Raw genomic sequence first — 55,840 nt, 5'->3', positions numbered from 1 at the left:
GGAAATGGATCGAGGCCTATGGCGACCCGCGCCGGCCCGAGGTCGATGCGATCGACTGGGTGGAGCGCATCCCCTTCTCGGAGACGCGCAACTATGTCCAGCGCGTGATGGAGAACCTGCAGGTCTATCGCCGGAGGCTGGGCTCGCAGAGCGCGCTGCTGATGGAAAGCGACCTGAAGCGCGGGGCGGGTGCGCCTTGATGGCCGGCTAGGCGCCCGCTAGCCTCGCCGCGGAGGCGGGGCGATGACGAAGCGGTCCTTTCGCGATGTCTGGACGAGGTCGTCCGACGGCCTGCGGCTGCATGCGCGCAGCTATGGCGACGACCGCGCGACCGCGCTGCCCGTCGTCTGCCTGCCCGGGCTCGCCCGCCATGCGGGCGACTTCCACGATCTCGCGATGGCGCTCACCGATCCCGAGGAAGAGCCGCCCCGGCATGTCGTCGCGATCGACTATCGCGGGCGCGGGCAGTCGGACCACGACCGCGATCCCGACAATTACGCCGTCCCGGTGGAGACCGCCGATCTCCTCGCCGTCCTGGCCGAGCTCGAGATCCCGCGCGCGATCTTCGTCGGCACCTCGCGCGGCGGGATCATCACGATGGGGCTTGCGGCCGCCAGGCCGGAGATGGTCGCCGGCGCGGTGCTCGTCGATATCGGGCCGGTGATCGAGCGCGCCGGCCTCCTGCGCATCAAGGGCTATGTCGGGAAGCTCGGCCAGCCGCGCGACCTGGACGAGGCTGCCGGAATGCTCGAGGGCCTCTTCGGCGGACAATTCCCCAATCTGCGCGACCGCGACTGGCAGACCTGGGCGCGCAGCACCTGGGAGGAGAAGGCGGGCCGCCTCGTCCTGACCTACGACCCGGCGCTTGCGCGCACGCTCGAGCCGATCGGCCCGCAGAGCGAGATCCCGGACCTATGGGCCGCTTTCGACGGGCTGAGGAAGGCGCCGGTTCTGGTGATCAGGGGCGCGCTGTCCGACCTTCTCTCGGAAGACACCGTGCGGGAGATGAGGGCCCGCCACCCCGATCTCGACCTCGTCACCGTTCCCGACCAGGGCCACACGCCGCTGCTCAGGGGAGACGACATCATCGGGGCGATCCGCCGTTTCGTGGAGCATGCCGAGGCGAGGGCCGCGGCCCGGGCCTGATTCAGGCTGCGGGATCGGCCCCGCGCCGCCGCCGGAACGAGCCTGCGAGCGCCCCGAGGACGCAGCCCGCCAGATAGGCGAATGTCACCGCGAGCGCGATCTCCAGCCACAAGCCCGGCCTGCCGGGAACACGGCCCGTCGCCGCGAGCGCCGCCGCGCCCGCGAGCCCGAGAACGGCGAGAATGAGCCCGAGCCGGCCCCAGAACCCGGCCGGCCTCTCCCGCCAGCCCACCAGCCCGAAAGGGAGCCCGAGGATGGCGGCCGCCGCGAGGGCCGGCCACAGCGGCAGCAGGACCGCGCGAAGCGCCTCGATCATGGCTGCACCTCGAAGCCGATCCGCTCGGAAGCCTGGCCCGCCTCGGCCGCTTTCGCGGCGTCGATCCGGGCCGCGGCCTTGATGCCGCGCTCGCCAAGGGCGGCGACCACCTCGCCAGCGCGCCTTTCGGCGAGAGCGCGGGCGGGCTCGGGATCTCCCGCGCCGTCGACCGCGCTCACCACGACGAGGCGGGCGGTTCCGCAGCGGCGCATGACGTCGGCGATACGGGCGACCGCCTTGCGGGCCGCCGGGGCGAGTTCCGCCTTCCCCGGCTCGAACCGGACAGGCTCCGCCCGCACCGAATCGGCGACGAGATCGCCGCAGAAATCCGGGTCGAGCGGCCGGTGCGGCGCGGCGCCGACCTCCGCCTCGCCTGTCCAGCCTGCCGGAAGGCTGCGGCCGAACTCGCCCTCGATGCGCCGTGCGAGTTCCGGATAGAGCGTGCGGCCTGCGAGCCGCAGCTTGCGGTCCTCGATGACCGCCTCGCCTTCCGCGAGGCTCGACAACCGTTCCAGACCCAGCCGGGCCGCGGCGAGGAGCCCCTCCGGCGCGCCCTCCGCGAGGTGCAGGTCGTCCTGCACGGAATCGACGGGAAAGCGGCGCTGCACGAGCTCGCGCAGCGCGGCGCGCTCCGCCTCGTCGGCGACGAAGCCTGCAAGCCGCAGGCGCCCCTCTGCCCGGCGGGCGGTCAGCCGATAGGGACGCGGAACGACCGGCTGAAGCTCGATGCGCCCGAGCTCGACGCCCGGCAGCCTGGCGGTCCGGAGCTCGGCCCCGAGCGAATCGAGGAGATCGCGCGCGGCGAGCCGTCCCTCGAGGGTCAGCGCCCGCCCGTTCAGCTCGGCCCGGCCGGATTCGAGCTGCCCGACGGTCGCGAGGACGCGTTTGGCCACCGCCTCGAAATCGAGGCCCGCTTCGACTCCGCGCGCGGTATCCATGCGATCCTCGAGAGCTGCATCCGGCGCGCTGGCGCGCCCGAACTCCAGAAGCGTCCGCCGCACCGCCTCGGACGGCACGAACCCGGCAAGGAGGATCCGTCCGCCCTCCCGCGTCGCAGACCAGCGATAGGGGCGGACGAGCGGCGGCAGAATGTCGAAAGCGGCGGCCCTGAAGCCGGACGGCAGCGCCTTCGCGGCCGCCGAGACCTCGCGATAACCGGCCGAGTTGCGCGCCGCACCGACAAGGCTGAGATCGCGGTCGGTCAGCGAGCCCGAGCCGCTGTCGAGCCTGGCCGCGGCACGGACGAGGAGCCGCGCCGCCTCCTCGAAGCCGGGGGGCGCTCCGAGTGCCGAGCGCAGCTCGTCACGGACGGAGGCGCCACCGCGCCGCGCCTCGTCCAGCAGTTCGGCCCGCAGCGGCCCTGGGGGCACGAAGCCGGAGAGAACCAGCGCCTGGCGCTCGTGCGCGACGGTGAAGGTGAATGGCCGCACCGAAGCGGGCGGCAGGATGCGCAGGACCGGCCCGCGCAGCCCTGCGATGCGCTCGGGCAGCCGCTGTGCTTGCGCGAGCGCATCGTCTCCGAGCGGCGCGTCGGTCGTCACGGTGAGATCGCGCCCTTCGACCTCAACGCGCGCCCCGGAGCCGGTCAGCGCGCCGCCGCCGTCCGGGGCGGCCTCCACCTGAACTCGCGCGCGCAGATCGGCTTCGATCTCGGGCGCGATGCGCCAGACCGCTCCCGCCCAGATCGCGGCGGCGAGAGGCAAACCGAGGAGCCAGACATCCGGGCGGAATCGCGACATCGGGGCCAGGTGCAGTCCCTCTGGTCCGGATCAGGGAGTCTGCAGCGGCTGGCCGGCGCGGAACACGCGCTTGCGGGTCCCGAGCGCCATCCCGACAGCGCCGTAGCGGTCCCGGATCTGCTCCAGAAAAACGCGCATCTGCGGCTCCTGCCAGGCGAGCGGCCGGCTGGGGTCGAGAATCGCCGCAACGCCCTTCGGCCCGCCGGCCTCGTCCTCGGCCTCGACCAGCACGACGCGCGAGCGGTCCGGCCGCATCGCATCCGTGCCGACGCCGCGCAGCCAGAGGCAGTTGAAGACCCGGCACGAATGGGGGCGCGTCTCGTAGATCTCGCAGGAGGTGTGGTTGCGGACATGCCGGCACCACACGTTGTTGGGCTTCTCGATCTCCCGGACCGACATCGTCTTGCAGCACAGGGTGCAGGAGCCGCATTCGCGCCCCCGCGGCTGCGCCGCGTGGAGCGCATCACCCGCATCGGGACCCGCAGCCGGCGAATCGGCGTCGAACGTCATCTCGTTCCGGTCGTGAAGGAAGAGGCCGGAACCTGCTTGCCGCCCGATTGCGGCGCTTCTGGGTTTCGTGCCCGCGCCGCCTCCCAGAAACGACGAAGCCCCGGCCTTTCGGCCGGGGCTCGCAATCTCCGCTGTTGCGGGGATCAGAAGTCGCGCTGCACGCGCAGGCGGGCCATGATGTTGTCGTCGAACGACGTCCCACGACCGGTGCCGCCGATGCCGACGCCGCTCACCGCAGCCGTGCCACCGCGGTTCGCGTCCGCGACGGTACGGGGCAGCCAGATGCGCTGGTAGATCACCTCGACACCGATATCGAGATCACGGACCGGCGACCAGATCAGGTTACCGCCACCGTAGAAGATATCGTAGCTCGAGAGGACCGAGCTGTTCGGGTTGACGGCCAGGCTGGTCGCTGCAGGCGCGCCCGCAGCCGTGAAGGTGGTCGTGATTCCGGCCGGGCCGCCGGCAATCGTCCGGAGCCGCGGGTCATAGTTGACCTGGCCGTAGGTGCCGAACACCGCCGAACGCCACTCGGGAGTCCAGTAGTGGAGCAGCGCGGCCATCACCGACCAGGACTCCGTTAGGTTCAGACGGCCCTGGTTGTCGATGACGGCGTCGACCTGATTGACCGTGAACCGGTTGGTGATGCCCGAAGCGTTGAGCTCCTGGCCCGGCGGGTTGAAGACACCGGTGTACGACCCGGCGCCCTGCGCATACGCGCCCTGCAGCCAGATCTGGTCGCCCGGCGCCAGCATCGGCAGGTTCACCTTCACGCCGCCGCCGACCGCGAAGCCGTAGGCCGCATCGGGGATCGGAGCCGCGCCCGCAACGCCAGCACCGCCGACGATCGGAGAGAACGCACCGCCCGTATAGGCGCCGGTCCGGATCTCGTGAACCGCAGCCATGGCCTGCGCCGAACCCCAGGCGCCGTCGTAACGCAGCGCGCCGACGAAGTCCGGGAGATAGCCACGCTGACCGACGTCGAGGGCGATCGCCGAGGTCGGGATCGTCGTGCCGGGGATGAAGGCGTTTCCGACGAAGGCCAGCGGAATCGCGCCGGAGACGAAGTTCACGCCGCCCTGCGCCTGCGGCGCATTGCCGGCGGTAAGGCCGACCGGGCCGGTCGAAGCCTGCGAGAAGATCGGGTTACGACGGTAGACCGGATCTTCCATCGAGATCGTGGCCGAGAAGCCGCCACCGAACGTCGCCGTATAGGCGAGGAGGTTGGTGTTGGCGTTCGAGTAGATGCCCGCGCCGAAGAACTCGACGTCGCCCGCGTAGAAGTCGAAGAACGACTGGGCGCGACCGGCCGTGATGCCGGCGAACTGGACGAACGCCTTGTCGATGTCGACGTACTTCTGACCCTCGCGGGTCGTGTCGGGACCGAAGCCCGGGAACGCGTTGAAGTAGCGCTCCTGGGTGCCCGACTTCAGGTAGCCGCCGGTCCGGGAGGCGATCTCGAAGCGGACGAAGGCGCGCAGCGTGCCGTAGGGGGTCGAGGTGCGGGCGTCGATGTTCAGACGGCCGAGACCGCGATAGCCGGACACGCTCGAGTTACGGGTGTTCTGCTGGGTGTACTGATACTCGAAGCGGGCGCGACCGCCGACCCGAAGGCAGGTGTCGGTACCCGGAATGTAGAAGAAGCCTGCGCCGTGCGCCGTGCAGACCCGAACGTACTCAACCGGCGCAGCCTTCCTCATGGGAAGGTCAGCCGCCTGTGCCCCGGCAACCGCGCAGAGACCTGCTGCAGACCCGAGGAGAAGGCTCTTAACGAGCTTCATTCTGCTCTCCAAAGTTAGATCCTCGGGGTTTGGCCGCTTGCCTCGGCCCCGAGGGGGCCTTGAACTCGCTTCCCGCATCCCCAGTGGCCCGACCCCCATCGCGGTAGCCCGCATCAAGCTTGGTCAGGTCGCGTTGGGAGGTGCCCCCCCGCCGCACAATCACCATGATCGAGGCGGCCCGAGCGTTCAACCAATCTGAGCGCTTCCAAACTGCACGGAGCGGGCTTTGAAAAGCTATGTTGCACAATCGCAACGAATTGGCGGGCGCCGATCGCTCGGAATCGCGCCAAACCGTCCTAAAACTTAAGGAAAAATGACTGGTCGAGACCCGGAGCAAGGTTTCCGGAAGGTTTCAGCCGAGTGTGACCTCGATCAGGAACGGCCCGCGGCGGCTCAGCCCGGCGCGGAACGCGGCCAGGAACGAATCCAGATCCTCCACGCGTCGCGCCTCGACGCCGAAGCCCCGCGCCAGGCTCACCCAGTCGATCGGCGGCTGGTCGAGGGTGAGCATGTCCAGCGCCTTCCGGCCGGGATTCGCTCCGACATTGGCAAGCTCGGCTTTCAGGATCGCGTAGGAGCGATTCGCCCAGATCAGGGTGAGGACGTCGAGGTTCTCGCGCGCCTGCGTCCAGAGAGCCTGTGCGGTGTAGAGTCCGCTCCCGTCGGCCTGGATGTTGATCACCTTGCGGTCCGGACAGGCGATCGCGGCGCCCGTCGCCATCGGGATGCCGAGGCCGATGGAGCCGCCCGAGAGCTGCAGCCAGTCGTGCGGGGCGGCGAAGCGGCTGGCGGGAAAGAAATTGCGCCCGGTCGTGATCGACTCGTCGCAGACGATCGCGCCTTCGGGCATCAGCGCGCCGAGCGCCAGCCCGACCGTGTCGGCGTTGAGCGGGCCCGTCGGGGCTTCCGGCTTGGCTCCGCTCGGAACTGGCGCGGCCTTCGGAGCCCCGACGAGATCGGCCAGGCGCTCCAGCGCGTCCGTCTGGTCCATGGATGGATCGGCGAGCACCTGCACGGCGCAGTCCCGCGGCTGCAGCTCGCTCGGCTTCCCCGGATAGGCGAAGAAGGCGACGGGCGGCGTCGTCCCGACGACGATCAGGTGCCTCGTGCCGGCGAGCCGGTCGACCGCGGCGTCCACCGGGTAGGGCAGCCTGTCGATGGGGTGGCGCCCGGCCCCGCGCTCGATCCGGGCGTTCGCAACCTGCGCCATCAGCCGCGCTCCGGTCGCAGCGGCGATCCGCGCCGCGAGGTCGAGCCCCTCCCGCCGCAGGGTGCGGTCGCCGAGGAACAGCACGGCCGGCTCGCCGGAGCGCAGCGCGTCCGCGGCGGCCCGGATCGCCGCCTCGTCGGCCTTCGCCCGCTCCGGCAGGGCCGGGACGGCGGCCACCTCGCCGCCCTCCCCCCAGGCGGTATCGGCCGGGAGGATCAGGGTCGCGACGCCGCCCGGGGCGGCGCGGGCGGCCGCGATGGCAGCCGCGCCCTCCTGCGCAACAGCGCGGGAATCCTCGCAGGTCCTCACCCAGGCCGAGACGGGACGCGCGATCGACTCGATGTCGGAGGTCAGCGGCGCGTCGTAGCGCCGATGGTATGTCGCGTGCTCGCCGACGATGTTGACGACCGGCGAGCGGGCGCGGCGGGCGTTGTGCAGGTTGGCGAGGCCGTTGCCGAGCCCCGGGCCGAGATGGAGGAGCGTCGAGGCCGGCTTGTCGGCCATGCGGGCATAGCCGTCGGCGGCGCCCGTCGCACCGCCCTCGAAGAGGAAGAGCACGCAGCGCATGCCCTCGACCCGGTCGAGCGCCGCCACGAAATGCATCTCGGAGGTGCCGGGATTGGTGAATGACACATCCACCCCGCCCGCAACCAGCGTGCGGACGAGGCTCTCGGCACCGTTCATCGACATCCGTTCCATCCCGAAGCTGTCCCGCAGGGTTCCTGACCGGCGGGAGGGCGCATGTCCACCCGGGCCGGCGCAGCTGGGGTTCGCGCTTGGCAGGCGCCGGGCTTTGCGATCATCTAGGGCGAGAGCGCCGCGCCGGAGAACCGGGCAGACGGCGCCACGGAGGACACGCGCATGAGAGGCACCGCCATCCTGGCCGCCATCGGCCTTGCGATCGCCGGGCCGGCGGCGGCGCAGATCTCGGACGATGCCGTCCGGATCGGCATCCTGACGGATCTGTCCGGGCCCTATGCGGATTCGGGCGGCAAGGGCTCGGTCGTCGCGGCCGAGATGGCGGTCAAGGATTTCGGCGGTACGGTCAGGGGCAAGAAGATCGAGATCGTCTCGGCCGACCACCAGAACAAGCCGGATATCGCCTCCACCATCGCACGCCGCTGGTTCGACACGGAGCGGGTCGACGCCGTACTCGACCTGCCGGTCACGGCCATCGCGCTCGCCGTGCAGCAGGTCGCCAAGGAGAAGAGCCGCACCGTCATGATCACGGCGGCGGCCACGTCGGACCTCACCGCGAAGACCTGCTCCTCCGTCAGCACGCATTGGACGGACGACACCAACGCGCTCACGGCCGGCACCGCCCGGGCCGTCTTCGAGCGCGGCGGCAAGAACTGGTACTTCATCACGGTCGACCACGCATTCGGGCACGCGCTGCAGAAGCAGGCGAGCGACGTCGTGACCGCGCTCGGCGGCAAGGTGGTGGGCACCTCGCGCTTCCCGATCAACAACGCCGACTACTCGTCCTTCCTCCTGCAGGCGCAGTCCTCCGGGGCGGACGTGGTCGGCTTCGCGGCCGTCGGGGACGACTTCACGAAGGCGATCAAGCAGGCGAACGAGTTCGGCCTGATGACGGGCAAGCAGACGATGACGGGCTTCCTGGTCTACGTCACGGACATCCACGCGCTCGGGCTGCCGGTGGCGCAGAACCTGACCTTCTCCGAAGCCTTCTACTGGGACCAGAACGAGGCCACGCGCGCCTTCGCGAACAGGTTCCGGGAGGCGGTCGGCATCATGCCGACCAAGAACCACGCGCTCATCTACACGGCGACGCTTCATTATCTGAAAGCCATCGACAAGGCCGGGACCGACGAAGCGGTCGCCGCCAACAAGGCGATGCGCGATCTTCCCGTCGCCTTCTTCGGCGCGCAGACGCGGATCCGGGCGGACGGCCGCCACCTCTACGATCCCGTTCTCTACCGGGTGAAGACGCCGGCCCAGTCGAAGGGCCCCTGGGACTACTACGAGGCGATGCGCACGATCCCGGCCGCGGAGGCCTTCCTGCCGATGAACCCGGCCTGCGCGAATTCGAGCCCGGGCTAGATGCCATCGTCATGGCCGGGCCTGGCCCGGCCATCCACGAGCGAGCACGTGATGGGAAGCTCCGGTTTGCACGAGATCGTTCCCCGTGTGGATGACCGGGCGAGGCCCGCCCATGACGGCAAAGAACTCGCCCGCTCCTTCGACCTGGAGCACCTGCCGCCCGGCTTCCACGAGGACCCGTACCCCGTCTACGCGGCGCTGCGGGATCACGACCCGATCCACCGCCTCTCGGGCGGGCGGCTCTTCGTGACGCGCTATGCGGATGTCGAGCGGATCTACAAGGACCCGAAGACGTTCTCGTCCGACAAGGTCGTCGAGTTCGGGCAGAAGTTCGGCCCCTCGCCGCTCTTCGAGCACCACACCACCAGCCTCGTCTTCAACGACCCGCCGCTGCACACGCGCGTGCGCCGGATCATCGCCGGCGCGCTCACGCCGCGCGCCGTGATGGCCATGGAGCCGGGCGTGGTGACCCTGGTCGACAGGCTGCTCGACGCCATGGAGGCGCGCGAGACCGTCGACCTCGTCGAGGACTTCGCCGCGGCGATCCCCGTGGAGGTGATCGGCAACCTGCTCGGCGTCCCGCATGACGAGCGCGGCCCGCTCCGCGGCTGGTCGCTCGCGATCCTCGGCGCGCTCGAGCCCGGCTCGGATCCCGCCCGGCTGGATCCCGGCAACCGGGCCGTCGTCGAGTTCCTCGCCTATCTCGAGCGGCTGGTCGCCGACCGGCGCCGGCACCCCGGAGATCCGGAGAAGGACATCCTCACCCGGCTCATCGCCGGCGAGGCCGACGGCGAGCGTCTCTCGGAGAGGGAGCTCCTGCAGAACTGCATCTTCATCCTGAATGCCGGGCACGAGACGACCACGAACCTGATCGGCAACGGCCTTCAGCTCCTGATCGAGCACCCGGGCGAGCGCGCCCGGCTCCTCGCGAACCCGGACCTGATCCGCACCGCGGTGGAGGAGATGCTGCGCTACGAGAGCTCGAACCAGCTCGGCAACCGCGCCACGACCTGCGAGGTCGAGCTCGGCGGCGAGAGCTTCCCGGCCGGCACCCAGATCACGATCTGCATCGGGGCAGCCAACCGCGACCCCGGGCAGTTCCCGGAACCCGACCGGTTCGACGTCGCCCGCCAGCCGAACCGCCACCTCGCCTTCGCGAGCGGCATCCACCAATGCGTCGGCATGGCGGTGGCGCGGCTCGAGGGCCGGGTCGCGATCCAGCGCTTTCTCGGGCGGTTCCCGGATTACGCGCCGGCGGGCGCACCGGTCCGCTCGCAGCGCGTGCGCTTCAGGGGCTTCGCCAGCCTTCCCGTGCGCCTCCGCGGCTGAGCCGGCCGCCTCTCACCCCGCCCGCGCCACTTCGGCCGCGTGGAGGCCGGTGAGCCTGCGGTAGAGCGCCGGATCGGTCGCGCCCTCCGTATTGACCAGGAAGACGCGCGAGCCCGGCCCGAGACCGATCTCCTTGCGCCATGACGGCTCGGCCGCCGCCCGCATGAGGCCGGCGAGCCCGGCGCAGCCGCTCTCCCCCGCGACGATCGCGGGATCGCCGGCAACCGGCCGCGCGAGGCGCCTCATGGCCCGCACGGCGTCCTCGTCCTCCACCGTCATGAAGGCGTCGGCCGCGCGCGACAGCACCCGCCAGGCGAGCGGCGACGGCTCGTAGCATTCCAGCATCGCCATGACGGTCGGCTCGCGGCGGGACACCCCGACCGGGTGCCCGGCTCTCGCCGTCTCGAAGATGCAGGCGGCCCGCGCCGGCTCCACGACGGTGAGCGCCGGGCGGCCCTCCCCCAGGAGGAGCGCGAAATGGCCGGCGAGCGACGCCGCGACGCCGCCGACGCCAGCCTGGATGAAGACGTGGGTCGGCGGCTCCGGCATCTGCCGCAGCGCCTCGCGGACGATCGCCGTATAGCCCTGCATCACCAAGCCGGGGACGCGCTCGTAGCCCTCCCAGGACGTATCCGAGACGACGATCCAGCCCTTCTCGGCGCAGACCCGCGCGGCTTCCGCGACCGAGTCGTCGTAGGTTCCCGGCACCCGGACCGTCCGGGCGCCGTATCGGGCGATGGCGGATACGCGCTCGTCGCTCACGCCGCCATGGACGAAGATCGCGGATGCGGCACCGACGAGTCGGGCGCCCCAGGCCACCGACCGGCCGTGATTGCCGTCCGTCGCGCACCCGAAGGTCAGGCCGGCGACGACCGCGCGCACCTCCGGCCGGTCCAGATCCTCGAGCGGCACGTCGCGGCCGAGCGCGCGGCCGGCTTCCTCCAGCGCGAGGCGCGCGACGGCATAGGCGCCGCCCAGCGCCTTGAAGCTGCCGAGCCCGAGACGCTGCCCCTCGTCCTTGACGAGGATGTCGGCGACGCCGAGCTCGCGCGCCAGCCCCGGAAGCGGGACGAGCGGGGTCGGGCCATGTTCCGGGTGCCGCGCGAGAAAGCGCCCGACGGCATCCGCGCCGGCGACGGAGAGCATGTCCGCGTCGCGCGGATCGAGCGGCGCGCCGTATTCCGCGTGCAGGTTCCGGATCAGCATGGCCGGGACGCTCCGCCCTGCCCGGCTCAGTGCAGGAGCGGCGGCGCCTCCGGCGCCCAGCGCCCCTCCGGGTCCGGCGGGGTCGACATGCGCAGGTTGATGAACTCGGCGAGCGGACCCACCTCCGCCTCGAGCTCCCGGCGCGTGAGGCCGGCCGCCTCGGCCTCCGCGAGACATTGTCCGGCCTTCACCTCGGCGAGCGCCCTGTCCCCGATGGCCGGATATTCCTCCGGGTTGATGTTGCGCTCGACCCAACGGATCAGGAATTCGGCTCCTCGCTCGCTCATCGGCGTCTCCCGCGCTGTCCGGGCTACAATGACGCGGCGGGCGGGCGAGCGCGACAGGAATCGGAGGATCCCCGGATCCTGTGATCCCGGCGGAGATGAGGAGGCCTCAGCCCGGCGGCCGGCCCCGTCGCTCTCCTCGCTCGGGCGGTTGGCCGGCGGCAGGCCCTTGCGGTCGAGCCAGCCGCCATCCGTCCCGCGCCCTTCCTCGACGAGGCAGCCCTGGAATTGCCGAGAGCCGCCGAAACGGCTCTCTGGGTCACGCCCAGGCGCCCGCCTCCGGCTAACGGATGCCCGGGCCCGGCGCCCAGGATTGGCCGCGGGCCTCGCCGCGCGTGCCGGCTTCCTCGTGCAGGGTGCGGTACGAGCCCGCCCCGAGGAGGTGGCGCGGCTGCCCGCCGGCGGGCGCCGCGACGCCGCGCTTGGCGAGCCAGGCCTGCATCTCGGCGATCTCCCGCTGCTGCTCCACGATCACGGCCTCGGCGAGCTGGCGCGTCCAGGGATCCCTGGCGTGCCGCATCGCCACCCGGGCCATGTCGATCGCGCCCTGGTGGTGGGGGATCATGTGGACGCGGAAATCGATGTCCGGGTCTCCCGTGAAGGGCAGTTCCATGCCGCGCATCATCTTCGCGTGCGCCTCCCTGAATTCGCGGGTCGAAGCCGTCTCGGCGGGAGCGGCGGCCTTCGGCTTCGCATGCGATGCGTCGGCGCGGCTGGTCTTGGCCCCCGCCTTGGCGCCATCGCCCTTGGTGCCGCCGCCATGCTTGCCGCCGGCATGGGCCGCATGGCCGCCGTGGCTTGCCTGTCCCACCTGCTCGCCATGATGGGCGTGGCCGCCATGGCCGCCGTGCTGCGCGGAGGCGGAGCTCGCGACCGCAAGCCCGAGGGCGGCCGCCAGGAGGGTAACGATCTTCATGCCTGTCCTTCCAGGCCGGCTTCGAAGCCGGGATGGCGGGACCCTGCCCCTTCCCACCGCCGGAAGGTCAAGCGGCCTGAGCGTCAGGAGCAACTCGGCAGCAGGAGGCCCGGGAGCGCGTTGTAGACGATCGCCACCAGCGAGAGCGCGCTCACCAGGATCGTGACGTTGTTCAGGAAGTCCTGGCTCGCGGTGAGCCCCGTGTCCTTTCGCCGCTTCAGGCCGAGGAGGAGCAGGGCGGCCGCGGCCGCGAGGGCGGCGAGGGTGGAGAGCACGATCACGGCCGGGAGCGCAGGCAGGCCGAGAAGCTTCGCGCTGCCCCAGCCGCGGGCGCAGGCGACGGAGACGGCCATGTAGAGAATCGCGAACTGGGCGCCCCAGGCCAGGAAGCCGCCCGTGGCCTCCAGCAGGCGCAGCGTGGGCCGGTGGCGCTCCACCTCTAGAGGCCTCCCGCGAGGCGAGGGAAGCCGTGGATCACGACGAGCGCCACGATCCCTTGCCCGGTCGTGTAGTGCCAGAACAGGCTGACGTTGTCGAAGATCGAGCGGCGCACCCGGTCGATCTTGCCGGCCCACCAGCGCGCGAGCGTGAAGCCGGCCATGAGCACGACGATGCCGACGAAGAGAAGCTGCATCGCCAGCATGGTCGTGACGGCGGCGCCGTAGGCGGAGCCCTTCGGGTCGAGCCCGACCGACAGCTCGGCCCAGAGGCCCAGCGCTCCAGCCGCGAGAGCCGGGACGAGCGCCGCCGCGAGAAGGACTGGGACGACGAGGGGCCGATGGTCCGGTCCGCCGAGCCGGCGATAGGCGAGCCATATCAGGAGGGAGGACAGGGCGTAGAGCCCGATGCCCGCGAGCCCGGCCCAGCCCGGCGCCATCGACACTCCGGCGGGCGGCCAGGCCGTCGGGTTCACGAGCCAGAGGAACAGGTAGGAGAAGACGAGGCAGGTATAGATCATGCCGCAGACGACCATGAGCACGGCCATCGCCCACCAGGAATGGCTGCCCGGGCCGGTCGCGTAGGTCGGCAGGACGACGCCGCCGCCGATATCGGCCGGGGGCGCGAGCGGCCCCGGATCGAGCTGCCAGAGCCACCACATGACGCACGCGATCCCGGCCACGCCGCAGGCGAGGGCCAGGTAGTTCGCCTTCACGGTGAGCAGCGCGAAGAACGCCGCCGTGAAGGCCGCCGCCAGCACATGCGCCCAGCCGGGGCCCGGCACGACGAGGATGTATTGCGGGCGCGCCTCGATGGGGCTGGTGACCAGCGCCTCGCGACGGCCGGTCACCGTCCCCGGCAGGTACCAGCGCCCCTGCTCGACCTCGCGCGGCAGGTTGGGCTGGTCCCAGAGCGGATCGCGGCTCGCGATCCAGGGCACCGAGCGCGTGTTGTAGTTGCCGTTCGGCAGCCATTCGAGGGTCGGGGCGCGCCAGACATTGCCGGCATTCTCCCCGCCCGGCCGGAAGTTGCGCAGCATGTCGAGGAGGAACAGCGCCACCCCCGCCGCGAACATGAAGGCGCCGAGCGTCGAGACGAGGTTGTACGGGTCGAGCCCGAGGCCGGGCTGGTAGGTATAGACCCGCCGCGGCATGCCGATCAGGCCGGCGATGTGCATCGGGAAGAAGGCGATGTTCATGCCCGCGAACATCAGGCCGAAGACCCAGCGGCCCCACCTCTCGGAAAGCTGCCGCTTCGAGGCGACCGGCACCCAGTAGTAGAGGGCGGAGAAGAGCGGGAACACCATCCCGCCGATCAGCACGTAGTGAAGATGGGCGACGACGAAATAGGTGTCGTGCGCCACCCAGTCGAAGGGCGCGACCGCGACCATCACGCCCGTCAGTCCGCCGAGCGTGAAGATGAACAGGAAGCCGATGATGAAGAGCGCGGGCGTGGTCAGCTTCATCCGGCCCGACGCGATGGTCGCGATCCAGGCGAAGACCTGGATGCCGGACGGGATCGCGACCGCGGCGCTCGCGGCCGAGAAGAAGCCGAGGCTCATCTTCGGCAGCCCCGTCGTGAACATGTGGTGCACCCACAGGCCGAAGGACAGGAACCCGGTCGCGATCAGCGCCAGCACGACCAGCCGATAGCCGACGAGCGGCGTCTGGGCGACGCTCGGCACGATCATCGAGACCATGCCGGCGGCCGGCAGGAAGATGATGTAGACCTCCGGATGGCCGAAGAACCAGAACAGGTGCTGCCAGAGCAGCGAATCGCCGCCCCGCGCCGCGATGAAGAACGGCCAGTCGAAGGCGCGCTCGAGCTCGAGCAGGATCGTGCCGAGGATGATCGCCGGAAAGCCGATCACGATCATCACGGCGAAGACCAGCATGGCCCAGGAATAGACGGGGAGCTTGTTCAGGCTCATCCCGACCGCGCGCGTCTTCATCACGCCCACGATGATCTCGATCGCGCCCGCGATGGCCGAGATCTCGATGAAGCCGATGCCGAGCAGCCAGTAATCGGCGTTGACGCCCGGCGAGAACTCCGTGGAGGTGAGCGGCGGATACATGAACCAGCCGGTATTCGGCGCGACGCCCTGGAACAGGCTCGACAGGAAGAACAGGCCGCCGAAGAAATAGGCCCAGAACGCGTAGGCCGAGAGCCGCGGGAAGGGCAGGTCGCGCGCGGCCTGGATGTTCGGCAGGAGGTAGACGGACGCCGCCTCGACGGCCGGCACCGCGAACAGGAACATCATCACCGTGCCGTGCATGGTGAAGAGCTGGTTGTAGGTCTCGTGGCCGACGAGGCTGTTCTCGGGCCGGGCGAGCTGGGCCCGCATCAGCAGCGCCATGATCCCGGCCGCGATGAAGAAGAACAGCGCCGTGCCGACATACCAGAGGCCGACGAAGTTGTTGTTGGTCTCGGTCAGGAAGGCGATGCCGCGCGGCGGCTTCCAGGCCCGCTCGAGATCGGCGAACTCGTTCTCCGGTCGCGGCAGCGGATTGGGCAGGCCGGGTGGAGCGGCCTCGAAGCTGTCCCGTGGCGGCGGCGCGTTCACTTGAGCTGCTCCAGATAGCCGGCCAGGGCACGCAGTTCCTCGCCCGCCAGGGAGCCGTAGGACGGCATGCGCGCCCCGGGCTTCAGCCCCTGCACGTCCGCGATCCAGCCGCCGAGCGTGCCGGCATTGTTCGGGAACAGCCCGGCGCCGATCGAGCGGCGGCTGCCGACATGCGTCAGGTCCGGCCCGAGCTCGCCCGAAAAGCCCGCGCCCCGCACGGCATGGCAGGAGCCGCAGCCGCTGCGGGCGAAGATCTCCCTGCCCCGGCGCAGGAAGTCGGATGCGGGTTCGGTCGCGGCCCGGGCCTGGGCTTCGCGCCAGGCGTCGAACTCGGCCGGCGGCAGGGCGACCACGTCGAACATCATCCGGGCATGCTGCTCGCCGCAGAACTCCGCGCAGATCCCGCGATAGGTCCCGGGCCGCTCGGGCGTGAACTGCATGAGGGTGCGCCGGCCCGGGATCATGTCCATCTTGCCCGCGAAGCTCGGGATCCAGACCGAATGGATCACGTCGGCCGCATCGAGGACGAGGCGGACCGGCCGGCCGACCGGCACCTGGACCTCGTTCGCGGTCGCGAAACCCGGGCGGTCCCCGTCGGCCGGGTAGCGCACCCGCCACCAGTACTGCTCGCCCGTGATCTCGATCGTGAGGGCGTCGCCGGAAGCGGGCGCGTTGGTGGAGCGCAGAACGAGGAGGCCGTAGCCCAGCAGGAGCGTCAGGACCGTCGTCGGGAACACGATGCCGAGAGCGACCACCGTCGAGCGCCGCCGGAGCCAGGGGGGCCTCACCCAGATCGCGAGGGCGAGCAGCACCATGACGAGGACGAAGATCGCGCCCCCGCCGACGCTCATCAGCCAGGTGAGCGACAGGAGCAGGGCGGCATCGTCCCCGGCCGGGTGCAGCGCCGATTGCACCGCGTTGCAGCCGCCGAGCGCTGCCGCGGCGAGGCCCAGGCAGGCGAGCTGAGCCGCGCCACCGCGGTGGCCCGTCTCGACCGGGTCCCTCGCGGGGGGAGTCGAATGGCGGGTCATTCTCCTGTAGCCGTAAGCGGGATGTCTGCGAGCGACAAGCGCAACCGCGGCGCCGTCCCCGCCCTTGCGGCCGCGCTCCTGGCCGCCTCGGCCGCAACCGCCGCGGCGCATGGCTTCGCGCCGATCCCGCCGGGAGACGCCTGGGCGTTCTGGAGCCTCGACCCGCTCGTCCTGGTGCCGCTCCTCGCCGCGCACTGGCTTTATGGCCGCGGGCTGTCGGTCTGGCGCCGGCGGCATGGCGGCCTGCCGGCCGCGCTGCCGGGCTGGCGCGTCGTCTCATTTCTCATGGGCGAGTTTCTGCTTTTCGTCGCGCTGGTCTCGCCGGTGGACGCCGTCTCGGAGACGATTCTCTCCGCCCACATGGTCCAGCACGTGCTCCTGGTCGCGGCGGCGCCGCCGCTGCTCGTGCTCGGCCGCCCGCACCTCGCCTGGGCGGCGGGGCTGCCCTCCGGGCTCCGTGCGCCTCTGCTGCAGAGCCGCCCGGCGCGCCGCCTCTACGCCGCGCTCGACCTTCTCTCCCGCCCGGCGCCGGCCACCCTTCTCCATGGCGCGGCGCTCTGGATCTGGCACACGCCCACCGCGTTCGAGCTCGGACGCGCGGACGACTGGATGCACGCCTTCGAGCATGCCTGCTTCTTCGGAACGGCGCTCCTCTTCTGGCGGGCGCTGATCGCGGCGGCCGCGACCCCCCGCGCGGCAATCGGCGGGATGGCGGCCGCGCTTGCCACGCTCGTCCATGGCGGGTTCCTGTCGGCGCTGATCGGGCTCAGCCCGGAGCCGATCTATCCGGACTCGACCTTCTGGGCTCCGCTCTGGGGAATGACGCCGCTCGAGGACCAGCAGCTTGCCGGCGCGATCATGTGGGTCCCGGCCGGCGCCGCCTATCTGGCGGCCGGCCTCCTCCTGGCGGGCCGTCTCGTCTCCGGCGAGCCTGATCTCGCTCCCGCGCGGCGGACCGTCCCATGAGGCGCGCCGCGCTCGCCGTGCTTCTGGTCCCGCTCGCCGGGTGCGACGCGCCCTCCCCGCCCGAGCATCTGGCCATTCCCGGCTCGGATCCGGAACGCGGGCGAGCCCTCGTGCTCAGCTACGGATGCGGAGCCTGTCACCTCGTGCCCGGCGTCCCGGGCGCGCGCGGAACGGTCGGGCCCTCGCTGGAGGGCTGGAGCGGGCGCGCGCTGCTCGCCGGCATCGCGGCGAACACGCCTCGCAACCTCGTGCCCTGGCTCCTCGACCCGCCCGCGATGCTGCCGCGCACGGGAATGCCGGCGGTCGGACTGACCGAGCCGGAGGCACGGGACGTCGCGGCCTTCCTGTACACGATCGGTGCGGACAGGGCGCGCACAGAGCCGCCGGCTTCCGGGCTCAACCCGGACGCGGTGCCCCGCCCTCTTGCGCTACCCGGGCGCGGCCCCTTCGCGGGCGAATAGAGCCGGATCCGGGGCGTGCGAAACGCGCCGTCACCCGCACATCCGAGCTGCAGCAGGGACGAGTTAGCCCTTCGTCACCCGTCCAGGAACATCGCCTGCCGGGCCCGGACCCACCCCGGCGCCTTTCAGGCTCGACGGCTCTCCCGGGCAACGGCGGTAGAGGACAGTGCCACGCTCGCTCGTCCAGCGCAGCCTTCCTGCCGCCTCTTCGAGACCGACATGCGCCGTCCAGGTCCCACTCCCGTCCGAGCAGACGGCGGTCACCCGCCACACGCGTCCGTCCGGCTCTGTGGACTTGTACCGGCAGGTCGCCCCGCCAGCCGCGGCCTTCGTCGAACCGACCAGGAGCGGGAGATATCCGGACTCGTCGAGCGTGGCGCAATCCGCCTCGGCCGGCGCCCAGACGCCGACCGGAAATCGTGGGACACGCACCGGCTCGCGGGGGGCGCGGCCGGCCTGTTCTGGGGCAATCCGCTTCGGCGTGGTGCGGGCCGGCCGAACTGAAGCCGTGCTGGTCGGCTCGGCCCGCTCCTTCAGCAGATCCGCAGCCTGCCACGGGGGGAGGATGGCAGCACTACCCTGAAGATGCGGCCGCGCCGTCAGCGAAGCACCGGCCGGAACCGCTGCCTCGGCCCGGAACGGATCCTGCGGCTGCGGCGAGCCGGACCATGTCTCAGCCCGACCGGGCGCGGGATCGGCAAGAAGGCTTCCTGCGAGCAGTGCCAGCAAGACGGAACAGCGGCGATCGGCCATGGGACGCAACTCGAACTGACCGGACCATCAACTTCGGACGAAGGCCCGAGTTCGCCGACCCGAGCTCAGTAGTTCCCGATGATCGCCTGCCTGCTCAGGCCGCAGGCTCGCGCGTTCAGGCCGCCGGGACCTCCCGTCGGTTGCGCGCCGGAGGAGGCGGGATCTCGCGCGGGGCAACCCTGAGAACGGCCCAGCCGAGCAGGCCGGAGAGCAGGGACCCGCCGAGGATCCCGATCTTCACCTCATCCTGGAGCACGGGGTCGTTCGCGAAGGCCAGCATCCCGATGAACAGGCTCATGGTGAACCCGATCCCGCACAGGAGCGATACGCCGAGGAGCTGCATCTTGCCCGCACCCATCGGCACGTCGGCGAAGCCGAGCCGTATCGTCAGGAACGCGCTGCCGAAGACACCCACGAGCTTTCCGACAAGCAGGCCAAGCGCCACCCCGAGCGTGAGGTGGTCGGTGACCTTGTCGACCGTGAGACCGGCGAAAGAGACGCCGGCATTGGCGAAGCCGAAGAGCGGGACGATCGCGAAGGTCACCCAGGGGTGTAGGGCGTGCTCCAGCCGGTGGAGCGGCGAGTTCGCCATGTCGTCCGGACGCCCACGCGAGGTACGCAAAGGGATCGTCAGCGCCAGCAGAACTCCGGCGACGGTGGCGTGGACGCCGGACCGAAGCACCAGCAGCCAGAGGACGGAGCCGAGCACCAGATAGGGCAGGAGGCGGAGGATCCCGAGCCGGTTCATGCCGGCGAGCACCGCAAGCGTGACGGCCGCGCCGCCGAACGCCGTCCCGTTCAGGTCGCCCGTGTAGAACACCGCGATGATGGCGACTGCGCCCAGGTCGTCGATGATGGCGAGCGCCGTGAGGAAGACCTTGAGCGAGGTCGGCACGCGGGAGCCGAGAAGCGCGATGACCCCGAGCGCGAAGGCGATATCGGTGGCGGACGGGATGGCCCAGCCCCGCAGGGTCTTCGGATCGTGCCAGTTGAACGCGACGAAGATGAGCGCCGGGACGAGCATGCCGCCCGCGGCGGCGATGCCCGGCAGGATGCGCCTACCCCAGGTCGATAGCTGGCCGTCCAGGATCTCGCGCTTGATCTCCATCCCGACCAGCAGGAAGAACACCGCCATCAGAGCGTCATTGATCCAGTGCTGGACGCTGAGCGGGCCGAAATAGGTTTGCAAGCCGGAGAAGTAGGCTGGCGCGAGGGGTGAATTGGCGACGGCGAGCGCCAGCGCCGCGGCCGCCATCAGCGCCAGCCCGCCCGAGGCCGTGTTGTCGAGAAACGCTCGCATGAGCGAGACGGGCCGTGGCGCGGGCGGGCGGTCCTGAACGAGGGTCAACAGTTCCTCCGACGAAGGTGCGAGACGGGATGGAGCGGGCGAGCCCGACGGCAATGCCGGCCTCGCCCTACCGGTTGCGGCGGTGGCTCTGGGACATGATCTCGGGCGGAAGAGGTGATCTCCATCGTCCTGCAGCGCGGGCGCGCAGCGAAGGGGAACATCGGAAATGCCCGGCCTGCAGCAGCAGGCGTCACTGCCGAAGGCGGTCTGGGCATCTGCACGCGATGCAGACCTGGTTCAGGCTCTCCCCGGCAAGCGGGCCACCGTCGAAATCGCCGAAGCGGGCCGCCAGTTCGAGGCCGGCCGCGTTCAGCAACAGTGGGAGCTCCTGCGGAAAGATCGTGCGCAGTCGCATCACGCTTGTTCGCCGTTCCCGTCCCTCTCCGGCCAGCCGCCATCTCAGAAAACGCACCTGCCCGACCGGATCGTAGGCGAGAAGTTCCTCCCCCACGGCGTCGGAGGTGCGCCAGAGCCGCGGCGGCTGATCCGTCCCGTCAGCCTGCGCCAGATCCGAGACGCGGGGATTGACGACGTCGAATGCGAGAAGCCCCCCTGGCGCGAGGTGCCGGGCGACGCACCTCAGCGCGTCGACAAGTTCACCGTTCGTCGTGAGATGCGAAAGCGAGTTGCACGACACGACCACGAGGGCGAATTCTCGGAGAAGTTCGAAGGAGCGCATATCGCCCTCGACGAATTCGATCTCCCGTCCTGCGGCCACTGCCTTGCGGCGGGCCGCCTCCAGCATCGCAGCCGAGATGTCCAGGCCGACGACGCGGTGGCCGTCGGCGGCGAGCGGCACGGACAGCCGCCCCGTCCCACAGGCGAGTTCCAGCACGGGGCCGCCGCAGCGACGGGCGAGGCCGGTGTAGAAGCCTTCGCACGGCCCCGGCGGGATGAGCGCATCATAGAGGGAAGGCGCCTCGTATAGCGCGACATCCTCATGGTTCATGGGCTGGGTTTCCGTCGGCTGGGCGCGGCCACGGCGACCGCCCGGTCGAGGAAGCCGAGATCCAGAGCTCGCTCAAACGAATTCGAGAGCGGCACCCGGATCGAGATCGGCAGGCCGGCTCAGGACGTAGGCAAGGCGGCACCGGGATGCCCGCGATACTCCCGGGCCGGAGAAGCACAAAGCCGCGGGGGGACGATCCCCCCGCGGCTCGGTCTGGCCGTCCTGGTCCGGTCAGGCGGTCACGCGAGTCCGGTCATCGTGGAGTAGCCAGAGCTCGACCGCCGCGAGCACAGCTACCACGAGGCCGGCGGCCAGGGTGCACCAGAAGGCGCTCGCGAGTGCGGTGAAGCCCAGAATCCAGGGCGAGACGATGAGCCAGGCCCCAAGAGCAAGGTTCACCCATTCTTCCCAGGCCTGGAGCTGGGCCACCGCCGCCACCGCGACGATTGCGACCAGCAGCCCAACGGTCCAGGCGTTCCAGGACGCGGTCTGGTGGTCCGAGAAGCCGAACAGCCAGGGCGAGAGAAAGAGGCCGGCGCCGACGATCGCGTTGACTATGTTCATCGCCGTCAGCTCGGCACGGTTCTTGAGCGCGTTCATGACATACCTCCTTCATCAAGCGAGGTGTTTGCTGTCCGCCCCGAACGGGGCGCTTCCCGGCCGCTCGCCCCAGCTTCGGCGACGAGCGACCGAGAACTCGTTGCGGTCGGATGCACCGCTGAAATCCTGTGCCGCGGCGGAAGCCGAGGCGTTCTGCGCGATGAGGAGCACCGTCTTCTCGGAACGGTCGAGCTCGACGAGCGCGGCCTTGACCTCATCGAGCCGGGAGGGCTCGCCACCGGCCATGGCCTCGTCCGCCGCGACCTCGAGCAGCCATTCGTCCCACGCCCAGCGGCGCAGGATCTCCCGCTTGTCCTCGGTCGAGAGGCTCGGGTCGTTGAGGACTTCGGAAGGTGCTGCGTAGACGGCGGCCGGGTTCGTAAGCGCCCGATCGAAATCGGGCCGCTTGCCCAGGCTGGCGATGCCGTAGCACGGATCCATCCAGGCGAGCGCGGCGGCGGTGGCGAAGAGATTTGCGCTCTCCTCCCGGCGCTTCTCCTCGCGACGCTGCTCGGCCGTGGCGGCAAGCGCCTCTCCCTCGACACGATAGGAGAGCCCCTCGCGCTCCGCGTAGCGGATCGCTGCTTCGCGGCTGTCGAATGTCAGCTCGATCTGGGCGAGCGGCTCCTCGCCCCCTGTCCAGCCCATCAGCGGCTCGATGAAGGGAGCCGTCCGCCGCTCGAAGCGCAACACCCACTCCCTCGCGCCCGCCGAACCGGAGGTCATCGGCGCGCGCCCCCGGCGGAAGATGATCGCCTGCTCGTCTCCGCGCCAATGCGAAGCTGCGACCGCCGGGTAAGCGGCAGGTTTGAAAGGGTCAGGCTTGCCCGTCAGCCCGGCGGCCTCGAGCAGCGCTGGAATGTGATCGAGCCCAATGATCTCCGTCCGAATCTGCTCCATGCACCCCTCCCTGTTTCCAGCGAAGGATGTTTGCCCGGCTCGCCCCTGCGGCTCTCGACGCCGCAGGAGCTATGTCAAAGCCGAACGGCGAAAATCATGGGAAGGCTGTCGGGTTTTTCAAGCCCTTGCTGGACTCAATGGTCCAGCAGACTGGGCATCTTCCTGGCGAGCAGGGCTGGATCGAAGGGCTTCTCCCAGCGCGGGACGTCCGCGAATTCCGGCGGAATGCCGCGCTGATCATATCCGGTCGCGAACACGAACGGGACTTTCCGGGCCCGGAGCTCCGAGGCGACCGCGAGGCTCGTCTCCCCGTGCAGGTTGATGTCCAGGACAGCGCCATCGATCGGCAGACCCGACTGGACCAGTTCCAGGGCCGATGCTGCCGTGTCGGACGGCCCCACGATCTCGGCGCCGAGCGTGGCGAGGGCCCGGACCATGTCGTCCGCAAGGAAGTACTCGTCCTCGACCACCAGGATGCGGCGGCCCGCAAGGCTCGTTCCGCTCTCCCCTGCCAGGCTCGGCATCGCGACACCTCCCCGTCCCGTCCTGGCGGAACATAGCGGAGTTGCGGTGCTTGTCGCCAGAGGGCCAGGCAGGCAGCCGTCATGAGCAATCGCGACATCATCGCCATCGGGGGCTCCGCAGGCGCCACCGCTCCTCTGAAGGAGATTCTCGGCCGGCTTGCACCCGACCTCGTCGCCGCGGTCTTCGTCGTTCTCCATGTCCCTGCGCGCGGGATAGGCATCCTCTCGACCGTAGCGAGCGCGGCGGGGCCGCTTCCGGTGCTGCAGGCCGAGAACGGGATGAAGATCGAGCACGGATATGTCTATCTCGCCCGGCCCGACCGCCACCTGCTGGTCCATGACGGGCATATCGTGCTCGGGCGGGGCCCGCGGGAGAACATGGCCCGTCCTGCGATAGATCCCCTCTTCCGCTCGGCCGCGATGTATTACGGGCCGCGTGTGATCGGGGTGATCCTGAGCGGGCTCCTATCCGATGGGGCCGCGGGTCTCAACGCCATCAAGCGCTCCGGCGGACTCGCCCTTGTTCAGGATCCGGCCGATGCCTTTGCGGACGAGATGCCGAGGCGGGCGCTCGAAGCGACTACGGTGGACCTCTGCGTCCCGGGAGCGAGGCTCGGCGACGTGCTGTCGGACCTCTCGCGCGAGAGGGCGGGCTCGCCCCTTCCGGTGTCTCCCGAGCTCGCGCTCGAGGTCGCGATCGCGGCAGGCGAGCGTATCGACTCCAAGCGCCTGAGAACATTTGCCGATCCAGCCGCGGTCACCTGCCCGAGCTGCGGCGGCGTCCTGTCCGTGGTGCGGGGTGCCAAGCCGCTTCGGTTCCGCTGTCAGGTCGGCCATGCCTACACGGCCGATGCGCTGGCCAAGGAACAGGAGGGACGAGTCGACGAGGCGCTCCGTGTCGCCCTTCGCATCATTGAGGAGCGGGCCGAGCTCGTCCACCGGATGGCGGAGGAGGGGCGCCAAAGCGGTCGACGTGCCGTGGCGGAGATGTACGATGCACGCGCCGATGAATATCGCCACTATGCCGATACGATCCGGCAGGTCGTGCTACAAGCGCTTGACGAACCGCCGCACGATCCGCAGGCCGAGTCCAGCGGATAGGGGAGCGAATGACAACCGAGCTCGAACGCGAGTAGGCCACGCTCGTGGTAGCCGACCGGGACATCGCGCAGGGACGCGCTCGCATCGAGCGCCAAAGGACGCTCGTGGAATCGGGACGCCTGGCCGGGGCCGGCGCCGATGAAGCGAAGCGCCTGCTGAGCACGCTCGAAAGCTGCCTCGCCGAATGGGAGCGGCACCGCGCGCTCATTCTCGAACGGATAGCCTATCTGAGCCGGCCCGACTCGGCGGGCCCTTGAGAAAAGGTCGTGGCGGGTGCAGCGTGGGCGGCCCGTCCTGCGCACCGCGAAGCTCGGCCTGAAACCTTCAGATCATGACGTCGGACAACGACCATACCGCCGGGTCTGAACAGGAACGCCCATCCGCTCCTGCCGGGAGCCCGGTCGTCGTGGGCGTGGGTGCATCGGTGGGCTCCGCCCAGAAGCTGGAGAGGCTGCTCGCCGATCTCGCCCGGCAGGAGGAGGTCGCGGTCGTGGTCGTGCTCCAGCACCGGGAGGCCTTAAGCGAAAGCTGGCTCGAGGGGCTGGCCGGCGGGAACCTCGGCCCCCGGATCACTCCGGCCAGGGACGGAGCGCGGATCGAGGCCGGACAGATCTATCTCTGCGCTCCGGACACGATCACCACCATCCAGGATGGGGTTCTGAGCGTCCGGCAGGCGGAACAGCCGCCCGGCGAGCGCGGCACGATCGACAGCTTCCTCGTGTCGCTCGCCCAGTCCCACGCGCAGAGGGCTATCGGCGTGCTCCTCGCCGGCACGAACGGAGACGGGACGCTGGGCGTTGCAGCGCTCAAGGACCAGGGCGGACTCGCCATCGCGGAGGCGCCGGCGAACAGTCTCGAGCATCTCGCCGATGCACGCACTCCAGCCGCGATCGCAGACCTTCTTCTCCCTCTTGGAGAGATCGGCTCGCAGGTCGCGGCCTATATGCGAAACCTGCAGCGGCTCGAGGAACGGCAGGGCTTTGATGCCATGCTGGCCTCCGCCGGCGCCTCGCTCACCCGCATCGCGGAGATCCTGCGCAACAAGACCGGGAACGACTTCCACGGCTACAAGCAGAACACGTTCCTGCGCCGGGTCCAGCGGCGGATGCAGGTCGTGCAGATCAACGATGTCGCCGAGTACGTCGAGTTCCTCAGGACAGACAAGGACGAGGTTACCAAGCTTTTCAACGATCTCCTGATCGGGGTCACCCAGTTCTTCCGCGACAAGCGCGAATTCGAGGTCCTGGAGACGGAGGTCATTCCCAAGCTGTTCGACGGCAAGCGTGCGGGCAGCCAAGTCCGCGTCTGGGTGCTCGGCTGTGCGACCGGCGAGGAGGCCTATTCGATCGGCATCCTCCTGCGCGAGCACATGGCGACGCTCGAATCGCCGCCGCAGGTGCAGATCTTCGCAACCGATCTCGACGGCCGAGCACTCGCGGCCGCTCGCGTGGGACGCTACCGGACGAATATCGAGGCCGAACTTTCGCCAGAGCGACTCGCGCGCTGGTTCGTGCGCGAGGGGGACACCTATTGCATCGTCCGGGAGTTGCGGGAGATGTGCATCTTCTCCCAGCACAATGTGCTGAAGGATGCTCCCTTTTCCCGGCTCGATCTGATCTCCTGCCGCAACCTTCTGATCTATCTCAACGCCGAGCTGCAGAACCGCGTCATACCTCTGTTCCACTTCGCTCTTCTACCGGAGCGGTACCTGTTCCTCGGCAATTCTGAGAACGTCACCAGACATCCGAAGCTGTTCGTTCCCGTGGATCGCCGGGCGCGCATCTTCAAGCGCCTGGATGCCGGCAGTCGGGTTCCGCCGCAATTTCCCATCACGACGGTGGCGCGGTCGGCGGTCGAGCCTCCATCTTCGCGGCCGCGCACGCCTGACGCCGGACTGGAGCGGCGGGCGCAGCGGGTCGCCGAACGCTACGCGCCTGCCTATGTCATCACGGACGAGCACTTCCAGGTGCTGCATTTCTCCGGCCGGACCGGGCGCTACCTCGAACCCTCGGCCGGAGCCGCGACGCTCGACCTCCTCAACCTCGTCCATCGCGACCTCCGCCTCGAGCTGCGCGCTGCCCTCAACCGCGCCCTGGAGCGGAACGACGCCGGGCATGCCGAGCGCGTCCAGATGGGCCTGAACGGCGACCGCATGCTGGTCGACATCAATGTCGAGGTCCTGCAGGAGCGGCCCGGCGGGCCCCGCAGCCTCGTGGTCGTCTTCAAGGACGGCCCGGTCCGCCCGGAGAACGCCGGCGATCTCCAGGATCCGACCCTCGTCCGCTCGGAGCATGTGGAGCGGCTGGAGGCGGAACTCCGCACGACGCATGACCGCCTCCAATCCACGATCGAGGAGCTGGAGAGCACCAACGAGGAGCTGAAATCCTCCAACGAGGAGTACCAGTCCCTCAACGAGGAGTTGCAGTCGGCGAATGAGGAGCTCGAGACCTCGCGCGAGGAGCTGCAATCGGTCAACGAGGAGCTGACCACCGTCAATGGCGAGCTGCACCATCGCGTGCAGGAACTGACCCGCGCGACGAGCGACCTGAAGAACTTCCTCGAATCCACCCAGATCGCGACGATCTTCCTCGACAACGACTTGAAAGTGATGAACTTCACCCCGACCGTGACGCAGGTCTTCCACCTTGTGGAGACCGACATCGGTCGGCCAATCGCGCATATCAAGGCGAAGATCCCGATCGAGGATCTGTTCGGCGATGCGCGCCGCGTCGTCCGCACGCTCGCGAGCGTGGAGCGGGAGGTGACGGCGCCCGATACGGGCACGCGCTACATCGCCCGCATCCTGCCCTACCGCTCCGTCGAGAACTACATTGCGGGCGTCGTGATGACCTTCGTCGACGTAACAGCGATCACCCGCGCGGAGGAGCGCACCCGGATGCTGCTCGCCGAGCTGCAGCACCGCGTCCGCAACACCCTCGGGGTGGTGCGCTCGATCGTCCGTCGGACGGCGGAGACGAGCTCCACCGTCGAGGATTTCGCCATGCATCTCGACGGGCGTCTTAACGCCTTCGCGCGGACGCAGGCGCTCGTCACGCGCGATCCGGAGGCGGGCGTCGACCTCGAATACCTGGTGGCCGACGAGCTTATGGCCTACCGGGCGCAGGAGGCCGAGCAGGTGCGGATCTCGGGCCCTGCTCTCCGGCTGCAGCCCAAGGCGGCCGAGACGCTAGGCCTCGCCATCCACGAGCTCGCGACGAATGCCGTGAAATACGGCGCGCTCTCGGCGCCGAAGGGCACGGTCGAGGTGAGCTGGTCGATAAGGTCCGGAGCAACACCGGAGCTCGCCCTCGAATGGCGCGAGCTCGGCGGAGTGCCCATCGAGCGCCCGCCTGAGCGGCGCGGCTTCGGGACCGAGCTCCTGGAGCGGACGCTAGCCTTCGAGCTGACGGCAAGGACCGTGCTCGCCTACGAACCATCGGGGCTGCGCTGCTCCATCACGATTCCGTTGACCGGGCGGACCGTCATGCCGGCCTGGCGAGCCGCGCCATGAATTCGGCCGGCTCCTCACCTGGTGCGGACGCGCTCGTCCGCAAGCTTGACGCACTCTCGCCGCTTACGGATCAGGACGCTGCAACGCTGGAGCGTGTCGTTCTGGCGCATGCCCGCCATGCGCGACCGCGGGAGGATCTCATTTGCGAGGGAGACCGGCCGGGCGGCCTGCGCATGATCCTCTCCGGCTGGGCGTGCCGCTACAAGATGCTGGAGGACGGCCGGCGGCAGATCCTCGCTTTCCTTCTTCCGGGGGACAGCTGCGACTTCAACATGAGGTATGTCCCCCGCATGGACCACTCCGTTGCGGCGCTGACTACCGTCGCCTATGCGGAACTCGCGCCCAATGTCGTTGACGACCTGATCTCGTCCTCCCCGTCGGTCGCGCGGGCGCTTCTTTGCGAAACGATATCGGACGCGTCGATCCAGCGGGAGTGGACGGTCAATCTCGGTCAGCGCGTAGCCCTCGAGAGACTGGCGCACCTGTTCTGCGAGATCTTCGTTCGGCTGCGCCTCGTGGGGCTGGCGAGCGGCAATACATGCGTGTTTCCGCCAACCCAGGCCGACCTCGCAGCTGCGGTCGGGCTGTCGGATGTTCACGTGAACCGGACTCTGCAGGAGCTTCGCAGAGCCGGGCTCGTCGAGCTCAGCACCAAGTCGCTCACGATCCCAAGCCTGAGCGCCCTCCAGGCGGCCGCCCTCTTCGAGCCCGGTTATCTCCACCTGAGACACGACCGCACAGAGAGCGAGGCGAGCGTCTCTCCGCATCTCCTGGCCGAGGCCTCGCCACGTCAACCTGAAAGCCGCGCCTGACGCACGTCACCGGCGCCGACGATGAGCCGCCGCCTCGGCGCGACCGGTCGGTCCGTCCCGCTTCCCGGACTGGCGGCGGAAGGCCGATCTTCAGGACTTCGGAACCATGCCGCGCGCCATAGCCGCCGGCCGCGGCACGCTTTATGACCGTCTGAGCCCCAGCGAGACGAAACAGGTCCACGATGCGATCGCCCTTTCCCCTCGACCAGGATCTTCCATCCGATATCGAGCGGGTTCTCGCCTATTGGGAGGGCCTGAAGCGGGGTGAGGCGACGATGCCCTTCGCGGACGATCTCAGTCTGGCGGCCCTTGGCGAGATCGCCGGAAAGACGGTGCTCATCGAGGCCATGGACCTGCCGCCGCGCTTCCGCTTCGCTGAGGCCGGAGACGAGGTCGCGCGCCGCTGGGGCAAGCACGACCTGGAAGGGTGCTTTGCGGACGAGATCGGGCGCGGCGCCCCCTTCGACTTCCTCCTCGCCCAGCTGAGCGCCACCCTGGAGGCAGGTGGGCCGACGCTGTGGCGCTCCGAGGAGAGCGGGTATTCGCGGCTTCTGCTCCCGCTATGGGGCGACGGAAGGGTCTCGACCCTCCTCGGCTGCATCGCGTAGCCCGGCGGAGATCGGCCGGACCTGCGGCTCAGGCGCCGTCGTCTGCGCTCCAGCGCCCGGCCTGGACGATGAAGCGACCGGGCGCGGCCGCGAAGGCACGGAGCCCCGCGAGCACCGGCTCGGGATGGATGATGAGGTAGGTCGGAACGCCCCGCATCGCCTCTGCGAACGGCGCTTTCCGCTCGAACGCCGCCCGGAATTCGCCCTCGTCGAGGATTCTGGCGATGCGCGGCGCGATCCCGCCCGCGATCAGGACCCCGCCGGTCGCTCCGAAGACCAGCGCGAGATCGCCCGCGAACCGGCCGAGCACCGCCGCGAAGCGGCGCAGCGTCTCGGCCGCGACCGTGTCGGAACCGTCGAGGCCCGCGGCGACCACCGCGGCCGGGGTGTCGTTTGCCGACCCGCATCCACGCCGCCGCGCGACCGCACGATAAAGCCGGACGAGCCCCGGTCCCGACAGGAGCGCCTCGACCGTGATCCGGCCCTGAACGCGCTCGATCAGCGGCCAGAGTGCGAAGTCCGTCTCGGTCGCCGGCCCGAGCTCGGCATGGCCCGCTTCCGTAGAGTGGAGCACGGTCTCGTCCCCGAACGACACCGCCGCCGAGGCGCCGAACCCCGTTCCCGGCCCGAGCACCACCTGCGGTCCCGGCGCAGGACCTGCCGGCCCGATCCGCCGGACATCGTCCCCATCCCGACGGCACATGTCCTGCAGCCCGGCGGCGGTGGCCGCGTAGTCGTTGAGAAGCACGACCTGCTCCAGCCCGAAGGCCTGGCCGATCTCCGCCGGATCGATGCGCCAGGCCGCGTTCGTGAGCTGGACGGTTCCGTCCGCGACGCGCCCGGCCGCCGCTATCACGGCTGAAACGGGACGCGGGCCCGCGTGGCCTGCGAGAGCTGCCGAGATCGCGGCGACCGCGTCCGGATAGGAGGACGTCGGCACCTTGGCGAGAAGCGCGAAAGCCGCATCGGGCTCCTCCAACAAGGCGAATCTGGCGAAGGTGCCGCCGATATCCGCGAGCAGAGCCGGAAAGGAGAGCGCGCCGAAACGCGCGTCGCTGTCGCGACGGGGATATGTAGCAGCCACGGCACTCGATCGGAGCGGAGCGGGAAGATGCCGCTCCTTAAGCCGGGCCGGCCCGCCGCGAAAACCCCTCCCCTCCCTCAAGCCTCGTCCCGCACCGTGTTGCGCAGGGTGCCGACGGTCTCGATCGTCACTTCGACGACGTCGCCCGGCTTCAAGAAGACGGGCGGGTTCCGCGCATAGCCGACCCCGGCGGGCGTCCCGGTGAGGACGACATCGCCGGGCTCGAGCGTCATCGCCTCCGTCAGGATCACGACCACCTGCGCGACGGGGAAGATGAAGTCTCGCGTATTCCCGTCCTGCATGAGCCGGCCGTTGAGCGTCGTCGTAAGGCGGAGCCCCTCCGCCCCCGCGGGCAGTTCGTCCGGCGTCACGAGATCCGGCCCGAAGCCCCCCGTCCCGTCGAAGTTCTTGCCCATGGTCCACTGGGTCGCCTTGCGCTGGTAGTCGCGGACCGAGCCCTCGTTGAACACCGAATAGCCGGCGATGACCGCGTAGGCGTCCTCCCGGCTCACATGGCGCGCCCTGCGGCCGATCACGAAGGCGAGTTCGCCCTCGTAGTCGAACTTGTCCGAGCAGCGCGGCCGGACGAGGGATTCGCCATGCGCGACCAGCGAATTCGCGCCGCGCATGAAGACGTCCGGGTAGTCGAGGGGCTCGGCGCCGCCCTCCCGCGCATGGGCCGCGTAGTTGCGGCCGATGCAGATGATCTTGCCCGGGCGCTCGATCACCGGGCGGTAGCGGGCCGAGCTTTCGTCGAGCCGCGCCGCCGCGGTTGCGCTCTCGGCAGCTTTGGCGGCGCGCTCCATGAGTTCCGGCCCGCCCACCACGAGCGGGCCGACGCCGTCGGGAAGGCTGGGATCGACCCGGCGCAGGTCGTAGAGGCCGCCGTCGCGTCTTGCCGCAAGCGTATCGCCTTGAGCCGTGCGGACGGAGGAGAAGCGCATCGTCTGAGTTCCCGGACACAGCCGTCCGAACGGCCGGCACGCCGCGGAACCATCGTTGCGGGGCGCCGTCAACCGGGAAACGCCGGAGCGCCCTCCCCGCCCGTGCTCTGCCTGGAGAATCCGGCTCGCTTCTGCCCCGTCGCCGGGCCGTTTCAAGCAAACAGCTCAGTAGCTCATAGCCCAGAACCGGTCGTTCCGGAGGAGATCCGCGATGGCATCCGCGGCCGCCTCGAGCAGGCGCTCCCCCTTCTCCGCCGTGGCGCGGGTCGGGTTGCCGAGCGCGCCGTGGCTCGTCCGCGCCTCGAAGGAGCGCCAGCGGTGAACCGCGAGACTGCCGGCCACCTCGACATGGGACGGGTTCGCCGGTTCCGGCCCGACCGCGTTCCCGAACTCGGAGGGGTCGCACAGCTCGGGAGCCAGCGTGAGCATCATGGAGGTCTCCCCCTCGCAGGCATGCTCGACATTCCTCTGGTCCTCCAGGATCGTCCCGAAGGCCTCGGCCGCGAGCTGCCAATAGGTCGCCACCGCGATCGCCGCATCGAGCTCGGCCCCGAAATCGTTCACGAATCCGTTCAGCACATGCGTGTTGCCGCCGTGGCCGTTAACGAGGAGGATGTTTTTGAAGCCCTGGCGCTTGATCGACCGGCAGATGCTGCGGAGCAGGTCGTAGTAGACCGGCACGTCGACCGTGATCGTACCGCCGAGGCTCATATGCATCTCGGCGAGCCCGCACCAGACCGTGGGCACCACGACGACCGGCCGGTGCGCGGAGGCACGTTCGGCCGCGCGCCGTGCGACCTCCGTGACAAGGATCATGTCCACCCCGGTCGCGAGATGCGGCCCGTGGTTCTCGCAGGATGCGAGCGGCACGACGACGATCGCATCCCTGGCGGCGAGCGCGGTGAGTTCGGAGGCCTTGAGCGACGACCAGAGCATGCGTGAGGCTCGCGGGCCGGGAAGCCCGGCCATCAATGGAAAGCCGCCGGAGGACCCGGCGGCTTCGACGACGGTGGATCGCCTTACTTGATGAGCGGGCAGCCGCCGTCCTTTATCGGCCGGAACGCTTCCTCGGCGGGGATCGTCTCCAGGAGATCGTAGACGTCGTCCTTCGACTTGGACTGGGACGGGTCCTTGACCTTGAAGACGAACATCTCGTGCACCGCGCGCCCGTCCGGCCGGACCGTCACCTTGCCGTAGGTTGGGTCGTCGAACGTCATCTTCTGCATCTGGGCCACGATCTTGTCACCCTGCACGGAGTCGGCGGCCTTGGCGGCGCGCAGGTAGGCGAGCGTCGCCGAATAGGTCGAGGCATGGTTCACGGTCGGCATCTTGCCGTTCATGCGCGCGGAGAAGCGCCTCGACCATTCACGGGTACGGTCGTTCAGGTCCCAATAGAAGGACTCGGTGACGATCAGGCCCTTCGCTTGGTCGAGCCCAATCGCCTGCACGTCGGAGATCTGGATGAACAGCGCGGCGAGCTGCATGCCCTTCTGGATGACGCCGAACTCGCCCATCTGCTTGATCGCATTGATGGCGTCTACGCCCGTGCCGCCGAGTGCGATCACATCCGCCCCGGACGACTGGGCTTGCAGGATGTAGGACGAGAAGTCGGTCGTCCCGAGCGGATGCTTCACGCTCCCGACGACCGTTCCGCCGGCCTTCTTCACCGCCTCGGAGGTGTCGCGCTCGAGCGCCTGACCGAGCGCGTAATCATAGGCGATGAAGAACCACTTCTTGCCGCCGGCCTTGGTGACCGCCTTGCCCATGCCGTTGCCGAGCGCCCAGGTGTCGTGCGCCCATTGGACGGTGGTCTTCTTGCAGAACTTGCCCGTCATGTCGGACGTGGCAGTGCCCGAGGCCATGGTCGGGATATTACGGTCGTCGAGCAGTGCCGAGATCGCCAGCGCGACCCCGGAATTCGGCAGGTCGACGACGGTGTTGACGTTCTCCTGGTCGATCCAGCGCCGTACGATCGCGGAGCCGACATCGGGCTTGTTCTGGTGGTCGGCCGCGACGATCTCGACCTTCAGGTCGCCCGCCTCCTTGGCGAAGTCCTCCGCAGCCATCTGCGCGGCGACGAAGGAGCCCTGGCCGGCTTGGCTCGCGAACGGCCCCGACATGTCGGTCAGCACCCCGACCTTGAGCAGCCTGTTCGGGATATCGGCCAGGGCGCCGCCGCCGCTCACGGCGAGCATCACCCCTGCCAACAACATGTCACGCAGCCTCGGCGCCATCGTATTCCCCTCGTTGCGGGCGCCTTCCGAAATTTCGGATAGCCCGAAGGCTAGAGTAGAAATTTCGAAATATGATAGTCAAGCGTGTCCGTTGTGCGTTTACCGCTTCGCGGGCGCTCTGCTTTTAAGCACCTGCTCGGATTCCATGCCCCCCACGCGGCGCTTCTTTGCGAGCGACGTGCCAAGTGCGGGGCGGCGGGTGGCGTGCGCGAGCGCGAGATCGGCAGCATGCCGAATGTGGCGCTCCAGAAGATCGGCCGCGCGATCGCCTTCACGTGCCATCGCGGCATCCATGATGGCCTTGTGCTCGGCCGTGATCGAGGAGGAAATCCTGGGATAGGAGATGTAGGCGCGCCGGTAGCGCTCCCCATGCTGGATGAGGAGTTCGCAGAACCGGAGCAGCCAGGGCGAACCGCAGGCGCTGTACAGGGCGAAATGGAAGGAGCGGTGGTGATCCTCCCAGAGATCGGCCGCATCCTTCGGGTCGAGCCCGCTCTCCCCCTCCACGCGGGTCAGGCGGTGGAAAGCGGCGACGACGCGCGCCTCCCACTCCATGTCGCCGGTCGCAATCGCGCGCCGGAGCGCCTCGCATTCGAGCCGCGCGCGCCAGTCGGTGATGTCCAGCAGTTCCTCCTGGCGCAACTCGGCGACCCGGAAGCCGCGCTGACCGTCCGATCGGACCAGCCCCTCGCTGACGAGCTGGAACAGCGCTTCGCGGATCGGACTCGTTCCTACCTGGTAGCGCTTCTTCAGGTCCTCCGACTTCACCTTCTGGCCGGCCTCGAACTCGCCTGAGACGATGTCCCGCCTGAGTCTGGCGAGCGTCTCCTCGGTCAGCGTCTTGTGCGCCTTAGCTTGGCCGACCCTGAGCGCCGGCCCCCACTCGAAGTTGTCCATGTGCGTTCCGCTGCGCCTGCGCTGCGGCTCTCTATGCCAGCGGCACGCCGAGCTGTGAAGATTGCGTCGAGGTTCGCGTAAATTTCGAAAATTTGACACTTGCCGAAGCAGGGCGCAGAACGTCGACGTCATCAATCACGAGCCGAGCGCACCATGGAAGAGCTGCCCGTTGTCGATCTGGAGAGCGTGACGCGCGAGCTGGCCGAATCCGGCCGGCGCGTGAAGGTCCTGTGGCAAAAGCCCGACTCGCTCGCCTTCGTGGCCCGCGGCCGCGAATACCGCAGCGAATTCCACGTGAACGACAGCGACGAGTTCACGTACATGATCAAGGGGACGATGCACCTGCACTACCGCACTCCCGAGGGCGAGGAGAAGGTCTGCGTCATTCCGGAGGGCTCGACCAACTGGATGCCGGGCAACACGCCTCATTCGCCGCGCTTCCCCCCGGACGCCTTCGCGCTCATCACGGAGCGCGGTCGCCGCGAGGGCGAGGTCGACCGGTTCCAGTGGTACTGCCCGAAATGCGACGAACTCCTGCACGAGGAGAGCGCCGTGGTGGACGACTACACGAAGGATTTCGTGACCCAGGCCTACAAGAATTTCTTCGGCAACGAAGCGCACCGCACCTGCAAGAAGTGCGGCAACGTCATGCCGAAGCCGGAGGGCTTCTGACCCACGGGTGTCACTGCCCCATGCCGCGGCCCCGCCGCAGCATGGGGCCAGGGCGCCAGGCGGTTGCTCTCGTCCGATCCGCGAGGGCGGGTCTCGCGGATCGGATCGCCTTCAGTGGTGGATGCGTCCGGCGAAAGGCAGGCCGGTATAGTTCTCGCAGAACGTCGTCATCGCGGCGCGAGAGGCGACGAGGCCTTCCAGGCGGGCCCGCTGGAGCCGGGCCTCGAAGTCCTGTCCAGGAACGTGGTGGAGCAGTTCCGTCATCGCGCGGGAGAATTCCTGGGCGCGCCAGATCCGCTGCAGTGCGAGCTCCGAATAACCGTCCAGAATGGAGCGGTCGCCGTCGCGGTAGAACGTGATCAGGCCATCGGAGAGCACGCTCACATCGGCCACCGCCAGGTTAAGGCCCTTCGCGGCGGTGGGGGGCACGATATGGGCGGCGTCGCCGGCCAGGAATAGCCTGCCGTATTGAAGGGGCTCGGTCACGAAGGAGCGCATCGGTGTGATGCTCTTGTGGAGGATCGCCCCTTCGTTCAGACGCGGACTTCCCTCCGCTCCCATGCGGAGCTGTAGCTCCGTCCAGATCCGCTCATCCGGCCAGTTCTCGACCGTGTCATCGGGTGCGACCTGCAGGTAGAGGCGGCTCACCCTGTCGCTGCGCATGCTGTGCATCGAGAAGCCGCGCGCGTGGTGAGCGTAGATCAGCTCGGCCGAGATCGGGGGCGCGTCGGCGAGGATGCCGAACCACGCGAATGGGTAGTCTCGCGTGAACGTCTTGACGAGGCTACTAGGGATCGCGGGCCGGCAGACACCGTGGAATCCGTCGCAACCGGCGATGAAATCGGCCTGGATCTCATGCGCGGATCCGCCCGCATCGCGGTAGCGCACCGTCGGCCGGTCGCTATCGATGCCGTGCGGTTCGACCTCCGACACCTCAAACGCGATCAGGTCGCCGGTTTTGTCCCGCGCCGCCAGGAGGTCCTTCACGACCTCCGTCTGAGGGTAGAGGACCGTGATCGCCCGGCCGGTCAGTTCCCGCATGTCGATGCGAGTGCGCCGGCCGCCGAACCTCAGCTCGAAACCCTCGTGGAACTTGCCCTCGCGGTGCAGCCGATCGCCTAGCCCGGCAGCATCGAGCAGATCGACCGTCGGCTGCTCCAGGAGACCCGCTCGCAGACGATTCTCGACGTAGTGCCGGTCACGCGCCTCCAGGATGATGTTGTCGACTCCCGACAGTCGCAGCAGCCGACCGAGGAGCAGGCCTGCAGGCCCGGCCCCGATGATGGCAACCTGAGTCTTCGATCTCATCTTCGTCCCCGAGCCCGGCCTTCCGACGTCCCAACCCGAATCAGCGCAGTCGCGGCATCAGCCGGAGCGCGTTTCCGCGCTCGATGAGCGCTAGATCGGGCGGAGCGAGCCCGGCTTTCGCGAGACCGTCGACCGAGCCCGCCATGGCGGGCTCGGGGGCATGGGGGAAGTCGCTCGCGAACAGGACGCGGTCAGGGGTCGTGAAGCGCAGGAGCGCCCCGAGCGTGAGTTCACCGGCCGAGAGCGCGACGTCGAAATGCAGCCGCCGCAGTTCGGAGAGCACGCCGTCAGGTGCGTGCTGCTTGAGGTCGGGCCGGCGCTCGAGACGGGCGAGACGCTCCGCCAGGAACGGCACGGCGCCCCCGGCATGCGAGAAGATGTACTTCACGCTCCGCGTCCGCAGCAGCGTGCCGGTGAAGAGCAGGTTCGCGATCGCGCGCGTGGTATCGAACGGGAACTCGAGCGAGGCCGGCGGAAGGCCGCCGAGAAAGGAGCCTGGCGCCTCGTTCGGATGGACATAGACCATAGCCTCCCGGCGCTCGAGCTCGTCCATGATCGGAGCGAAGAGCGGGTCGCCGAGATAGCGGCCGTCATAGCTCGTCAGCAGGCAGATGCCGTCCGCCCCGAGCTGGTCGAGGGCGCGGCTGATCTCCGAGAGGCTCGCATCGACATCGGGAAGCGGCAGGCTGGCGAAGCTGCCGAAACGGCCAGGATAGCGGGCCACCATCTCGGCGGCATAGTCGTTGCAGTAGCGGCACAGGGCGGCCGGATCGGGAACCGGAAAGCCGGGCGCGGAAACCGACACGACCGCCGTGGCGATCCCGTGCCGGTCCATCGCGGCCAGGGAATGCTCGGGCGTCCAGTCCGGAGTCTGTCCCGATACGAGCGTCCGGCCGATCGCCTCCGGCCCGACCTCCGTGACGTAGCGGGGCGGGAGGATATGGTGCTGCGTGTCGATGCGGTGCGGCGCAGGCAAGACGGTCTCCAGATGAAGCTTCCGACCTCTTACGATTTCGAGAAAGATCTGGAAATCCGAAATTTTTTGCGCATTGTGGACACGTCACCAAGCTAGAGCCGCACCGTGCCCAAACAGATCATCGCGTCCAAATCCGCCCCGACCACCGGTTTCACGGAGGCGTCCAAGCCGCCGCCGATCGTGCAGGCGATCCGCTTCGGAAACATGCTGTTCGTGTCCGGCCAGGGTCCGCTCGATCCGGAGACGAAGACGGTCGTGCCTGGCGGAATCGAGGAGCAGACCCGACGCACACTGCAGAACCTGAAGAGCGTGCTGGAAGCGGCAGGCGCAACCTTCGCCAACGTCGTCAACATGCGGGTCGTCCTGCGCGATACGGCCGACTTCCCGAAGTTCAACGAGATATTCCGCGAGATCCTCGACGGCGAGAAGGTGACGCGCACCTGCATCGGCGGCACGCCGCATCGGGCGGGCGTGAATGTCGAGATCGACTGCGTGGCGATGTTCGACTGAGCGGCGGGCTTGTCGCCCGCTCCCTTCAGCCCTTGAAGGCGCGGGCGAGCGCGTCCGCACCCTTGGCCATGATGCCGAGATCTGAGCCGACCGCCACGAACCTGTAGCCCCACTCGATGTAGCGGCGCGCCTCAGCCTCGTTCGGCGTCAGGATGCCGGCTGGCTTGCCGAGCGCGGTCAGCCGATCGACCGCGCTCCTGATCGCCTCCTGCACCTCCGGATGTCCCGGGTTGCCGATATGGCCGAGCGAGGCCGAGAGGTCGGCGGGTCCGATGAACACGCCGTCGACGCCCGGCACGGAGGCGATCTCCTCGATCCGAGCGAGAGCCTCCCCGGTCTCGACCTGGACGAGAACGCAGATCTCCTGCGCGGCGGTCTTGAGGTAGGTCGTCACCCGGCCGAACCTCGCCGCGCGTCCGCTCGACGTGATGCCGCGAATGCCGTCGGGCGGGTACCGGGTCGCGGCGACCGCACTTGCCGCCTCTTCCGCATTCTGCACGAAGGGGATCAGCAGCGCCTGCGCACCCGCGTCGAGGATGCGCTTGATGAGGACGGCGTCATTCCAGGCCGGGCGCACGATCGGGGTCGCCGTGCCGCCCGTAAGAGCCTGCATCTGCGAGATCAGGCCCGGCAGCTCGTTCGGGGAATGTTCGGTATCGAGCAGAATCCAATCGAAGCCGGAATCGCGGATGATTTCTGCCACGATATTGCTGCACAGGCTGCTCCAGAGCCCGATTTGCAACTCGCCGCGCGCGAGCGCCGCCTTGAAACGGTTCTGGGGCAGGTCCACGGGGAACTCCGGTCAGACGAACTGCACGGCGACGCCGCCGAGCGGCCCGAAATCGGCGTGCAGCGTGTCGCCCTTATCCGCCCAGACCGGCCGCGTGAAGGACCCGGACAGCATGATATGGCCAGGCTCGAGCACGGTGCCGAAGGGCGCGACCTTGTTGGCGAGCCAGGCGATGCCGAGCGCCGGGTTCCCGAGCACGCCGGCCGCGAGGCCCGTCTCCTCGATTTCCGAGTTCCGATAGAAGATCGCGCCGACCCAACGCAGGTCGATGTCCATCGGCTTCACCGGGCGGCCGCCCAGGATGATGCCGGCGGCCGCGCCGTTATCGGCCACCGTATCGAAGATCTTGCGCGGGTTCTGCACCCGCGCATCGATGATCTCGATCGCCGGCACGACGTATTCGGTCGCGCGCAGCACGTCGAGGAGGCCGACGCCAGGCCCCTTCAGCGGCTTGCCCAGCACGAAGGCGAGTTCGGGCTCGACGCGCGGCACGCAGTAATCGGCATGGCGAACCTTTGCCCCGTCCGCGATCATCATGTCGTCCAGGAGATGCCCGTAATCCGGCTCGTCGATCTGCGACGATTGCTGCATCGCTTTCGAGGTGAGGCCGATCTTGTGGCCGATGAGCTTCCTCCCGCCCTCGATCTTGCGTCGAGTGACCTCGCTCTGAATCCAGTAGGAATCCTCGATCTCGATATGCGGGAAGGTCTTGGAGAGCTGCACGACAGGCGTGCGGGTGCGCTCGGCTTCGAGCAGTTGCTCGACGGCGTGCAGGCGCTCGGCTTCGGACAACATGGACGCTTCTCCCCGACCCTTCAGAGCTTCACGCAGATGTTGCGGAGCTCGGTGTAGAATTCCATCGAGTGTACGCCGCCTTCGCGGCCGATCCCGGACTGCTTGGAGCCGCCGAAGGGCGTGCGCAGATCGCGCAGGAACCAGGAATTGACCCAGCAGATACCGACCTCGATCTGCGCCGCGACGCGGTGGGCTCGGGCAAGGTTCTGGGTCCAGATCGCGGTCGCGAGACCATAGGGGCTATCGTTCACCCGCTCGATCACATCCGCCTCGTCGTCGAAGGCGGCGACATGGCAGCACGGCCCGAAGATCTCTTCGCGCAGGACGGCCGAATCGTCGGGGAGCCCCGTCCAGATGGTGGGCTGGACGTAGGAGCCGCCGGAGAGCGGCGCCGGCAGGTCGGGCACACCGCCTCCCGTGACGATCGTCGCGCCCTCGGTCGCGGCCCGCTCGTAGTAGGACAGGACCTTGCGGCGATGCTCCTCCGAGATCAGGGGGCCGAGGGTCCCGCCCTTGTCGAACGGGTCCCGGATCCGAAGGTTCTCGGCCGCCTCCTTCAGGCGCGAGACGAACGCGTCGAAGATCGGCCGCTCGACATAGACCCGCTCCGTCCCAAGACACACCTGGCCGCAATTCGCGAAGACCGAACGCATCGTGCCCTCGACCGCGGCATCGAGGTCGCAATCGGCGAAGATGACGGCCGCGTTCTTGCCGCCGAGCTCGAACGAAACCGGCCGCACGCCCTCCGCCGCGGCCTTCATGATGGCCTCGCCGGTCCGGGTCTCGCCCGTGAAGGTGATGCCGTTCACCCCACGATGGCGCGTCAGGAACTCGCCCGCGCTGGCCGGCCCGAAGCCGTGCACGACGTTGTAGACGCCGGGGGGGACGCCCGCCTCGTTCATCACCTCGCCGAGCAGCGTCGCGGTCGTCGGCGTCTCCTCGGACGGTTTCACGACGACCGCGTTGCCGCAGGCGAGCGCTGGCGCGACCTTCCAGGTCATGAGGAGCAGCGGCAGGTTCCAGGGGCAGATCACCGCGATAACGCCGCGCGGCACGCGGATCGCGTAGTTCAGCGCGCCGCGCCCGTCCGGCGTCGCCGTGCGGAAGGTCTCGGTCGAGAGCGTCAGGACCTGGTCGGCGAAGACGTTGAAATTCGCGGCGCCGCGCGGAATGTCGATATGCGAGGCGAGACTCACGGGCTTGCCCGTGTCCAGCACCTCGGCCTGCAGGAAGTCGTCGAAGCGGCGCATGATGCCGTCCGCGACCTTGCGCAGGATCGCGGCGCGCTCCTGCTCGGTGGTCTTGCCCCAGGGACCCCTCATGGCGCGGCGGGCGGCCTGCACGGCCGCGTCAACAGTGGCAGCGTCGGCTTCGTCAACGGTGCCGATGACCTGACCGGTAGCAGGGTTGCGGTTCTCGAAGCTGCGCCCGTTCGCTGAGACGAAGCGGCCGTCGATGAAATGATTCAGATGCACCGGCCGGTCCGCGGCCAGCGGCGTGATGGCGCTGCTCATTGGGTGATGCTCCCGCGTTTTTGTCGTTGGCGGCGGCCGCTCAGGCGGCGGCCGCGTCCTTGAGGGACCAGAGGGCGAGAAGATCGGCCGACGCGACCACGTCGCCCAACAGGAACCGCACATTGGCGAGCGTCGCCTCGTGCATGTGCGGCGCATGCGAGGCTACCGCGTCGGACACGATTGCCACGTCGAAGCCCCGCGCATGGGCATCGCGCAGCGTCGACTCCACGCAGACATTGGTCTGCACGCCGCAGAACGCGAGGGACTCGACGCCATGGCTCGCGAGATGCCGCTCGAACGTCGGGTTCGAGAACCCGGAATAGGTATGCTTGACGAAGACGGGCTCGCCCTCGGCCGGGCTCACGCCGAAGAAATCGGCACCCCAGCTGTCCTTGCGGCAGCAGACCGCCTCCACCCCGAGCCGGCGCTTCTGGGCGATCATCGAGGGTGGAATCAGTTCCTCCTCGTAGCAGGCCGCGAGCCAGACGACCGGAACACCCGCCTCCCGCGCCGAGCCCAGCAGGACCTTCAGCGGAGGCACGATCGTTGCGAGGCCCGAGACATCCTTGCCGAGCGCGGACGCGATGTAGCCGCCCGGCGCGCAGAAGTCGTTCTGCATGTCGACGACGACAAGCGCCGTGCGGCCCGGCGCGAGCCGTTCGGCCGGACCGGGCAGGACCGACCGGCTGGCGTAGCGGGAGGGGATGCTCACGCGAAGGTCGTCCAGACGGAGCCGCCGATGCCGCAGCGCATCTCCTGGCTGGCGACATAGAAGACGGTCCGGGCCGGCGTGCCCCCGGCCGCGGCCATGGCGACCATCCAGGCCAAAAGCTCCGTCGTGCCGCCGCCACCCGCCTCGTTCATGCGCTCGATGGTCGCCTCGCGGATGACGCGGTCGGCGTCGCTCTCCTCCATGAGCTGGAGGAACCAGCGATCGAACTTCGTGTCCATGGTGAAGTAGCGCGGCCCGCCAGGCTCGTGCGAGAGCCCGCCCGTGCCCATGAGGCCGACCCGCAGCCCGGGCGGCAGCACCTCGCGCACGATGCGGCGCAGCTCGCGGCCGAAGCGGATGCATTCCGCCGGTTCCGGCACCGGCGGGTTGATGCAGTTCATGTGGATCGGCAGGATCGGCACGTCGTAGCCGAGATACCAGAGCGGCACCGACCAGTTGTCGTCGAACAGCAGGTTCTCGCCTCGGTCGATCTTGAAGCCGGAGGCCATGGCCTCACGCACGAGGACCTCGGCGACGTCCGGCCGGCCCTTCACGTGATAGCCCGGCTGCTTCAACCACGCCTTGAAGAACTCGGCCGGGCCGTTCCACTCGCCTGCGCAGTCGACGCGCCAGTTCGGCGGGTTCTTCAGCGGCAGGTTGAGCAGGTGGTCGTTGCCGACCCCGATGATCACATCCGGCTTGGCGTCCCGCATGATGCGGCCGAGCTCCTCGTAGCCGGCCTGGATCGCCTTCTGGTCCTCGACCGGGCAGGCATCGATCCAGCCCGTGACGCCCGGCGCATGGGCCATGCCCATGATGGCGACGAACTCACCCATCTCCTCGGTCCTCTTCAGTTCGTCTCGGGACGGTGCTCGACGATCTTGTCGCCCCACGACTTGCGATACGCCTCGGCGGCCGCGCTCTTCGTCGTGTTGCCGGCCGAGCCGTGGAACAGGCGGGTGATCTGCGGCAGGAAATACGGATGGACGCCGAGTTCGGCGAGCCGCCGCACGTCGATGGCGCGGAACGCCTCCTTCTCCGGCTCGCTCAGGCCGTACTGGCTCATAAGATCCTCGAGCCGCTCCCTGAAATGCGGCCAGACCGAATTGTCCCGCCGAACGTCGAATACCATCCGGTTCGACGGGAGGTCGGGATCGAAATCGTTCGCCGACGGAGCCGGCTTCGGGGTGGCGTCTGACATGGGCTCTCCCGTGATGACACGCGGCCGCGGGGCCGCGGCGGCTACTTCCCGCCGACGCGGGCGAGGATGACCTCGGCCATCGCCTTTGCCTGCCCTTCCAGGCGCGCGGCGCCCCGCGACGCGTCCGCCGAGGCGGGATCGCCGAAATAGCCGAGCGGCGTCTTGGCCCGCGCGGCCTCCTGGCCCTTGCGCCATTCGGCAAGATCGGCCGGGCCGTAATCCGTCGATTTCAGCGTCGGCAGAAGATCCTTGCGGACGAGTTCAGGATGGATGTGCAGCATCGCCGACGTTTCCGGGTCCCCGGCATGGACATCGATGAACCTTGCCGGGCTCTCGGCAACCTCGAACCCCAGCACGGCCGGGCTGGCCGTGTCGAGCCCGAGCCGCTTCACGAGCGGTGCATTGAAGAGGACCGCCGCGTCGATCCCGGACGCGGCCCGGCCGGCCGTCACGCCATCGAAGATCGTCTTGTTGTGCAAGGCGTCGCCATGCCCGGAAGTACAGAAGACGCGTGCGAAACCCTGCTTCTTCACGCTTGAGAGCACGTCCGCCATCAAGGCGATCATGGTGGCGGGCTGCACCTCGACGGAGCCCGGGAAAGCACCCGAGACCTGGTTGATGCCCCAGTAAAAGGCCGGGAGGATCACGGCCTGGTGTCCGCGCTCGGCCAGGATCTGGCGCGCGCGCCGTAGCACCGCGGACGGGATGTACACATCGGTTCCGAGCGGCAGGTGCGGGCCGTGCTGCTCGATCACACCAAAAGCCCAAAGGACCGACGCGCCCGACTTGGCGGCGGCATCGGCCTCCTGCCAGGTCATCTCCGCCATGGTCTCGGCGAAGGGCGGGGGACCGCTCCCGCCTGCCTGCGCCCGCGTCTCCGGCGCGCTCGCGGCAGCGGCGGCCATGCCGGCGAGGCTCGACGTGAGGAGAGTGCGGCGGTCCAAGCGGAGCCTCGTCGGGGTGCGATTACTGCGTCCAGGTTATCCTCGATTTTCGAAATTCACGCAAGCTTCGAGATTGTGGACAGTAATGACCGCTCCGGCACATTCTCGCGCGTAAGCCGCTTCGCGACGGCCGGATCCCGTGCCAATCCTGGCCCGCAGCAAGGGACCCAGATGACCGCCCCGATCGACCCCGACCTTCTTCCCGTCCTGGCGCAGCTTCGCGCCGCCGGAGAGCCGGACTATGCTCGGCTCGATGCCCGAGAGATGCGGCGGGCCTATCGCGAATCGCGCCTGAAGATGCGGGTTCCGCCCCGGAGGTGGCGGCGATGCGCGATCTCGCGGCCGAGGGCCCGGCGGGAGCGATCCCGGTCCGGTTGTACCGGGGACGCGGGACGGATGCGGACAGGCGCCTGCCCGTGCTCGTCTTCTTCCATGGTGGCGGCTGGGTCGTGGGCGACCTCGACACGCATGACGTGATCTGCCGCGCGCTCGCCAACGAGGCGGGCTGCGCGGTCGCCTCGGTGGATTACCGGCTCGCCCCGGAGCACCGCTTCCCGGCCGCGGTCGAGGATGCGAGCGCCGCGACGGCCTGGCTCGCCGCGAACGCCTCCGGCCTCGGTCTCGATCCCGGCAGGATCGCGGTCGGCGGCGACAGCGCCGGCGGCAACCTTGCGGCCGTCCTCGCCCATCTGTCGCTAGACGGCGCCCTGCCTCAGCTCGCCTTCCAGCTCCTCCTCTACCCGGCCGTCGATCAGCGCATGGCGCATCCCTCCTACGGGCGCTTCACGGAGGGGGTCGCGTTGACTGCGCCGGGCGTGCGCTGGTTCCGCGACCAATATCTGCAGGACACGGTACAGCAGGAAGACTGGCGCGCCTCGCCTCTGCTCGCGCGGAGATTCTCCGGCCTGCCGCCCGCCTTCGTGCTGACCGTCGCCCACGATCCGCTCGTCGACGAGGGCCGTGCCTACGCCGCGGCTCTCGGCGGGGCGGGCATCCGCGTCCAGCATCTCCACGTCAACGACCAGATGCATGGCTGCCTGACCATGACCGGTGTCATGAAGGCGCCGTGGACGATGCTGGCGATGGCAGGCGCGGCGCTGCGGGTCGCATTCAGCTGATGGGCGCGGCGCCAGTCTGGGCAGCCCGGCCCGCTTCGCCGAAAGAAGATGCTTGAAAACTGAAATGTCCTGAGTTGAACTATCCGTCGCCGCGCGGTGCGGCCGAGAGATGCGATGCCGTCCGAGATCGCCCGAACCGTCTTCCAGGAGGAGCACGAGGCTTTCCGGCGTTCCGTCCGCGCCTTCCTTGAGAGCGAGGTCCTGCCGCAATACGAGACCTGGGAAGAGGCCGGGAAGACGCCGCGCGAGATCTGGCTGCGGGCCGGCGAGATCGGCCTTCTCGGCACGAGCATCCCGGAGGCTTACGGCGGCGCCGGCGGCGATTTCCGCTACGATGCGGTGGTGCTGGAGGAGCTCGGGCGGCTCAGCATCGGCGCGCCCGCCTGGGACATGCACTCCTATATCGTGGCGCCGTTCCTCACCCATTTCGGGACGGAGGCGCAGAAGGCCGAGTGGCTGCCGCGCATGGCCGCGGGCGAGGCGATCGCCGCCATCGGCCTGACGGAGCCCGGGACGGGGAGCGATCTCGGCGGCATCCGCACGAGCGCGACGCGTGACGGCGACGCCTACCTGCTCCAGGGTTCGAAGATCTTCATTACGAACGGCATCATCGCCGATTTCGTGCTGGTCGCGGCGAAGACCTCGCCCGAGCTCGGGGCCAAGGGCATTTCGCTCTTCATCGTCGACACGCAGGCCCCCGGGTTCCGGCGCGGCCGCAAGCTGCGCAAGATCGGCAACCACGCGCAGGACACGGCCGAGCTCTTCTTCGACGGCGTCCGGGTCCCGGCCGATCGCCTGCTCGGCGGTATCGAGAACCAGGGCTGGGCGCAGCTCATGCACGGGCTCGCGCAGGAGCGCATGGTGGTGGCGGTGCGCTCCATCGCCATGGCGCAGGCCTCCTTCGAGGCCACGCTCGACTATGTCCGCAGCCGGACCGCCTGGGGGAAGCCGATCGTCTCCTTCCAGAACACCCGCTTCAAGCTGGCAGAGATGGAGACGGAGATCGATGTCGGGCGGCCCTTCGTGGACCGCTGCATCGAGCTTCTCGCCGAGAACCGGCTCTCGCCCGAGATGGCCGCGAAGGCGAAGCTCTGGACCACCGAGCTCGCCGACCGCGTCATCGACGAGTGCCTCCAGCTCCACGGCGGCTACGGCTACATGGCGGAATACCCGATCTCGCGCTCATGGACCGACGCGCGCGTGCACCGGATCTGGGCCGGCACGAGCGAGGTCATGAAGCACATCATCAGCCGGGCCTATTGAGGAGGCCGCGATGCCGCTCCGGTCTCATACCAATCTCGGCCAGCTCTTCGCCGCGAGCGCCGGGATGCGCGCCGGGCGGGATCTCATCGTGGATGCCCGGTGGCGGCTGGACGGCCGTGTGGCAGAGCGGGAGACGGTGCGGCGGGCCGCTCTCCTCGCGGATGCGGGCGTGCGATTCGGCGGCCGAGTGGCGTTCCTGTGCCGGCCGAGCGCGGCCCACGCGGTCACCTGGTTCGCGGCGGTGCGGCTCGGCGCGGCGGCCACGAACCTCCACGTCCTGGAAACGGACCGGCGCCTTGCCGAGACGCTCGACTGGCTCGAGGCGGACGCGCTGGTCTGCGACCAGGAATTCCTGGACCGGGCGCGTGCGATTCAGGCGGAAACGACGACCCAGCCGCATCTGCGCGTCCTCGACGCGGATCCGAGCAGCCCAACCACGCTGGCGGAGGGCCGGGAGGGCAACGCCGCGCCGGCGCTCGACCGCGCATCGCGCGACGATGTCGCCGCCATCTGCCTTTCCTCCGGTTCCACGGGCCGGCCGAAGGGCGCGATCCATACGCACGGATCGCTGCTCGCCAACGCTGCGGCGGGACCGGAGGTCTATGGCGAGATCACCGCGTTCGACTCCGTCCTGGTCGCGATCGGCACCTCCTTCGGAGGCTGGCTGAACATTGTGCTGCCCTTCCTCGGGGCCGGCGCGAAGCTCGTCTTCCAGCCCCGTTTCGAGCCGCAGGACTTCCTGCGGGGCCTCGCGGCCGAGCGCATCACCCATGCCCCGCTCGTCCCCACCATGTGGCGGCATGTGCTCGCGGCCGGTCCCGAGGACCACGACCTCTCCGCGCTTCGCTCGGCCTTCATGTCGGGCGAGGCGGCAGGTGCGGATGTCGTCGAGGCGGTTCTGGCCCGCATGGCGCCCTCCGTCCGGTCGGCCTACCTCTCGACGGAGGGCGGTTGCGCCTGCGGCATCGTCGCGGAACAGCGACGCGGCGAGCCGCTCGCCGGGCCGGGCGGCCTCCCCGTCCCGGGCTGCGAGTTGCGCATCGCGCCCGCCGAAGGTGGGCCGGAGAGCGAGGGCGAAATCCTCCTCAGGGCGCCCTCTCTGGCAAAGGGCTACTGGAAGGATGCGGAGCGGACCGCGCGCTGTTTCAAGGATGGCTGGTGGCGGACGGGAGATGTCGGCCGACTTTCCCCGGACGGCAGAATCGCGCTTGCCGGACGGGTGGATCACGTCATCAATTCGGGTGGGATAAAGATCCAGGCGGAGGAGGTGGAACTTGCCCTCATGCGTCACCCGAACGTCGCCCAGGCTGCCGTGATCGGCGTTCCGGACCCGGAATGGGGCCAGCGCGTCGAAGCCTTCGTGGTCCCGAAGGCCGCCCAGCTCGACCCCGGCGCCGTGCTCGAATGGTGCCGCGATGACGGCATCCTGCCCGCCCTGAAACTGCCCAAGCGGATCCATGTCCGCGACCGCCTTCCGACCGGCGCGACCGGCAAGCTCTACCGCCCGGCCCTCTTTCCCGAAGCCGGAGCCTTGCGGTGAGCGCCGCGCGCGCCACGCCCGCAACGGCGGGCGATCCCGTTCCGGACAAGACCGATCTCCGCCTCTGGCTGCGGCTCCTCGCCTGCACGCACGGGGTCGAGAACGAGGTGAAGGCGCGCATGAAGGCGCGGTTCGGGATCACGCTGACCCAGTTCAACCTGCTCGCCCAGCTCGAACGCTCGCCGGGCGGCATACGCATGGGCGAGCTCTCCCGCCGCACCATGGTGACCGGCTCGAACGTCACGGTGGTCATCGACGATCTCGTCAGCCGCGGCCTGGCCGAACGTCAGCGCGCCGCGGGGGACAGGCGCGCGATCGTCATCACGCTGACCAGGGCCGGCCGGGCCGCCTTCGCCGAGATGGCCGCCGAGCACGAGAGCTGGATCCGCGAGATGTTCGACCGCTTCCCCCGGCAGCGGAAGGAGGATCTCATGCGTGGCCTCGACGACCTGAAAGCCGCGCTGCGGGTCACGCTCAGAAACAGTCTCTGAAACGTCGGTCCAACCACAAGCGAGAGGGAACAGGGTCCATGATGAAATCCGTCGCCGCGGCTCTGGTCGCCGCAACCGCGTTTTCGGCTCCGGCGCTCGCCCAGGACATCAAGGTCGGGCTTTCGGGCACCTTCTCCGGGCCGAACGCCGCCAACGGCATCCCCTACCGCAACGCCGCGGAGGTCTTCCCGAAGACGATCGCGGGCACCGGCGTGCAATGGATCGTCGTGGACGATGCGACCGACCCGACGACGGCCGTCAAGAACGCCCGCCGCTTCGTGGACGAGGACAAGGTCGACATCATCCTGGGCTCGACCTCGACCGTCACGGCTTCGGCCATGACGGATGTCGCCGTCGAGGCGAAGACCGCGCAGATCGCGCTCTCACCCATCCAGATCGCGCCCGCCAAGCGGCCCTGGGTGTTCAACCTTCCGCAGCCCGTCCCGATCATGGTCTCGGCCATCGTGGAGGATCTCAAGAAGCGGAAGCTGAAATCGATCGCCTTCATCGGCTATGCCGACGGGTGGGGCGACCTGAACTGGAACGCGCTCACGGCCGAGGCCAGGAAGGCCGGGATCGAGGTCACGACCGGCGAGCGCTACAACCGGACGGACACGTCGGTGACCGCGCAGGTGCTGAAGGTGATCGCGAGTTCGCCGGATGCGGTCCTGGTCGGCGCCTCCGGGAGCGCCGCGGCCCTGCCGCAGATCACGCTCAAGGACCAGGGCTTCACCGGGCCGATCTACCACACGCACGGGACGGTCGTGAAAGCCTTCATCGACGCGGCGGGCAAGGCGGGCGAAGGCGCGCTCATGCCGACCGGTCCGGTCGTCGCGGCGGCCGAACTGCCCGATTCCAATCCGATCAAGCCCGTGTCGCTCGACTTCATCTCCAAATACGAGGCGAAGTGGGGCAAGGGCTCGGCCAGCCCGGTGGCGGGCTATGCCTGGGACGCGATGCTGCTCGTCGAAGCGGCCGCGAAGGAGGCGCTGAAGACCGCCAAGCCCGGCACGCCGGAATTCCGGGCCGCACTCCGCGACGCCCTGCAATCCGGCCGCGAGGTGGCGGGCACCAATGCCGTCTACAGGTTCACGGCCGAGGACCATTACGGGGTCGACGAGCGCGCCCGCGTGCTGGTCGTCGTGAAGGACGGCGCCTTCCGGCTCGCGAAGTAAGGATTCGAACGCTTCTGCTGGACAGCGCGGGTGCCGATGAACGCGACCATCGCGCTGATCCTGCTTCAGGACGGACTGACGAGCGGGCTGATCTACGGGCTACTCGCCCTCTCCATCCTGCTCGTCTTCCTGGTCACCCGGGTCCTCTGGGTGCCGGCGGGCGACTTCCTGGTGCTCGGCGCGCTGACCCTTGCCGTGCTGCGCCAGGGCGAAGTGCCGGGAACCGTCTGGATCCTGGCCGGCCTGGCGGCCGTCACCGCGATCGTGGAGACATGGCGCGCCTGGCGGGCGGGCGACTGGCGCGGCTGGCCGCGCCTCATCGCCCTGGTCGTCGTGCCCTCCGCGGCGGCGGTCTTGGCGACGCTCTGGCTCGCTCCGCAGAACGCGCCGGTGCCAGTCGCCATCCTGCTCGTGCTCGCCCTGGTCACGCCGATCGGCTTTCTCACCTATCGGCTGGTGTTCCGGCCGATGGTGGACCAGCCGACCCTCACCCTGATGTTCGTGGCGGTCGCAGTTCATTACGTCCTGACCGGGCTCGGCCTGACGGCCTTCGGCTCGGAATCGTTTCGCTCCCCGCCCTTCCTGCCCGGCCGGCTGGATGTCGGCTTCACGCGCCTCTCCTATCAGCTCCTGATCGTGCTCGCGGTGTCCGCCGCCCTGATGGCCGCGCTTGGGCTGTTCTTCGGCAGGACGCTCTGGGGCAAGGCGTTGCGCGCCACCGCCATGCAGCGCTTCGGCGCACGCCTCGTCGGCATCCGGACGGAGAGCATGGGCGCGCTCGCCTTCACGATCGCGGCGCTCATCGGAGCCGTCTCGGGCGTGCTGATCGGCCCGATGACCGCCCTGTATTACGACTCGGGCTTCCTCGTCTCCCTGAAGGGCTTCGTCGGGACCGTGATGGCCGGGATGGCGAGCTTCCCGCTCTCCGTGCTCGGCGCCCTCCTGGTCGGGCTGGTCGAGACGGGCGCCTCCTTCTACGCCTCGCCCTTCAAGGAGGCGATCGTCTTCGGCCTTCTCGTGCCCTTCCTGCTCTGGCGCTCCGCCGTGCAGATCCGGACGCGCGGCAAGGGCCACGAATGAGCGCCCGCCGCCTCTTCCTCGCCGGGCTCGTTCTGGCGCTGGCGCTCGCGCCACTCGTGCTGCCGCCGCAATTCGTGACGGCGCTGACCTATATCGGCTTGAACGGGCTCGTCTGCATCGGCCTCGTCCTGCTGACCGGCGTCGCCGGCATGACGTCCTTCGGGCAGGCCGCGTTCTGCGGCGTCGCCGCTTACGCGACCGCCCTCCTCACCGTGGGCCAGGGCTGGTCGCCGCTCGCGAGCCTGCCAGTCAGCGTCGCCGCGACCGCCCTCGTGGCGCTCGCGCTCGGCGCGCTCACGGTGCGGCTCGCCGGCCACTACCTCGTCCTCGGCACGCTCGCCTGGGGCATGGCCGTGTTCTTCCTTTTCGGCAACCTGCCTGGGCTCGGCGGCTTCAACGGCATCACGGGCCTTCCCGCCATCGCGATCGGGGGCGTCGCCTTCACCGATCCGCGCCTCGTCCATGTGCTGGTCTGGGCCGCGGTCGCGCTCGCCATGGCGATGGCGTCGAACCTGCTCGACAGCCGGGTCGGCCGCGCAATGCGGAGCCTGCCTGCGGAGATCATGGCGGAGAGCCTCGGCGTGCCGACGGCCCGGCTCCGGGTGGCGGTGTTCTGCATCGCGGCGATCCTGGCCGCGGTCGCCGGGTGGCTGCAGGCCCACTACGTGCGGGTGGTCAATCCGAGCCCCTTCGGGGTCAACGCCTCGGTCGACTACCTCTTCATGGTCGTGATCGGCGGCACGGGACAGCTCGGCGGGGCGCTCCTCGGCAGCGCCGTCTTCGAGGCGATCCGAACCGCTTTGCGCGATGTCCTGCCGCACCTTTTCGGCAGGAGCGGCAGCTACGAGATGGCGGCCTTCGGCATCCTGGTCGTGCTCCTCCTCAACACGACGGGCGGCGGAATGATGCCCTATCTTTCCCGCATCCTGCCGAAACCCGCCCCCGTCCGCGCGCCCGGCTCCGCCGGCCCGCTGCCGCGCCGGGAGCGGGCGCAGCCCGGGCAGGCGCTGCTGGAGGTGCGCGGCGCCGTGAAGCGCTTCGGCGGGCTCGTCGCCGTCAACGAGGTGTCCTTCGAGATCCGGACCGGCGAGATCCTGGGCCTCATCGGCCCGAACGGGGCTGGCAAGAGCACGCTCTTCGACCTCCTGACCGGCGTGCAGCCGGCCACGGCCGGGGAAATCCGCCTCGAAGGCCGGCGCATCGACGGCGCCTCGCCGCGCGCGATCGCGGGCGCGGGCGTGGCGCGCACGTTCCAGCACGTCCTCCTCCGCCCCGAGATGAGCGTGCTGGAGAACGCGGCACTCGGCGCGCATGGGCGCGGAGAGGCGGGCATCCTCCGCTCGGCCCTCCGGCTCGACCGCGCGGAGGAGGCCCGCATCCTGTTCGAGGCCCAGCGCCAGCTCGACCGTGTCGGCCTCGGCGAATTCGCAGCCCAGGCGGCCGGACATCTGGCCCTCGGGCAGCAGCGCATCCTGGAGATCGCCCGGGCCCTGGCCAGCGACCCGAAGCTCCTGCTTCTCGACGAGCCAGCGGCCGGGCTGCGCCATCACGAGAAGGCCCGGCTCTCGGCCCTGCTGCGTGAGCTGCGCGACGAGGGGGTCACCATCCTTCTCGTCGAGCACGACATGGACTTCGTGATGAACCTGGTCGACCGCCTCGTCGTCGTCGATTTCGGGACGAAGATCGCCGAGGGCACCCCCGCCTCGGTGCGGGGCGATCCGCGCGTGATCGAGGCCTATTTGGGCGGGGCGGAGGCATGACCTCCCTCCTGCAGGCGCGCGGGATCGAGGTGCGTTACGGCGAGAGCGAGGCCGTGCGCGGGCTTTCGCTCGCTGTCGGCCCGGGGCAGATCGTGACGGTGCTCGGGCCGAACGGCGCGGGCAAGACGAGCCTGCTCAAGGCCCTCATGGGCGCCCTGCCCTGCCGCGGCGAGATCAGGTTCGACGGGGAGCCGATCCATCGCCTTTCGCTGGAGGAGCGGGCGGAAATCGGGCTTTCCCTCGTGCCGGAGGAGCGCGCCCTGTTCGGCGAGATGAGCGTCGCGGACAATCTGGAGCTCGGCGGCTTCCTGCGCCGGCACGAGGATGCGCGGACGCGCCGGGAGGCGCGCGAGGAGATCTATCGGCTCTTCCCGCGGCTTCGGGAGCGGGCAGGCCAGCTCGCCTCCACCTTGTCGGGCGGCGAGCGCCAGATGCTCGCGCTCGGCCGCGCGCTCCTCGCCCGCCCGCGCCTCCTCATGCTGGACGAGCCGTCGCTCGGTCTCGCCCCGCGGATCGTGCGGGAGATCCTCGATGCCATCGCTGGCCTGCGCGATCGCGGCATGTCGCTGCTGCTCGTCGAGCAGAACGCGCGCGCCGCGCTCCGCATCGCCGATTACGGCTACGTGATCGAGCGCGGCGCGGTCGCCATGGAGGGCTCGGCAGCCGATCTTCGCGACAACCCCGCGGTCGCCGCCACCTATCTGGGCGGTTCCGCAGCCGGCTGAGCCTCCCGCATCGCCCGCCGCGGGCTTGCCCTGCCCGGCACCCTCTGGGATGTTCGGTGAGGAGCCCGGCTGGACGGGGCGCCGGGGAGGAGAGCGAGGTCGTGAGAGCCCGATCAGCCATCCTGCGCTCGTCGCCGGTCGAACGCCCCTATGCGGACACCCGGCCGCTGTCGATCGAGGAGGTCGAGCTCGCGCCGCCCGGTCCCGGCGAGGTGCTGGTGAAGATCGCGGCGGCGGGCGTCTGCCACTCGGACCTGTCGGCGATCAACGGCGACCGGCCCCGGCCGACGCCTATCGCGCTCGGCCACGAGGCGTCGGGCGTCGTGGCGGAGCTCGGGCCGGGCGTGGGCGACCTCGCGGTCGGCGACCACGTGGTCATGTCGTTCCTGCCGGTCTGCGGGGCGTGCGGCCCATGCGCCGAGGGCCGCGGCCAGCTCTGCGAGCCCGGGCACCTGGCGAACGGCCGCGGCACCCTCCTCTCCGGCGCACGCCGGATCCGCTGCGACGGCGAGGAGATCAACCACCACAGCGGCGTCTCCGCCTTCAGCGAATACGCCGTCATCTCGCGCCGCTCGATCGTGAAGATCAGCCGGGACGTGCCGCTGATCGAGGCCGCGCTCTTCGGCTGCGCCGTGATGACGGGCGTCGGCACGGTCGTGAACACCTGCCGGGTGCGGATGGGCGAGAGCGTGGCGGTCGTGGGGCTCGGCGGGGTCGGGCTCTCCGCCGTGCTCGGGGCGCTTGCCTGCGGGGCGAGCCGCGTCATCGCGATCGACATCTCGCACGCCAAGCTCGACGCGGCGCGCGAGATCGGCGCGACGGACACCTTCATGGCGAGCGACCCGAACACGGTCGAAGCCGTCCGCGACCTCACCGGCGGCGGCGTCCACCACGCGGTCGAGATGGCGGGCTCCGTGCAGGCCTTCGATCTCGCCTTCCGCCTCACGCGCCGGGGCGGCACCACGGCGGCGGCCGGCCTCGCCAACCCGAACCAGCGCTTCCAGATCCCGCCCGTCGCGCTGGTCGGCGAGGAGCGCGACATCCGCGGATCCTATATGGGCTCCTGCGTGCCCTCGCGGGACATCCCCCGCTACATCGAGCTGTGGCAGCAGGGGCGCCTGCCGGTGACCAAGCTGATGTCCGGGACCGGCCCGCTCGACGAGATCAACGAGGCCTTCGACCTGCTCGACCGCGGCGAGGTCATCCGCCACCTCGTCGTCATGTGATGATCGGGTCGCCGCCCGGCGGAAACCGGGCGGCAACCGCCTCACATCTCCATCTTCATCGGCTCGGGATAGTAGCGGAAGCCTTCGCCCGCCTTGGCGACGTGGCCGAGGCCCGGCCAGGCGAAATGGTAGGCGAGGATCGGGATCCGCTTCTCGGCCAGCATCGTCAGCATCTTCACCCGCGTCTCGGCCGATTGCCTCGGATCGGTGTCGTAGGCGAATTGCGTGCGGGGCTTCTCCATCAGCAGGACCGGGTGATGCGTGAGGTCGCCGATATAGCAGAGCTGGCTGTTGCCGCTGGAGATCATGAAGATCGTGTGCCCGACCGTGTGGCCGGGCGCCGCGAGCGCGGTGATCCCCGGCAGGAACTCCTGCCCGTCCTTGATGAAGACCAGCCGGTCCCGCACGGGCAGGAGGTTCTTCCGGGCCGTGTCCAGGAACGCCTTGAACTCCTTGGCGACCTTCGTCTCGTCCGTCCAGAAGTCGAAATCGGCCTGGCTGATGTAGAACTGCGCGTTCGGGAAGTTGCTCCGGCCGTCGTCGCCGACATTGCCGCCGCAATGGTCGACATGCGCATGGCTCATGACGACCGCGTCGATGTCATTCGGGTCGATTCCCGCCTGCTTCATCGTCCTCAGCAGCTTGCCGGTGGTCGGTCCGAAGAGCTGCAGGCTGCCCATGCCGGTGTCGAACAGGACCATGCGGTCGCCGGTGTTCAGGATGAGCACGTTCTGCTCGAGCACGGCGTTCGTCGTGGGCAGGAAGTTGTCGGTGAGCTGCTTGTCCATCTCCTGCGGGGACAGGCCCGTGAAGTTGGTATGCGGGTTGCCGAGCGGCAGCGTGCCGTCGGACACGATCGTCGCCTCTGCGCCGCCCAGCTTGAACCGGTAGAAATAGGGCGCCGGCGTCCCGAGCATCGGCGCCTTGGCAAGGCCCGGCCTGGGCAGACCCAGCGCGAGCGCGCCGCTCCCGATGGCGGCGCCGAGCAGAGCGTGCCGGCGGGTGAAGGTGGTCTCGGTCATCTCGAACCTCCTCAGCTTGCTTCCTCGATCGCATCCGTCTTGTCCGTCCCGTGCCTGGATGCGCGACCGGGATCTGAACGAAGCTTATCCTAGGCGCGCGCGATCTCGCCCCGCTCGATGACGAAGGTCTCGTCGACGAGGGATGCAAGGAGATCGGGGCTCGATTCGGTGATCAGGATCGCGACGTCGGGCAGCGCCTCGCGCAGCCGGCCGAGCGCGTCGGCGTAGCGGAGCGCCAGCGCCGGGGCGAGGCCCTGGAAGGGCTCGTCGAGCAGGATGGCCCGGGTGCCGACCATGAGGGCGCGGCCGAGCGCCACCATCTTCCCCTGCCCGCCCGACAGGCCTGCAGCCCGGCGCGGGGCGAGTTCGCGCAGCTCGGGGAGCAGGCCGAAGACGAGATCGCTCCGGCGCCCGATCTCGTCATCCGGGAGCGAGAGGACCTCGGCCGGCAGGAGGATGTTGCTGCGGACGGAGAAGCTGCCGAAGAGCCGCCGCTCCTCCGGCGCGTAGCCGATCCCGAGAGAGGTGCGCCGATGGGCCGGGAGCCGCGTGCAATCGCGCCCGGCGAGCGTGATGCGCCCCTCGCGCGGCGGCACGAGCCCCATCAGGGTGCGCAAAGTGGTCGTCTTGCCCGCCCCGTTCCGGCCGATCAGCGCGACCCGCCCGCCCGGCGGGACCTGGAACGACACGCGCCGCAGCACCGCGACGCCGGCGAGCTCGACGGTCACGTCCTCAAGCCGCAGCATCGGCGCCCTCCCGGACCCTGATGCCGATGACGTCGCGCTGGACGGCGGGA

Annotated in this window: 55 protein-coding genes (2 of these 55 running past the window's edge); 21 read left to right on the top strand and 34 right to left on the bottom strand. The window is 69.4% G+C overall.

The features are described from left to right. Positions 1-200, top strand: the 3' end of a protein-coding gene (locus HJG44_RS24125) for a lytic transglycosylase domain-containing protein (protein ID WP_281411565.1). Its footprint begins 2,002 nt before the window's first position; only the last 200 of its 2,202 coding nucleotides appear in the window; its start codon lies beyond the left edge, outside the window; it ends in the stop codon at positions 198-200. A gap of 43 nt (positions 201-243) precedes the next feature. Beyond that, complete coding sequence (locus HJG44_RS22820; RefSeq protein ID WP_171220696.1) at positions 244-1,146, top strand: alpha/beta fold hydrolase; 903 nt, start codon at positions 244-246, stop codon at positions 1,144-1,146. A 1-nt stretch (position 1,147) separates the two neighbouring features. On the opposite strand, the gene HJG44_RS22815 is transcribed toward HJG44_RS22820, so the two are convergent. The 5 genes from HJG44_RS22815 to HJG44_RS22795 all read right to left on the bottom strand — a co-directional run bounded on the left by HJG44_RS22815 (position 1,148) and on the right by HJG44_RS22795 (position 7,386). Beyond that, the gene (locus HJG44_RS22815; protein ID WP_171220695.1) at positions 1,148-1,462 is read right to left on the bottom strand and encodes a hypothetical protein; all 315 of its coding nucleotides are present in this window, start codon (positions 1,460-1,462) and stop codon (positions 1,148-1,150) included. Next, entirely contained in the window at positions 1,459-3,201 is a 1,743-nt protein-coding gene (locus HJG44_RS22810) for an OmpA family protein (RefSeq protein WP_171220694.1), read from the bottom strand. The genes HJG44_RS22815 and HJG44_RS22810 overlap by 4 nt, the downstream gene beginning before the upstream one ends. A 30-nt stretch (positions 3,202-3,231) precedes the next feature. Further along, positions 3,232-3,711, bottom strand: a complete 480-nt coding sequence (locus HJG44_RS22805) for a hypothetical protein (protein ID WP_171220693.1) — start codon at positions 3,709-3,711, stop codon at positions 3,232-3,234. Between the two features lie 143 nt (positions 3,712-3,854). Continuing rightward, positions 3,855-5,411, bottom strand: coding sequence for a porin (locus tag HJG44_RS22800; RefSeq protein ID WP_246736432.1), 1,557 nt, complete (start codon positions 5,409-5,411; stop codon positions 3,855-3,857). Between the two features lie 433 nt (positions 5,412-5,844). Next, positions 5,845-7,386, bottom strand: coding sequence for an acetolactate synthase large subunit (locus tag HJG44_RS22795; protein WP_210261308.1), 1,542 nt, complete (start codon positions 7,384-7,386; stop codon positions 5,845-5,847). Between the two features lie 177 nt (positions 7,387-7,563). Between HJG44_RS22795 and HJG44_RS22790 the strand changes: the two genes are divergently transcribed. Together HJG44_RS22790 and HJG44_RS22785 are read left to right on the top strand one after the other, a co-directional pair. Then, positions 7,564-8,763 carry an ABC transporter substrate-binding protein gene (locus HJG44_RS22790; protein WP_171220691.1) on the top strand — a complete coding sequence of 400 codons (1,200 nt, stop codon included), beginning with the start codon at positions 7,564-7,566 and terminating at the stop codon, positions 8,761-8,763. A 51-nt stretch (positions 8,764-8,814) separates the two neighbouring features. Beyond that, positions 8,815-10,092: a cytochrome P450 gene (locus tag HJG44_RS22785; RefSeq protein WP_171220690.1), complete on the top strand. Its 1,278-nt coding sequence runs from the start codon at positions 8,815-8,817 to the stop codon at positions 10,090-10,092. A gap of 12 nt (positions 10,093-10,104) precedes the next feature. On the opposite strand, the gene HJG44_RS22780 is transcribed toward HJG44_RS22785, so the two are convergent. The 6 genes from HJG44_RS22780 to coxB all read right to left on the bottom strand — a co-directional run bounded on the left by HJG44_RS22780 (position 10,105) and on the right by coxB (position 16,530). Beyond that, positions 10,105-11,298, bottom strand: a complete 1,194-nt coding sequence (locus tag HJG44_RS22780) for a diaminopropionate ammonia-lyase (RefSeq protein WP_171220689.1) — start codon at positions 11,296-11,298, stop codon at positions 10,105-10,107. Between the two features lie 26 nt (positions 11,299-11,324). Beyond that, the gene (locus HJG44_RS22775) at positions 11,325-11,585 is read right to left on the bottom strand and encodes a DUF768 domain-containing protein (RefSeq protein ID WP_171220688.1); all 261 of its coding nucleotides are present in this window, start codon (positions 11,583-11,585) and stop codon (positions 11,325-11,327) included. A 280-nt stretch (positions 11,586-11,865) separates the two neighbouring features. Next, positions 11,866-12,498: a CopM family metallochaperone gene (copM, locus tag HJG44_RS22770; protein ID WP_171220687.1), complete on the bottom strand. Its 633-nt coding sequence runs from the start codon at positions 12,496-12,498 to the stop codon at positions 11,866-11,868. 83 nt (positions 12,499-12,581) lie between these two features. Continuing rightward, positions 12,582-12,935, bottom strand: coding sequence for a hypothetical protein (locus HJG44_RS22765; RefSeq protein ID WP_171220686.1), 354 nt, complete (start codon positions 12,933-12,935; stop codon positions 12,582-12,584). Between the two features lie 2 nt (positions 12,936-12,937). Continuing rightward, positions 12,938-15,499 (bottom strand): cbb3-type cytochrome c oxidase subunit I, encoded by a 2,562-nt coding sequence (locus HJG44_RS22760; RefSeq protein WP_171220685.1) that lies wholly within the window; start codon positions 15,497-15,499, stop codon positions 12,938-12,940. Next, positions 15,496-16,530 carry a cytochrome c oxidase subunit II gene (gene coxB, locus HJG44_RS22755; protein ID WP_171220684.1) on the bottom strand — a complete coding sequence of 345 codons (1,035 nt, stop codon included), beginning with the start codon at positions 16,528-16,530 and terminating at the stop codon, positions 15,496-15,498. The genes HJG44_RS22760 and coxB overlap by 4 nt, the downstream gene beginning before the upstream one ends. A gap of 21 nt (positions 16,531-16,551) precedes the next feature. Between coxB and HJG44_RS22750 the strand changes: the two genes are divergently transcribed. Both HJG44_RS22750 and HJG44_RS22745 read left to right on the top strand, forming a co-directional pair. Then, on the top strand, positions 16,552-17,496 hold the full coding sequence (locus HJG44_RS22750) for a cytochrome c oxidase assembly protein (protein ID WP_171220683.1): 945 nt from the start codon (positions 16,552-16,554) through the stop codon (positions 17,494-17,496). Then, the gene (locus HJG44_RS22745; protein WP_171220682.1) at positions 17,493-17,957 is read left to right on the top strand and encodes a c-type cytochrome; all 465 of its coding nucleotides are present in this window, start codon (positions 17,493-17,495) and stop codon (positions 17,955-17,957) included. Before HJG44_RS22750 ends, HJG44_RS22745 begins: the two co-directional genes overlap by 4 nt. Before the next feature lie 63 nt (positions 17,958-18,020). On the opposite strand, the gene HJG44_RS22740 is transcribed toward HJG44_RS22745, so the two are convergent. From HJG44_RS22740 to HJG44_RS22715, 6 genes are all read right to left on the bottom strand, one after another. Continuing rightward, the gene (locus HJG44_RS22740; RefSeq protein WP_171220681.1) at positions 18,021-18,389 is read right to left on the bottom strand and encodes a hypothetical protein; all 369 of its coding nucleotides are present in this window, start codon (positions 18,387-18,389) and stop codon (positions 18,021-18,023) included. Between the two features lie 436 nt (positions 18,390-18,825). After that, entirely contained in the window at positions 18,826-20,058 is a 1,233-nt protein-coding gene (gene nhaA, locus HJG44_RS22735) for a Na+/H+ antiporter NhaA (protein WP_430395091.1), read from the bottom strand. Positions 20,059-20,248: 190 nt separating this feature from the next. Further along, complete coding sequence (locus HJG44_RS22730; protein WP_171220680.1) at positions 20,249-21,007, bottom strand: class I SAM-dependent DNA methyltransferase; 759 nt, start codon at positions 21,005-21,007, stop codon at positions 20,249-20,251. Positions 21,008-21,238: 231 nt separating this feature from the next. Beyond that, entirely contained in the window at positions 21,239-21,607 is a 369-nt protein-coding gene (locus HJG44_RS22725; protein ID WP_171220679.1) for an SPW repeat protein, read from the bottom strand. Between the two features lie 15 nt (positions 21,608-21,622). Beyond that, complete coding sequence (locus HJG44_RS22720) at positions 21,623-22,507, bottom strand: NADH dehydrogenase ubiquinone Fe-S protein 4 (protein WP_171220678.1); 885 nt, start codon at positions 22,505-22,507, stop codon at positions 21,623-21,625. 134 nt (positions 22,508-22,641) lie between these two features. Further along, positions 22,642-23,031 (bottom strand): response regulator, encoded by a 390-nt coding sequence (locus tag HJG44_RS22715; protein WP_171220677.1) that lies wholly within the window; start codon positions 23,029-23,031, stop codon positions 22,642-22,644. 81 nt (positions 23,032-23,112) lie between these two features. On the opposite strand from HJG44_RS22715, the gene HJG44_RS22710 reads away from it, so the two are divergent. From HJG44_RS22710 to HJG44_RS22695, 4 genes are all read left to right on the top strand, one after another. Next, positions 23,113-24,132: a chemotaxis protein CheB gene (locus HJG44_RS22710; protein WP_171220676.1), complete on the top strand. Its 1,020-nt coding sequence runs from the start codon at positions 23,113-23,115 to the stop codon at positions 24,130-24,132. Between the two features lie 331 nt (positions 24,133-24,463). Then, on the top strand, positions 24,464-27,643 hold the full coding sequence (locus HJG44_RS22705; RefSeq protein WP_171220675.1) for a CheR family methyltransferase: 3,180 nt from the start codon (positions 24,464-24,466) through the stop codon (positions 27,641-27,643). Further along, positions 27,640-28,455, top strand: a complete 816-nt coding sequence (locus tag HJG44_RS22700) for a Crp/Fnr family transcriptional regulator (protein ID WP_171220674.1) — start codon at positions 27,640-27,642, stop codon at positions 28,453-28,455. Before HJG44_RS22705 ends, HJG44_RS22700 begins: the two co-directional genes overlap by 4 nt. Positions 28,456-28,637: 182 nt before the next feature. After that, on the top strand, positions 28,638-29,063 hold the full coding sequence (locus HJG44_RS22695) for a PAS domain-containing protein (protein ID WP_171220673.1): 426 nt from the start codon (positions 28,638-28,640) through the stop codon (positions 29,061-29,063). 28 nt (positions 29,064-29,091) lie between these two features. Here HJG44_RS22695 and HJG44_RS22690 read toward each other — a convergent pair whose 3' ends face one another. The 5 genes from HJG44_RS22690 to HJG44_RS22670 form a co-directional block, all read right to left on the bottom strand. Continuing rightward, complete coding sequence (locus tag HJG44_RS22690; RefSeq protein ID WP_171220672.1) at positions 29,092-30,147, bottom strand: glucokinase; 1,056 nt, start codon at positions 30,145-30,147, stop codon at positions 29,092-29,094. 77 nt (positions 30,148-30,224) lie between these two features. Beyond that, entirely contained in the window at positions 30,225-31,091 is an 867-nt protein-coding gene (locus HJG44_RS22685) for a fumarylacetoacetate hydrolase family protein (RefSeq protein ID WP_171220671.1), read from the bottom strand. Positions 31,092-31,256: 165 nt separating this feature from the next. Then, on the bottom strand, positions 31,257-32,027 hold the full coding sequence (locus tag HJG44_RS22680; RefSeq protein ID WP_171220670.1) for a creatininase family protein: 771 nt from the start codon (positions 32,025-32,027) through the stop codon (positions 31,257-31,259). A gap of 83 nt (positions 32,028-32,110) precedes the next feature. Then, positions 32,111-33,304, bottom strand: coding sequence for an ABC transporter substrate-binding protein (locus tag HJG44_RS22675; protein WP_246736431.1), 1,194 nt, complete (start codon positions 33,302-33,304; stop codon positions 32,111-32,113). Positions 33,305-33,424: 120 nt separating this feature from the next. Then, complete coding sequence (locus tag HJG44_RS22670; protein ID WP_171220668.1) at positions 33,425-34,222, bottom strand: GntR family transcriptional regulator; 798 nt, start codon at positions 34,220-34,222, stop codon at positions 33,425-33,427. A 153-nt stretch (positions 34,223-34,375) separates the two neighbouring features. Here HJG44_RS22670 and HJG44_RS22665 point away from each other — a divergent pair, with 153 nt between their 5' ends. Then, positions 34,376-34,894 carry a 3-hydroxyanthranilate 3,4-dioxygenase gene (locus HJG44_RS22665; protein WP_171220667.1) on the top strand — a complete coding sequence of 173 codons (519 nt, stop codon included), beginning with the start codon at positions 34,376-34,378 and terminating at the stop codon, positions 34,892-34,894. Between the two features lie 111 nt (positions 34,895-35,005). Here the strand turns inward: HJG44_RS22665 and HJG44_RS22660 are convergent, their stop codons facing one another. Together HJG44_RS22660 and HJG44_RS22655 are read right to left on the bottom strand one after the other, a co-directional pair. Further along, the gene (locus HJG44_RS22660; protein WP_171220666.1) at positions 35,006-36,202 is read right to left on the bottom strand and encodes a 4-hydroxybenzoate 3-monooxygenase; all 1,197 of its coding nucleotides are present in this window, start codon (positions 36,200-36,202) and stop codon (positions 35,006-35,008) included. A gap of 40 nt (positions 36,203-36,242) precedes the next feature. Next, the gene (locus tag HJG44_RS22655; protein ID WP_171220665.1) at positions 36,243-37,178 is read right to left on the bottom strand and encodes an amidohydrolase family protein; all 936 of its coding nucleotides are present in this window, start codon (positions 37,176-37,178) and stop codon (positions 36,243-36,245) included. A 105-nt stretch (positions 37,179-37,283) separates the two neighbouring features. Here HJG44_RS22655 and HJG44_RS22650 point away from each other — a divergent pair, with 105 nt between their 5' ends. Then, positions 37,284-37,688: a Rid family hydrolase gene (locus HJG44_RS22650; protein ID WP_171220664.1), complete on the top strand. Its 405-nt coding sequence runs from the start codon at positions 37,284-37,286 to the stop codon at positions 37,686-37,688. Positions 37,689-37,713: 25 nt separating this feature from the next. On the opposite strand, the gene HJG44_RS22645 is transcribed toward HJG44_RS22650, so the two are convergent. Genes HJG44_RS22645 through HJG44_RS22615 form a run of 7 tightly spaced genes read right to left on the bottom strand, consistent with a single transcriptional unit; the run spans position 37,714 to position 43,644 of the window. Next, positions 37,714-38,478 carry an aldolase/citrate lyase family protein gene (locus tag HJG44_RS22645; RefSeq protein WP_171220663.1) on the bottom strand — a complete coding sequence of 255 codons (765 nt, stop codon included), beginning with the start codon at positions 38,476-38,478 and terminating at the stop codon, positions 37,714-37,716. Positions 38,479-38,490: 12 nt separating this feature from the next. Further along, the gene (gene hpaH, locus HJG44_RS22640) at positions 38,491-39,273 is read right to left on the bottom strand and encodes a 2-oxo-hept-4-ene-1,7-dioate hydratase (protein WP_171220662.1); all 783 of its coding nucleotides are present in this window, start codon (positions 39,271-39,273) and stop codon (positions 38,491-38,493) included. Positions 39,274-39,293: 20 nt separating this feature from the next. Beyond that, positions 39,294-40,787: a 2-hydroxymuconic semialdehyde dehydrogenase gene (locus HJG44_RS22635; protein WP_171220661.1), complete on the bottom strand. Its 1,494-nt coding sequence runs from the start codon at positions 40,785-40,787 to the stop codon at positions 39,294-39,296. A 40-nt stretch (positions 40,788-40,827) separates the two neighbouring features. After that, positions 40,828-41,499, bottom strand: a complete 672-nt coding sequence (locus tag HJG44_RS22630) for an isochorismatase family protein (protein ID WP_171220660.1) — start codon at positions 41,497-41,499, stop codon at positions 40,828-40,830. After that, positions 41,496-42,335 (bottom strand): DODA-type extradiol aromatic ring-opening family dioxygenase, encoded by an 840-nt coding sequence (locus tag HJG44_RS22625; RefSeq protein WP_171220659.1) that lies wholly within the window; start codon positions 42,333-42,335, stop codon positions 41,496-41,498. Before HJG44_RS22625 ends, HJG44_RS22630 begins: the two co-directional genes overlap by 4 nt. 14 nt (positions 42,336-42,349) lie before the next feature. Continuing rightward, entirely contained in the window at positions 42,350-42,700 is a 351-nt protein-coding gene (locus HJG44_RS22620) for a hypothetical protein (RefSeq protein ID WP_171220658.1), read from the bottom strand. Positions 42,701-42,741: 41 nt separating this feature from the next. Further along, on the bottom strand, positions 42,742-43,644 hold the full coding sequence (locus tag HJG44_RS22615) for a creatininase family protein (RefSeq protein WP_171220657.1): 903 nt from the start codon (positions 43,642-43,644) through the stop codon (positions 42,742-42,744). 326 nt (positions 43,645-43,970) lie between these two features. Here HJG44_RS22615 and HJG44_RS22610 point away from each other — a divergent pair, with 326 nt between their 5' ends. The 9 genes from HJG44_RS22610 to HJG44_RS22570 all read left to right on the top strand — a co-directional run bounded on the left by HJG44_RS22610 (position 43,971) and on the right by HJG44_RS22570 (position 54,022). Then, positions 43,971-44,762: an alpha/beta hydrolase gene (locus tag HJG44_RS22610; protein WP_171220656.1), complete on the top strand. Its 792-nt coding sequence runs from the start codon at positions 43,971-43,973 to the stop codon at positions 44,760-44,762. 114 nt (positions 44,763-44,876) lie between these two features. Further along, positions 44,877-46,025: an acyl-CoA dehydrogenase family protein gene (locus HJG44_RS22605; protein WP_171220655.1), complete on the top strand. Its 1,149-nt coding sequence runs from the start codon at positions 44,877-44,879 to the stop codon at positions 46,023-46,025. Between the two features lie 10 nt (positions 46,026-46,035). Further along, positions 46,036-47,565 carry a class I adenylate-forming enzyme family protein gene (locus HJG44_RS22600; protein WP_171220654.1) on the top strand — a complete coding sequence of 510 codons (1,530 nt, stop codon included), beginning with the start codon at positions 46,036-46,038 and terminating at the stop codon, positions 47,563-47,565. Further along, positions 47,562-48,056, top strand: a complete 495-nt coding sequence (locus HJG44_RS22595) for a MarR family winged helix-turn-helix transcriptional regulator (RefSeq protein ID WP_210261286.1) — start codon at positions 47,562-47,564, stop codon at positions 48,054-48,056. The genes HJG44_RS22600 and HJG44_RS22595 overlap by 4 nt, the downstream gene beginning before the upstream one ends. A 38-nt stretch (positions 48,057-48,094) precedes the next feature. Further along, positions 48,095-49,231: an ABC transporter substrate-binding protein gene (locus tag HJG44_RS22590; protein ID WP_171220653.1), complete on the top strand. Its 1,137-nt coding sequence runs from the start codon at positions 48,095-48,097 to the stop codon at positions 49,229-49,231. Positions 49,232-49,267: 36 nt separating this feature from the next. Next, positions 49,268-50,311: a branched-chain amino acid ABC transporter permease gene (locus HJG44_RS22585; RefSeq protein ID WP_171220652.1), complete on the top strand. Its 1,044-nt coding sequence runs from the start codon at positions 49,268-49,270 to the stop codon at positions 50,309-50,311. Further along, entirely contained in the window at positions 50,308-52,071 is a 1,764-nt protein-coding gene (locus HJG44_RS22580; protein ID WP_171220651.1) for a branched-chain amino acid ABC transporter ATP-binding protein/permease, read from the top strand. Before HJG44_RS22585 ends, HJG44_RS22580 begins: the two co-directional genes overlap by 4 nt. Beyond that, complete coding sequence (locus HJG44_RS22575) at positions 52,068-52,796, top strand: ABC transporter ATP-binding protein (protein ID WP_171220650.1); 729 nt, start codon at positions 52,068-52,070, stop codon at positions 52,794-52,796. The genes HJG44_RS22580 and HJG44_RS22575 overlap by 4 nt, the downstream gene beginning before the upstream one ends. 101 nt (positions 52,797-52,897) lie before the next feature. Then, complete coding sequence (locus tag HJG44_RS22570) at positions 52,898-54,022, top strand: zinc-binding dehydrogenase (protein ID WP_171220649.1); 1,125 nt, start codon at positions 52,898-52,900, stop codon at positions 54,020-54,022. A gap of 41 nt (positions 54,023-54,063) precedes the next feature. Here the strand turns inward: HJG44_RS22570 and HJG44_RS22565 are convergent, their stop codons facing one another. The 3 genes from HJG44_RS22565 to HJG44_RS22555 form a co-directional block, all read right to left on the bottom strand. Then, on the bottom strand, positions 54,064-55,044 hold the full coding sequence (locus HJG44_RS22565) for an MBL fold metallo-hydrolase (RefSeq protein ID WP_171220648.1): 981 nt from the start codon (positions 55,042-55,044) through the stop codon (positions 54,064-54,066). Positions 55,045-55,133: 89 nt separating this feature from the next. Next, a complete protein-coding gene (locus HJG44_RS22560; protein ID WP_171220647.1) occupies positions 55,134-55,790 on the bottom strand; it encodes an ABC transporter ATP-binding protein in 657 nt (218 codons plus the stop codon). After that, positions 55,777-55,840 carry the final stretch of an ABC transporter ATP-binding protein gene (locus tag HJG44_RS22555; RefSeq protein ID WP_171220646.1) on the bottom strand. 707 nt of this gene lie beyond the right edge of the window, so 64 of the gene's 771 nt are visible here — the last part of the coding sequence; its start codon lies beyond the right edge, outside the window — the gene reads right to left on this strand; it ends in the stop codon at positions 55,777-55,779. Before HJG44_RS22555 ends, HJG44_RS22560 begins: the two co-directional genes overlap by 14 nt.

The sequence above is a fragment of the Enterovirga aerilata genome (assembly GCF_013044135.1).
Lineage (GTDB): Bacteria > Pseudomonadota > Alphaproteobacteria > Rhizobiales > Beijerinckiaceae > Enterovirga > Enterovirga aerilata.
This window is presented reverse-complemented; position numbering and strand designations above follow the sequence as displayed.

Bases quoted from the DNA above. Each gene is read 5' to 3' on its own strand.
- HJG44_RS22820 (WP_171220696.1), top strand. From the start codon at position 244: ATGACGAAGCGGTCCTTTCGCGATGTCTGGACGAGGTCGTCCGACGGC.
- HJG44_RS22815 (WP_171220695.1), bottom strand. From the start codon at position 1,462: ATGATCGAGGCGCTTCGCGCGGTCCTGCTGCCGCTGTGGCCGGCCCTC.
- HJG44_RS22810 (WP_171220694.1), bottom strand. From the start codon at position 3,201: ATGTCGCGATTCCGCCCGGATGTCTGGCTCCTCGGTTTGCCTCTCGCC.
- HJG44_RS22805 (WP_171220693.1), bottom strand. From the start codon at position 3,711: ATGACGTTCGACGCCGATTCGCCGGCTGCGGGTCCCGATGCGGGTGAT.
- HJG44_RS22800 (WP_246736432.1), bottom strand. From the start codon at position 5,411: ATGAGGAAGGCTGCGCCGGTTGAGTACGTTCGGGTCTGCACGGCGCAC.
- HJG44_RS22795 (WP_210261308.1), bottom strand. From the start codon at position 7,386: ATGAACGGTGCCGAGAGCCTCGTCCGCACGCTGGTTGCGGGCGGGGTG.
- HJG44_RS22790 (WP_171220691.1), top strand. From the start codon at position 7,564: ATGAGAGGCACCGCCATCCTGGCCGCCATCGGCCTTGCGATCGCCGGG.
- HJG44_RS22785 (WP_171220690.1), top strand. From the start codon at position 8,815: ATGGGAAGCTCCGGTTTGCACGAGATCGTTCCCCGTGTGGATGACCGG.
- HJG44_RS22780 (WP_171220689.1), bottom strand. From the start codon at position 11,298: ATGCTGATCCGGAACCTGCACGCGGAATACGGCGCGCCGCTCGATCCG.
- HJG44_RS22775 (WP_171220688.1), bottom strand. From the start codon at position 11,585: ATGAGCGAGCGAGGAGCCGAATTCCTGATCCGTTGGGTCGAGCGCAAC.
- copM (WP_171220687.1), bottom strand. From the start codon at position 12,498: ATGAAGATCGTTACCCTCCTGGCGGCCGCCCTCGGGCTTGCGGTCGCG.
- coxB (WP_171220684.1), bottom strand. From the start codon at position 16,530: ATGACCCGCCATTCGACTCCCCCCGCGAGGGACCCGGTCGAGACGGGC.
- HJG44_RS22750 (WP_171220683.1), top strand. From the start codon at position 16,552: ATGTCTGCGAGCGACAAGCGCAACCGCGGCGCCGTCCCCGCCCTTGCG.
- HJG44_RS22745 (WP_171220682.1), top strand. From the start codon at position 17,493: ATGAGGCGCGCCGCGCTCGCCGTGCTTCTGGTCCCGCTCGCCGGGTGC.
- HJG44_RS22730 (WP_171220680.1), bottom strand. From the start codon at position 21,007: ATGAACCATGAGGATGTCGCGCTATACGAGGCGCCTTCCCTCTATGAT.
- HJG44_RS22725 (WP_171220679.1), bottom strand. From the start codon at position 21,607: ATGAACGCGCTCAAGAACCGTGCCGAGCTGACGGCGATGAACATAGTC.
- HJG44_RS22720 (WP_171220678.1), bottom strand. From the start codon at position 22,507: ATGGAGCAGATTCGGACGGAGATCATTGGGCTCGATCACATTCCAGCG.
- HJG44_RS22715 (WP_171220677.1), bottom strand. From the start codon at position 23,031: ATGCCGAGCCTGGCAGGGGAGAGCGGAACGAGCCTTGCGGGCCGCCGC.
- HJG44_RS22710 (WP_171220676.1), top strand. From the start codon at position 23,113: ATGAGCAATCGCGACATCATCGCCATCGGGGGCTCCGCAGGCGCCACC.
- HJG44_RS22705 (WP_171220675.1), top strand. From the start codon at position 24,464: ATGACGTCGGACAACGACCATACCGCCGGGTCTGAACAGGAACGCCCA.
- HJG44_RS22700 (WP_171220674.1), top strand. From the start codon at position 27,640: ATGAATTCGGCCGGCTCCTCACCTGGTGCGGACGCGCTCGTCCGCAAG.
- HJG44_RS22695 (WP_171220673.1), top strand. From the start codon at position 28,638: ATGCGATCGCCCTTTCCCCTCGACCAGGATCTTCCATCCGATATCGAG.
- HJG44_RS22685 (WP_171220671.1), bottom strand. From the start codon at position 31,091: ATGCGCTTCTCCTCCGTCCGCACGGCTCAAGGCGATACGCTTGCGGCA.
- HJG44_RS22680 (WP_171220670.1), bottom strand. From the start codon at position 32,027: ATGCTCTGGTCGTCGCTCAAGGCCTCCGAACTCACCGCGCTCGCCGCC.
- HJG44_RS22675 (WP_246736431.1), bottom strand. From the start codon at position 33,304: ATGTTGTTGGCAGGGGTGATGCTCGCCGTGAGCGGCGGCGGCGCCCTG.
- HJG44_RS22670 (WP_171220668.1), bottom strand. From the start codon at position 34,222: ATGGACAACTTCGAGTGGGGGCCGGCGCTCAGGGTCGGCCAAGCTAAG.
- HJG44_RS22665 (WP_171220667.1), top strand. From the start codon at position 34,376: ATGGAAGAGCTGCCCGTTGTCGATCTGGAGAGCGTGACGCGCGAGCTG.
- HJG44_RS22660 (WP_171220666.1), bottom strand. From the start codon at position 36,202: ATGAGATCGAAGACTCAGGTTGCCATCATCGGGGCCGGGCCTGCAGGC.
- hpaH (WP_171220662.1), bottom strand. From the start codon at position 39,273: ATGTTGTCCGAAGCCGAGCGCCTGCACGCCGTCGAGCAACTGCTCGAA.
- HJG44_RS22635 (WP_171220661.1), bottom strand. From the start codon at position 40,787: ATGAGCAGCGCCATCACGCCGCTGGCCGCGGACCGGCCGGTGCATCTG.
- HJG44_RS22625 (WP_171220659.1), bottom strand. From the start codon at position 42,335: ATGGGTGAGTTCGTCGCCATCATGGGCATGGCCCATGCGCCGGGCGTC.
- HJG44_RS22620 (WP_171220658.1), bottom strand. From the start codon at position 42,700: ATGTCAGACGCCACCCCGAAGCCGGCTCCGTCGGCGAACGATTTCGAT.
- HJG44_RS22610 (WP_171220656.1), top strand. From the start codon at position 43,971: ATGCGCGATCTCGCGGCCGAGGGCCCGGCGGGAGCGATCCCGGTCCGG.
- HJG44_RS22605 (WP_171220655.1), top strand. From the start codon at position 44,877: ATGCCGTCCGAGATCGCCCGAACCGTCTTCCAGGAGGAGCACGAGGCT.
- HJG44_RS22600 (WP_171220654.1), top strand. From the start codon at position 46,036: ATGCCGCTCCGGTCTCATACCAATCTCGGCCAGCTCTTCGCCGCGAGC.
- HJG44_RS22590 (WP_171220653.1), top strand. From the start codon at position 48,095: ATGATGAAATCCGTCGCCGCGGCTCTGGTCGCCGCAACCGCGTTTTCG.
- HJG44_RS22585 (WP_171220652.1), top strand. From the start codon at position 49,268: ATGAACGCGACCATCGCGCTGATCCTGCTTCAGGACGGACTGACGAGC.
- HJG44_RS22580 (WP_171220651.1), top strand. From the start codon at position 50,308: ATGAGCGCCCGCCGCCTCTTCCTCGCCGGGCTCGTTCTGGCGCTGGCG.
- HJG44_RS22575 (WP_171220650.1), top strand. From the start codon at position 52,068: ATGACCTCCCTCCTGCAGGCGCGCGGGATCGAGGTGCGTTACGGCGAG.
- HJG44_RS22565 (WP_171220648.1), bottom strand. From the start codon at position 55,044: ATGACCGAGACCACCTTCACCCGCCGGCACGCTCTGCTCGGCGCCGCC.
- HJG44_RS22560 (WP_171220647.1), bottom strand. From the start codon at position 55,790: ATGCTGCGGCTTGAGGACGTGACCGTCGAGCTCGCCGGCGTCGCGGTG.